This window comes from Pseudovibrio sp. Ad37 (assembly GCF_001623075.1).
Classification (GTDB): Bacteria; Pseudomonadota; Alphaproteobacteria; order Rhizobiales; family Stappiaceae; genus Pseudovibrio.
In genome coordinates, this window is record NZ_LMCF01000096.1 from 1 (window position 1) to 57,671 (window position 57,671).

51 protein-coding genes, 1 tRNA gene and 1 pseudogene (1 of these 53 running past the window's edge) are annotated in these 57,671 nt (G+C 50.7%); 18 read left to right on the forward strand and 35 right to left on the reverse strand.

Going from position 1 to position 57,671, the window contains the following annotated elements:
- Positions 1-108, reverse strand: a 108-nt coding sequence (locus tag PsAD37_RS28095) for a transposase (protein ID WP_153039732.1), incomplete at its 3' end; no start/stop codon positions are given.
- A gap of 77 nt (positions 109-185) precedes the next feature.
- Between PsAD37_RS28095 and PsAD37_RS15390 the strand changes: the two genes are divergently transcribed.
- Complete coding sequence (locus PsAD37_RS15390) at positions 186-659, forward strand: LysE family translocator (RefSeq protein ID WP_275078329.1); 474 nt, start codon at positions 186-188, stop codon at positions 657-659.
- Positions 660-731: 72 nt separating this feature from the next.
- Here PsAD37_RS15390 and tnpA read toward each other — a convergent pair.
- From tnpA to PsAD37_RS15470, 16 genes and pseudogenes are all read right to left on the reverse strand, one after another.
- A pseudogene (gene tnpA / locus PsAD37_RS15395) lies at positions 732-1,166 on the reverse strand (IS200/IS605 family transposase).
- A 156-nt stretch (positions 1,167-1,322) separates the two neighbouring features.
- On the reverse strand, positions 1,323-2,534 hold the full coding sequence (locus tag PsAD37_RS15400; protein WP_063296906.1) for an ArgE/DapE family deacylase: 1,212 nt from the start codon (positions 2,532-2,534) through the stop codon (positions 1,323-1,325).
- A 139-nt stretch (positions 2,535-2,673) separates the two neighbouring features.
- Complete coding sequence (uraD, locus tag PsAD37_RS15405; protein ID WP_063296907.1) at positions 2,674-3,210, reverse strand: 2-oxo-4-hydroxy-4-carboxy-5-ureidoimidazoline decarboxylase; 537 nt, start codon at positions 3,208-3,210, stop codon at positions 2,674-2,676.
- 4 nt (positions 3,211-3,214) lie between these two features.
- On the reverse strand, positions 3,215-4,396 hold the full coding sequence (locus PsAD37_RS15410) for a urate hydroxylase PuuD (RefSeq protein ID WP_063296908.1): 1,182 nt from the start codon (positions 4,394-4,396) through the stop codon (positions 3,215-3,217).
- A gap of 118 nt (positions 4,397-4,514) precedes the next feature.
- Positions 4,515-5,588, reverse strand: coding sequence for a BMP family ABC transporter substrate-binding protein (locus PsAD37_RS15415; RefSeq protein ID WP_063296909.1), 1,074 nt, complete (start codon positions 5,586-5,588; stop codon positions 4,515-4,517).
- A gap of 374 nt (positions 5,589-5,962) precedes the next feature.
- Positions 5,963-6,892, reverse strand: coding sequence for an ABC transporter permease (locus PsAD37_RS15420; protein WP_084407849.1), 930 nt, complete (start codon positions 6,890-6,892; stop codon positions 5,963-5,965).
- Positions 6,885-7,973 carry an ABC transporter permease gene (locus tag PsAD37_RS15425; protein ID WP_063296910.1) on the reverse strand — a complete coding sequence of 363 codons (1,089 nt, stop codon included), beginning with the start codon at positions 7,971-7,973 and terminating at the stop codon, positions 6,885-6,887. The genes PsAD37_RS15420 and PsAD37_RS15425 overlap by 8 nt, the downstream gene beginning before the upstream one ends.
- Positions 7,963-9,555 (reverse strand): ABC transporter ATP-binding protein, encoded by a 1,593-nt coding sequence (locus PsAD37_RS15430; RefSeq protein WP_063296911.1) that lies wholly within the window; start codon positions 9,553-9,555, stop codon positions 7,963-7,965. Before PsAD37_RS15430 ends, PsAD37_RS15425 begins: the two co-directional genes overlap by 11 nt.
- Positions 9,556-9,606: 51 nt before the next feature.
- Entirely contained in the window at positions 9,607-10,590 is a 984-nt protein-coding gene (xdhC, locus tag PsAD37_RS15435) for a xanthine dehydrogenase accessory protein XdhC (protein ID WP_063296912.1), read from the reverse strand.
- Positions 10,590-12,935 carry a xanthine dehydrogenase molybdopterin binding subunit gene (gene xdhB, locus PsAD37_RS15440; RefSeq protein ID WP_063296913.1) on the reverse strand — a complete coding sequence of 782 codons (2,346 nt, stop codon included), beginning with the start codon at positions 12,933-12,935 and terminating at the stop codon, positions 10,590-10,592. Before xdhB ends, xdhC begins: the two co-directional genes overlap by 1 nt.
- On the reverse strand, positions 12,925-14,412 hold the full coding sequence (gene xdhA / locus PsAD37_RS15445) for a xanthine dehydrogenase small subunit (RefSeq protein ID WP_063296914.1): 1,488 nt from the start codon (positions 14,410-14,412) through the stop codon (positions 12,925-12,927). Before xdhA ends, xdhB begins: the two co-directional genes overlap by 11 nt.
- Before the next feature lie 4 nt (positions 14,413-14,416).
- Positions 14,417-14,770, reverse strand: a complete 354-nt coding sequence (gene uraH / locus PsAD37_RS15450; RefSeq protein WP_063296915.1) for a hydroxyisourate hydrolase — start codon at positions 14,768-14,770, stop codon at positions 14,417-14,419.
- Positions 14,771-14,886: 116 nt separating this feature from the next.
- Complete coding sequence (locus PsAD37_RS15455) at positions 14,887-15,816, reverse strand: LysR family transcriptional regulator (protein WP_063296916.1); 930 nt, start codon at positions 15,814-15,816, stop codon at positions 14,887-14,889.
- Between the two features lie 26 nt (positions 15,817-15,842).
- Positions 15,843-16,820, reverse strand: coding sequence for a quinone oxidoreductase (locus PsAD37_RS15460; protein WP_063296917.1), 978 nt, complete (start codon positions 16,818-16,820; stop codon positions 15,843-15,845).
- A gap of 159 nt (positions 16,821-16,979) precedes the next feature.
- Positions 16,980-17,675: a phosphatidylcholine/phosphatidylserine synthase gene (locus tag PsAD37_RS15465; protein ID WP_063296918.1), complete on the reverse strand. Its 696-nt coding sequence runs from the start codon at positions 17,673-17,675 to the stop codon at positions 16,980-16,982.
- Between the two features lie 38 nt (positions 17,676-17,713).
- A complete protein-coding gene (locus PsAD37_RS15470) occupies positions 17,714-18,619 on the reverse strand; it encodes a DUF2182 domain-containing protein (RefSeq protein ID WP_063296919.1) in 906 nt (301 codons plus the stop codon).
- 270 nt (positions 18,620-18,889) lie between these two features.
- Between PsAD37_RS15470 and PsAD37_RS15475 the strand changes: the two genes are divergently transcribed.
- The gene (locus PsAD37_RS15475) at positions 18,890-20,152 is read left to right on the forward strand and encodes a UbiH/UbiF family hydroxylase (RefSeq protein ID WP_063296920.1); all 1,263 of its coding nucleotides are present in this window, start codon (positions 18,890-18,892) and stop codon (positions 20,150-20,152) included.
- Here PsAD37_RS15475 and PsAD37_RS15480 read toward each other — a convergent pair.
- Positions 20,149-21,099 carry an AEC family transporter gene (locus tag PsAD37_RS15480; RefSeq protein ID WP_063296921.1) on the reverse strand — a complete coding sequence of 317 codons (951 nt, stop codon included), beginning with the start codon at positions 21,097-21,099 and terminating at the stop codon, positions 20,149-20,151. The two genes, PsAD37_RS15475 and PsAD37_RS15480, sit on opposite strands and share 4 nt — an antisense overlap.
- A 201-nt stretch (positions 21,100-21,300) precedes the next feature.
- Here PsAD37_RS15480 and PsAD37_RS15485 point away from each other — a divergent pair, with 201 nt between their 5' ends.
- From PsAD37_RS15485 to hspQ, 3 genes are all read left to right on the forward strand, one after another.
- Complete coding sequence (locus tag PsAD37_RS15485; RefSeq protein WP_063296922.1) at positions 21,301-22,194, forward strand: lysophospholipid acyltransferase family protein; 894 nt, start codon at positions 21,301-21,303, stop codon at positions 22,192-22,194.
- 193 nt (positions 22,195-22,387) lie between these two features.
- A complete protein-coding gene (locus PsAD37_RS15490) occupies positions 22,388-23,425 on the forward strand; it encodes a CoA ester lyase (RefSeq protein ID WP_063296923.1) in 1,038 nt (345 codons plus the stop codon).
- 212 nt (positions 23,426-23,637) lie between these two features.
- Positions 23,638-23,970: a heat shock protein HspQ gene (gene hspQ / locus PsAD37_RS15495; RefSeq protein ID WP_057466287.1), complete on the forward strand. Its 333-nt coding sequence runs from the start codon at positions 23,638-23,640 to the stop codon at positions 23,968-23,970.
- 114 nt (positions 23,971-24,084) lie between these two features.
- On the opposite strand, the gene PsAD37_RS15500 is transcribed toward hspQ, so the two are convergent.
- Entirely contained in the window at positions 24,085-24,699 is a 615-nt protein-coding gene (locus PsAD37_RS15500; RefSeq protein WP_057466286.1) for an invasion associated locus B family protein, read from the reverse strand.
- Positions 24,700-24,999: 300 nt separating this feature from the next.
- Here PsAD37_RS15500 and PsAD37_RS15505 point away from each other — a divergent pair, with 300 nt between their 5' ends.
- The 4 genes from PsAD37_RS15505 to PsAD37_RS15520 all read left to right on the forward strand — a co-directional run bounded on the left by PsAD37_RS15505 (position 25,000) and on the right by PsAD37_RS15520 (position 30,664).
- Positions 25,000-26,862, forward strand: a complete 1,863-nt coding sequence (locus tag PsAD37_RS15505) for an extracellular solute-binding protein (protein WP_063296924.1) — start codon at positions 25,000-25,002, stop codon at positions 26,860-26,862.
- Positions 26,863-26,978: 116 nt separating this feature from the next.
- Positions 26,979-28,652 carry a class I adenylate-forming enzyme family protein gene (locus tag PsAD37_RS15510; protein WP_063296925.1) on the forward strand — a complete coding sequence of 558 codons (1,674 nt, stop codon included), beginning with the start codon at positions 26,979-26,981 and terminating at the stop codon, positions 28,650-28,652.
- Between the two features lie 8 nt (positions 28,653-28,660).
- Positions 28,661-29,902 carry a hypothetical protein gene (locus tag PsAD37_RS15515; RefSeq protein ID WP_063296926.1) on the forward strand — a complete coding sequence of 414 codons (1,242 nt, stop codon included), beginning with the start codon at positions 28,661-28,663 and terminating at the stop codon, positions 29,900-29,902.
- Between the two features lie 105 nt (positions 29,903-30,007).
- Entirely contained in the window at positions 30,008-30,664 is a 657-nt protein-coding gene (locus PsAD37_RS15520) for a DsbA family oxidoreductase (RefSeq protein ID WP_063296927.1), read from the forward strand.
- Between the two features lie 481 nt (positions 30,665-31,145).
- Here PsAD37_RS15520 and eno read toward each other — a convergent pair whose 3' ends face one another.
- The 6 genes from eno to cysQ all read right to left on the reverse strand — a co-directional run bounded on the left by eno (position 31,146) and on the right by cysQ (position 38,355).
- A complete protein-coding gene (gene eno / locus PsAD37_RS15530) occupies positions 31,146-32,420 on the reverse strand; it encodes a phosphopyruvate hydratase (protein WP_063296929.1) in 1,275 nt (424 codons plus the stop codon).
- 190 nt (positions 32,421-32,610) lie between these two features.
- Positions 32,611-33,459, reverse strand: coding sequence for a 3-deoxy-8-phosphooctulonate synthase (gene kdsA / locus PsAD37_RS15535; RefSeq protein WP_063296930.1), 849 nt, complete (start codon positions 33,457-33,459; stop codon positions 32,611-32,613).
- 579 nt (positions 33,460-34,038) lie between these two features.
- On the reverse strand, positions 34,039-34,425 hold the full coding sequence (locus PsAD37_RS15540) for a hypothetical protein (protein WP_208991904.1): 387 nt from the start codon (positions 34,423-34,425) through the stop codon (positions 34,039-34,041).
- A 214-nt stretch (positions 34,426-34,639) separates the two neighbouring features.
- Positions 34,640-36,565 (reverse strand): sulfate adenylyltransferase subunit CysN, encoded by a 1,926-nt coding sequence (gene cysN, locus PsAD37_RS15545; RefSeq protein ID WP_063296931.1) that lies wholly within the window; start codon positions 36,563-36,565, stop codon positions 34,640-34,642.
- Entirely contained in the window at positions 36,566-37,474 is a 909-nt protein-coding gene (gene cysD / locus PsAD37_RS15550; RefSeq protein WP_057466276.1) for a sulfate adenylyltransferase subunit CysD, read from the reverse strand.
- Positions 37,475-37,545: 71 nt separating this feature from the next.
- Positions 37,546-38,355, reverse strand: a complete 810-nt coding sequence (gene cysQ / locus PsAD37_RS15555; protein ID WP_063296932.1) for a 3'(2'),5'-bisphosphate nucleotidase CysQ — start codon at positions 38,353-38,355, stop codon at positions 37,546-37,548.
- Between the two features lie 261 nt (positions 38,356-38,616).
- Here cysQ and galU point away from each other — a divergent pair, with 261 nt between their 5' ends.
- The 3 genes from galU to PsAD37_RS15570 are packed head-to-tail and all read left to right on the forward strand — an operon-like array spanning position 38,617 to position 41,837.
- Positions 38,617-39,501 carry a UTP--glucose-1-phosphate uridylyltransferase GalU gene (gene galU / locus PsAD37_RS15560; protein ID WP_063296933.1) on the forward strand — a complete coding sequence of 295 codons (885 nt, stop codon included), beginning with the start codon at positions 38,617-38,619 and terminating at the stop codon, positions 39,499-39,501.
- Between the two features lie 17 nt (positions 39,502-39,518).
- The gene (locus PsAD37_RS15565; RefSeq protein WP_063296934.1) at positions 39,519-40,529 is read left to right on the forward strand and encodes an NAD-dependent epimerase; all 1,011 of its coding nucleotides are present in this window, start codon (positions 39,519-39,521) and stop codon (positions 40,527-40,529) included.
- A gap of 21 nt (positions 40,530-40,550) precedes the next feature.
- Positions 40,551-41,837 carry a nucleotide sugar dehydrogenase gene (locus PsAD37_RS15570; RefSeq protein ID WP_063296935.1) on the forward strand — a complete coding sequence of 429 codons (1,287 nt, stop codon included), beginning with the start codon at positions 40,551-40,553 and terminating at the stop codon, positions 41,835-41,837.
- A gap of 55 nt (positions 41,838-41,892) precedes the next feature.
- Here PsAD37_RS15570 and tgt read toward each other — a convergent pair whose 3' ends face one another.
- The 7 genes from tgt to gyrA form a co-directional block, all read right to left on the reverse strand.
- Positions 41,893-43,074: a tRNA guanosine(34) transglycosylase Tgt gene (gene tgt, locus PsAD37_RS15575; RefSeq protein ID WP_063296936.1), complete on the reverse strand. Its 1,182-nt coding sequence runs from the start codon at positions 43,072-43,074 to the stop codon at positions 41,893-41,895.
- Positions 43,071-44,156, reverse strand: coding sequence for a tRNA preQ1(34) S-adenosylmethionine ribosyltransferase-isomerase QueA (queA, locus tag PsAD37_RS15580; RefSeq protein WP_063296937.1), 1,086 nt, complete (start codon positions 44,154-44,156; stop codon positions 43,071-43,073). Before queA ends, tgt begins: the two co-directional genes overlap by 4 nt.
- A gap of 273 nt (positions 44,157-44,429) precedes the next feature.
- Positions 44,430-44,891, reverse strand: a complete 462-nt coding sequence (locus PsAD37_RS15585) for a peptidylprolyl isomerase (RefSeq protein WP_093521872.1) — start codon at positions 44,889-44,891, stop codon at positions 44,430-44,432.
- Positions 44,892-44,946: 55 nt separating this feature from the next.
- The gene (locus PsAD37_RS15590) at positions 44,947-45,453 is read right to left on the reverse strand and encodes a peptidylprolyl isomerase (protein WP_063288896.1); all 507 of its coding nucleotides are present in this window, start codon (positions 45,451-45,453) and stop codon (positions 44,947-44,949) included.
- 199 nt (positions 45,454-45,652) lie between these two features.
- Complete coding sequence (gene coaD, locus PsAD37_RS15595; protein ID WP_063296938.1) at positions 45,653-46,156, reverse strand: pantetheine-phosphate adenylyltransferase; 504 nt, start codon at positions 46,154-46,156, stop codon at positions 45,653-45,655.
- 140 nt (positions 46,157-46,296) lie between these two features.
- Positions 46,297-46,851, reverse strand: coding sequence for a DUF4274 domain-containing protein (locus PsAD37_RS15600; protein WP_063296939.1), 555 nt, complete (start codon positions 46,849-46,851; stop codon positions 46,297-46,299).
- Between the two features lie 119 nt (positions 46,852-46,970).
- Positions 46,971-49,694: a DNA gyrase subunit A gene (gyrA, locus tag PsAD37_RS15605; protein ID WP_370446599.1), complete on the reverse strand. Its 2,724-nt coding sequence runs from the start codon at positions 49,692-49,694 to the stop codon at positions 46,971-46,973.
- 408 nt (positions 49,695-50,102) lie between these two features.
- Here gyrA and PsAD37_RS15610 point away from each other — a divergent pair, with 408 nt between their 5' ends.
- The 3 genes from PsAD37_RS15610 (at position 50,103) to galE (ending at position 52,838) form a co-directional block, all read left to right on the forward strand.
- Positions 50,103-50,735: a MarC family protein gene (locus PsAD37_RS15610; RefSeq protein ID WP_057466267.1), complete on the forward strand. Its 633-nt coding sequence runs from the start codon at positions 50,103-50,105 to the stop codon at positions 50,733-50,735.
- A 111-nt stretch (positions 50,736-50,846) separates the two neighbouring features.
- Positions 50,847-51,779, forward strand: a complete 933-nt coding sequence (locus tag PsAD37_RS15615) for a cation diffusion facilitator family transporter (protein ID WP_063296941.1) — start codon at positions 50,847-50,849, stop codon at positions 51,777-51,779.
- 69 nt (positions 51,780-51,848) lie between these two features.
- Positions 51,849-52,838, forward strand: a complete 990-nt coding sequence (galE, locus tag PsAD37_RS15620; protein ID WP_084407851.1) for a UDP-glucose 4-epimerase GalE — start codon at positions 51,849-51,851, stop codon at positions 52,836-52,838.
- A 64-nt stretch (positions 52,839-52,902) separates the two neighbouring features.
- Here galE and PsAD37_RS15625 read toward each other — a convergent pair whose 3' ends face one another.
- Both PsAD37_RS15625 and PsAD37_RS15630 read right to left on the reverse strand, forming a co-directional pair.
- Positions 52,903-53,340 (reverse strand): DUF192 domain-containing protein, encoded by a 438-nt coding sequence (locus PsAD37_RS15625; protein WP_084407853.1) that lies wholly within the window; start codon positions 53,338-53,340, stop codon positions 52,903-52,905.
- Between the two features lie 116 nt (positions 53,341-53,456).
- Entirely contained in the window at positions 53,457-54,038 is a 582-nt protein-coding gene (locus tag PsAD37_RS15630) for a cold-shock protein (protein WP_057466310.1), read from the reverse strand.
- A 417-nt stretch (positions 54,039-54,455) separates the two neighbouring features.
- Between PsAD37_RS15630 and PsAD37_RS15635 the strand changes: the two genes are divergently transcribed.
- Positions 54,456-54,896, forward strand: a complete 441-nt coding sequence (locus PsAD37_RS15635; protein WP_057466264.1) for a VOC family protein — start codon at positions 54,456-54,458, stop codon at positions 54,894-54,896.
- Between the two features lie 191 nt (positions 54,897-55,087).
- Positions 55,088-55,162 (forward strand) — tRNA-Glu (locus PsAD37_RS15640).
- Between the two features lie 220 nt (positions 55,163-55,382).
- On the opposite strand, the gene PsAD37_RS15645 is transcribed toward PsAD37_RS15640, so the two are convergent.
- Entirely contained in the window at positions 55,383-55,934 is a 552-nt protein-coding gene (locus PsAD37_RS15645; RefSeq protein ID WP_063296943.1) for a single-stranded DNA-binding protein, read from the reverse strand.
- 401 nt (positions 55,935-56,335) lie between these two features.
- Here PsAD37_RS15645 and uvrA point away from each other — a divergent pair, with 401 nt between their 5' ends.
- Positions 56,336-57,671: the 5' end (the start) of an excinuclease ABC subunit UvrA gene (gene uvrA, locus PsAD37_RS15650; RefSeq protein ID WP_063296944.1), read on the forward strand. The gene runs 1,598 nt beyond the window's last position; the window shows 1,336 of its 2,934 coding nt (coding positions 1-1,336); its start codon is at positions 56,336-56,338; its stop codon lies off the right edge, out of view.

The window sequence follows — 57,671 nt, forward strand, 5'->3', positions numbered from 1 at the left end:
GGCTGCGCTCATACCATGCTCCCCGCAAAGCTGCGCAACGGGAATACCGCTTTCTCCCTGCTTCAAAATTGCAATAACCTGCGCGTCGCTAAAACGAGATTTCTTCATAAATTCAGTCCTCAATATGCGGCAACACTATCTCTACTTTTAAACTCGATCAATTTCAGGGGGGATTACCGGGAGACCTGTTTGCAATTACAGCAGCTCTTGCTGGTCTTGGTGCTGTTTTGGCGGCCTCCGCTAAGCTCTTCCAGATCATGAAATACATTGGTGCAGCTTATCTGATCTATATCGGCATCAAGATGTGGCGCAGCAATTCCGGCCCATCTACACAAGTTGAGATGCCACAGGTTCCGGCATTCCAGATCTTTAGAGACACCCTGCTGGTCACCACCTTCAACCCAAAGGGCATGCTGTTCTTCGTGGCGTTCCTGCCTCAGTTTGTTGACCAAACCCAGCCTGTGTTGATCCAGTTTTTCATTCTCGGCCTCACCTTCGTAACGCTTGGCGGTGTGAACACAGTGTTCTGGGTGACCATGGCGGGCGGATTGCGCAAAGTTGTCAACGGACCAAACACACTCAAACGCCTCAATAAGGTTGGCGGAACAGGCCTTCTGGGTGCAGGCATTTTCACGGCCCTATCTGGTCGGGTGGGCTAAGTCAAAGACCTCCACCAGAGGTGGAGGTTTGAAACGCTTCGCTTGAACCACTAGAAGTGGTTTTGTGAACGCTCAATAACTAAGTTTAAACAGGTCGTTGTAGTCACTCGCCTTATCCTTCTTCTCTTGATTTTGGATATAGCGTCTAACGACCTGTTCTTGATAGCCCGTGGTTGAGACAAAGTATCCCCGCGCCCAAAAATGATAACCTTTGTAGCGTCGTTTCCTAGCATATTTATTGGCAACATAAAGCTAAGTCTTACCCTTCAAGAAGCCAACAATGTGAGAGACAGAGTATTTGGGTGGGATCCAGATTAGCATATGCACATGGTCCGGCATGAGCTCTCCCTCTTCAATTCGACATCCCTTTTGCAAAGCTAGTGTAACAAAACGATCTTTCAGTTCGCGTCGCAACTCACCATAAAGACGCTTTGTCCGGTACTTACTCGTAAAGACAACGTTATATTTACAGTCCCAGCTACTGTGGTTAAGGTGATCAGTATCCATAAAAAACCTCCCTGCTCCATTGTGGAAAGACCACGCCAATGGCCTAAGCAGGGAGGTCTCTTACTGAAAATGTAGAACTCTTCCAGTCCTCCACCGGAGGTGGAGGTTTATTTTGCTTACAATAAAAAAGCCCGGAAATTCTGGACTTTTCTCACATTATCGAAGAAGTGTTTTCAAGGCGTCTGCGACAATAATCGTAGCCGCCTTTAAGTCCGACAGCTGCAAATGCTCATCCGCCCCATGAGCATTGGCTTCCAGAATGGAACGCGGTCCTGCACCATAAAGCACTGTTGGAATACCGGCCTCAGCATAATGGCGGGCATCAGTGTAAAGCGGAGCACCTGTGCTTTTCAGCTCAATGCCCAAAACCTCTTTGGCAGGCCATTTCAACGCTTCCACCAGTTTTTTGGCTCCTGGCAACTCGCGTAGCGGCTCAGCAATCATAATCCGTCGACACTCAACCTCAACACCGCAATCTTCCGGTACCAAGGCTTCAATCAACGCAATCAACTGCTCTTCTACCTGTTCGCCGTTTTCTTCGGGGATCAAACGCCGGTCAACGCGAAGCGAGACGCGCTCTGGCACCACATTGGTATTGATGCCACCAGATATGAGCCCCACGGTGATCTGAGGAGATCCGATACCGTCCTGATCACTCTGAATGGACTTGAGCCTTTCGCGTTCCTCATAAAGCGCTGCGAGAACCGGTGTTGCAGCTTGCAGGGCATCCGCGCCACTCTCTGGCATTGCAGCATGCGCCTGACGTCCACGGAAGATCACTTCCATGTGCAAACAGCCGTTGTGAGCCGTTGTCGCAGCATAGGAGAACCCTGCTGAGATCGCATAGTCCGGCTTGGTCAGCTCTTGCTCCAACAACCACTTCGGCCCAACAAACCCGCCAGCTTCCTCATCATACGTCAAGTGCAGTTCCACAGAGCCTTCCAGCTCATCCGCATACTCACCCAGAGCCAGCAAGGCAAACGCGTAGGTGGCAAAATCTCCTTTGGAAACTGCAGCTCCGCGCCCATACAAAGCACCATCGTGAATCTCGGCGCCATAAGGGTCTTTAGTCCAGCCTTCCCCCGGAGGAACAACATCACCGTGGGCATTTAGAGCGATCACTGGACCAAACCCGTCGCCAAACGTTTCACGAATGATCAGATTGGTCACAGAGACCATGCCGTTCTGGCGCACAAATGGTTCTGGAACAGGGTGTTTTTCAACGGTAAAGCCAAGGCCTTCAAGCAGCTCAGCAGTCCGCAATGCGTGGTGCTCCGTATCCCCTGGCGGGTTGTCGCTTGGCACCTTGACCAATTCGCGCAGGAATTCGACCTGCTCCGCAAACCGGTTTTCAATCGCGGCCCTCATGAATGCTCCCCTTGAATTTTACAGTAACAGTAATCCAATAGATAACGGTGATGGTTGCAAGCATCTTATAGCGCAGCCTCCCATGTTCCAGTGGATTATTGCCCATTACGTAACTGTAGCAAGCACTTTCCGGCAAGGATCAGGAACTGTAAGCACTCTGTTCATCTGCCACCAGATCTTCCAGCCGAAAGCTGAAGATCTGGCAGATCTGACGCAATGCCTCCGCAAACTCATCCTTTGCAGAATTCTGCAAACGAAGCTGGAAAGCCTCCAGAATCTGATGCTTGGTCGCCCCCTTCACCGCAAAGATGAAAGGGAAGCCATAATTGGATTTGTAAGTGCCGTTAAGCTGGGTGAACTGCTCATATTCCGCATCACTCAGTTGATCCAATCCAGCGCCAGACTGCTCATTCACCGAAGCATCGGCCATTTTACCCGCCCGCGCTGCTTTGCCGGCAAGGTCAGGATGTGCACGGATTAGCGCCAATTGTGCCTCTTCATCCGCATGTTGCAGAGCATCAGCAAACGCCTCAATCAGTGCATCACGAGAGGCAAAAGGGGCATCTCGCTGCGCAACAGCCGCAACCCAGGGAGTGTGCTCTGCAACCCCGCCAAACACCTCGACAAAGGTGTCCGGAGAAAACCGGTTCACCTCATCTAGAGAATAAGTCACCATCGCTTCAGTACCCCTGCAGCCAAGCGCCAAGAATTTCGCGCTCTTCTTTGGTCATACCTGTCTCATTGCCAAGTGGCATGGCAGAGGACCGCACTGCCTGCGCCATGATCAGGCTGTCATAGCGCTGCAGATCAGCAATGCTGTCCAGCTCAATGTTTTTAGGCGCTTCTGTAAAAGCCTCATTGGTTGGTGTCGCACTATGGCAGGCCGCACAATGGGTCTGCGCAATTTCCAGCACATCACTGTCTGGGATCGGACCATGTCCACCACCAATCTTGGCTGGCTGTGTCACAATGAGAGCCACAAAAAGACTGACAGCTGCCGTAGGCAAGGCCCACCAGAAATTTGCAAAGTTGTCATGCGCATCATGACGATTGATGAAATGGCGCACCATACCGCCCATCACGAGGATCAGCGCAACAACCAGCACAGGCTGGCTATGCCCCGTTAGCAACGGATAATGGTTGGACACCATCATCAAAAGAACGGGCAATGTCAGGTAGTTGTTATGAACCGAGCGCTGCTTGCCAATCAGGCCAAGCGCTGCATCAGGTTTACGTCCCGCCAACAGATCTGCGGTAATTTTCTTCTGGTTCGGAATAATCACCATAAACACATTGAAGGCCATGAACGTGCCGATCAATGCACCAACGTGAATGAGAACCCCACGGCCTGAAAAGACCTGAGAATAACCGTAGGTCGCGCCCAGAATAATCACCAGAAGGCACACGGCCAGCAAAGGTGTGTTCTTGCCAATCGCCGAACGGCACAGGCGATCATAAATGATCCAGCCAAGCCCAAGAGAGGCGATGGAAATTGCGACAGCCTCAACAGGCAAAAGCTTCATGACCTCAGGGTCAATGAGATAAACTGTTGCGTTGAAGTAGTACTGAACGCTCAAAAGAGCAAAACCGGATACCCAGGTGAGATAAGCATCCCACTTGTACCACATCAGGTCTCTCGGCAGCTCTTTCGGTGCCACCATGAATTTCTCAACATGGTAGAAACCGCCGCCGTGGACTTCCCAGGCGCTGCCAAAAATGCCCTCTGCCTGCCCTTCCCGTTTGCGCAAGGAAAGATCGAGAGCGATGAAATAAAAAGAGGTCCCAATCCAGCCCACGCCCACAATCAAGTGAAACCAGCGGAAAAGCAGATTGAGCCATTCACTAAGGAAAGTGGCTGTCATTGTCTTGTTCTTTTAAGTTCAATTGAAATAAGTGGGCAGCGGGAGAAAGCCCCCACTGCAGAAATCGGTGGAGAGCACCCTGAAAAAATGTGGCGCTCTCCGAAAATAAGCGAAAAGCTTATTTAGGCAGCTGGTCGTCGATGCCTTTAACGTAGAAGTTCATGGAAAGCAGAGCACCATCTTCAGCGCTCTCACCAGCTTTCAGGAACTCAGAGCCATCCTGCTTGGTGATTGGGCCAGTAAATGGCTTCAGCTCACCAGATTTGATCGCAGCAAGAGTTTTTGCAGCTTCATCTGCAACATCCTGTGGGATGTTGGTGAATGGTGCCATGTGAACCATGTCAACATCCAGACCGCCCCAGGTGTCCTGGCCCTTCCAGTTACCGTCCATCACTGCCTGCACGCGGGCAATGTAGTAAGCGGACCAGTCGTCGATGATCGCAGTTGCCTGTGCCTTAGGCGCAAACTTGATCATGTCAGATGCCTGACCAAAGCCCATGATGCCACGCTCTTCAGCAACCTGCAGAGGCGCTGGGGAGTCAGTGTGCTGAACCATGATGTCAACGCCCTGATCGATCAGAGCTTTTGCAGCATCAGCTTCGCGGCCCGGATCATACCAGGAGTTCACCCAGATAGTCTTGATCTTGAAGTCCGGGTTCACAGACTGCGCACCCAGCATGAAGGAGTTGATGCCACGCACAACTTCTGGGATCGGGAAGGAACCGATGTAGCCAGCAGTGCCGGATTTGGAGACCTTTGCAGCGATCTGACCAAGCACATAACGACCTTCATAGAAGCGAGCGCCGTAAGAAGAAACGTTCTTCGCTTGCTTGTAGCCAGTTGCATGCTCAAACTTCACTTTCGGAAACTTGCGCGCAACTTTCAAAGTTGGGTTCATGTAACCAAAAGACGTTGTGAAGATCAGCTCGTGACCGGAGCGAGCCAGACGCTCAATCGCGCGCTCAGCATCCGCACCTTCGCCCACGCTTTCAATGTAAGTGGTTTCAACTTTGTCGCCAAAGTGCTTTTCAATCGCCTGACGGCCCTGATCGTGCTGGTAAGACCAGCCATGGTCAGAAACTGGACCAACATAGATGAAACCCACTTTCAGTGGATCAGCAGCATTTGAAGCCCCTGCGGAAAGACCAAGTGCAACTGCAGCAGTTGCTGCCAGCTTGAAGATAGTGCGCATTGTGCGCTCCCCTTTATAGGTTAACCTGCATTCCTGCCACGCAACACCCTAATAAGCGCGGCGGAACACACCATTGAGAACCAGATGAACGACGGCGCCAAGCAAACACGATAGGAACAAACCCGAAGGCCGTTCTGCGCATTTGTGCGCCCACAAGTTGTTTTTCTGCTTTGTTTTCGCTCGCAAATATTTGCGATCGTTTATTCGTGCGCGTGCAGAAATCCGCAAGTCATGCAGCCGTGAATAGGTTCATATTCACTCAGAGATTTAAATCTCTGTTATCTATATCTCCGACCCACCATGTATACGAAGGTCGAAATATTTACAATTTGACCAACGTCTACTATGAGCGCGTCGGTCAAATCAGGTTCTTATTAGCGATCAGGCACAAAGGGCTTACCAAGACATGCAGGTGTATTCACCTTGGCAAGTGTCTTATTACGCGAGATCATAATCAGCACAATGATGGTTGCCAGATACGGCAGCGCAGACATCAACTGCGTCGGCAAGCCAATGCCTGCGGCCTGCGCATGGAACTGCAAAATAGAAACAGCGCCAAACAGATAAGCCCCAATCAGCACACGTGCTGGACGCCAGCTTGCAAACACCACCAGAGCCAGCGCGATCCAGCCGCGGCCCGCTGTCATGCCCTCAACCCACTGCGGGGTGTAAATGAGCGACAGGTAGGCACCGGCGAGACCTGAACATGCTCCGCCAAACATCACCGCCAGATAACGCACCTGAATAACGGAGTATCCAAGTGAATGTGCTGAGCCGTGGTTGTCACCAACAGCACGGATGATGAGGCCTGTACGGGACCTGAACAGCACAAAGTAAACCGCAATCACAAGGCCATAAGAAGCATAGACCAGAATGTCCTGATTGAAGAGCAGCGGACCAATGAAAGGAATGGCGGACAACACTGGAATAGCAATCGGTTTCAGGCTGATGCCCGGCTGCCCGATGAACGCTTCTCCAATCATACCGGAAAGCCCAAGCCCCAGAATAGTCAGCGCAAGGCCTGTCGCCACCTGATTGGCCATCAGATTAAGTGTCAGGAAGCCAAACAGCAGGCTCATGGCAACGCCGGAGATCATGGCCGCCACAATCCCTATGTAAGGAGAACCGGTTGCCTGTGTCGCTGCAAAACCCATCACGGCACCAACAATCATCATGCCCTCAACACCAAGGTTGAGCACACCGGACCGCTCCACCACAAGCTCACCGATCGCGGCAAGCAACAGTGGCGTAGACGCGGTGATGATGGTCAGAAGAACAGCTTCGATCATGGAAAGATCAGACATTGCCTGCCTCCTTCATGCTTTTCGCGCTGGAAGCAAACTTGAACCTGTAAAGAATGAGCGTGTCACACGCGAGCACGAAGAACAGCAGCATGCCCTGGAACACACGGGTCACCTTGTCAGTCAAACCAAGGCTGACCTGAGCAGATTCACCACCGATATAGGAAAGCCCAAGCAACAATCCGGCAAACATAATGCCGATCGGGTTCAAGCGGCCAAGGAACGCCACGATAATTGCGGTAAACCCATAACCTGGAGAAATAACGGGTGTCAGCTGTTCAATAGAACCGGAAACTTCCGCCATACCTGCCAAACCAGCCAAACCGCCAGAAACGAGGAAACCGAACCAGACAACGCCATTGCTGGAAAAACCCGCAAAGCGACCGGCACGTGGGGTCTCACCCATCACCTTGATCTCAAAACCTTTGAGTGTGCGAGACAGCATCCACCAAACCACCAGAACGGCCAGCACAGCGAAGATCATGCCAATATGCAAACGCCCTTCACCGATTTTCGGCAGCACGTGTGCCGCATCAAAAATCCGGCTTTCCGGGAAGTTGAAACCGTCCGGATCACGCCATGGGCCACGGACAAGAAAGTCAAGAATGTACTGTGCGATGTAAACCAGCATCAGGCTGGTCAGGATCTCATTGGTCCCAAACCGCACCTTCAAAAACGCCGGAATAAACGCCCACGCCATACCGCCCAAAATGCCCATCAAGATCATCAAGGGCAGTGCTAGAGGGCTGGTAAAGTCGAAAAACAGGACCGGAATGATGGATCCAGCCAGCGCACCCATGGTGAACTGACCTTCTGCACCAATATTCCACGAGTTGGAGAGGAAACAGACAGACAGTCCAACCGCGATCAAGACCAGCGGACCTGCTTTCACCAGCAACTCTTCTATGGACCAGCTGGTTGTCAGTGGCTCAATGAAATAGGCATAAAGCGCATCAATCGGGTTGTAGCCCATGCTGACAAACAAAATAGAGCCACACACAAGGGTGAGACCAATCGCAATCAGCGGTGAAACAACGGTCATCAACTGAGAGTGCTCAGCGCGTTTTTCAAGTTCAATGCGCATGGGTCTCTCCCGCTTTTGCTGCAGGGGAAGCAGATTTGCCCTCACCCATACCCGCCATCAAAAGACCGATCTTCTCACGCGTCATTTCAGAAGCTGGCTCGGCGACAGAAAGCTCACCACGAGAGATCACCGCAATCCGGTCAGACAGCTCGTAGATCTCATCAAGATCTTGGGAAATCACCAAAACAGCAGAACCACCTCGGGCCAGATCAATGATCGCCTGACGGATCAAAGCCGCAGCACCTGCATCAACGCCCCATGTCGGCTGGCTAATCACCAACACTTTCGGCACACGGTCCAGCTCACGACCAACCACAAACTTCTGCAGGTTACCGCCAGAAAGCGAGCGCGCCTCAGGATTATCATGAGACATACGCACATCGTAGGAAACGGTGATGCGCTTTTCCATTTCAGTTGCAAACTTCTGGTTAAGCATGCCGTGCTTGATCAATGACGGCTCAGTTTTATAGCGCGTCAGCAAAATATTGTCAGAAAGCACAAAGCCCGGCACCGCACCATGACCCAAGCGCTCTTCAGGCACAAAGGCAGAGCCCAGCAAACGCCGGTCATTGATCTTGCGCTTGCCAACCGGCACACCGCAAATTTCAACCGCATAAGCATCTTTGACCTGCGTCTCACCAGAGATCGCGTCAAACAACTCGCTCTGGCCGTTCGCTGCAATCCCGGCAACAGCAACAACCTCGCCGCCGCGCAAATCCAGATTGACGTCCTTCAGCTCAATGCCAAACGCACCATCCGACGGAATAGACAGATTGCGCAGCTTGAGCATCACATCGCCCGGTTGTGCTTCAGTCGCACCAGCGGAAATATCATGAACATCACCACCCACCATCATACGGGCAAGGCTGGCTGGTGTTTCCTCAGCAGGATCACACCCACCCACCACACGGCCATGACGCATGATCGTGGCGTTGTGGCAGATCTTCTTCACCTCTTCCAGACGATGAGAGATGTAAAGGATCGCACAGCCTTCAGAGGCAAGACGCTGTAAGGTGACAAAAAGCTGATCCGCTTCTTGCGGGGTCAGTACAGACGTAGGCTCATCCATGATGATGAGACTGGGGTTCTGCAAAAGGCAACGTACGATTTCGATACGCTGACGGATGCCAACCGGCAGATCTGCAACCAGTGCTGCAGGATCCAGAGGCAGGCCATACTTTTGGGAAACCTCAGTAATACGTTTGGAAAGAGCCTCGATTTTCTCGCCTTTAGGCAAGGCCAGCGCGATGTTTTCAACCACACTCAGTGCTTCAAACAAGGAAAAGTGCTGGAACACCATGCCAACGCCCAGTTTGCGGGCAGCCGCAGGGTTCGAGATTGAAACCCGTTTCCCCTTCCAGAGGATCTCTCCCGCACCCGGTTCAAGAGCGCCGTAGAGAATTTTCACGAGCGTGGATTTACCCGCTCCGTTTTCGCCCAGCAAAGCATGAATTTCACCTTGCTTAATGACGAGATCGACATTGTCGTTCGCTAGAATGTCACCAAATCGCTTGGTAATACCCTTGGCTTCTATGAGATCTACGCCCTCTGCCACCGGGCCAGACCTCTGTTCGTTTTCCATCGTGTTATCCGTTCCCCCAAGCAAAATTAGATCGAGATGTTCTCCCTGAACCTAAGAAGCAAAACGAAAACCTCCCTGAGCATTGCTCATTTGCTTTTCCTTTACCACTAGAAGTTGAGCAGCAATAGAAATTGCAATATCAGACGGTTTTTTGCTTTTAATCTCAGTAATTCCGACCGGACAAACAAGCTGTTTGCTCTGCGCCTCCGATACCCCGGAGTCTTTGAACCGTTTTAGTGTTCGCGCGCGCTTTGTTGCACTGCCTATCAATCCAATAAATGCCAGATCGGTTCTACGAACAGCGGCATCTACTATAGCATGATCACGCTTGTGATCATGGGTCATTACGATGACATAGTTTCCCGGCTCAAGGTTCTTTACGACGACTTGAGGCTCATTTAGATGAATGCAGCGGATATTGGAAGGTACATATTTAGGAAAAATTTCACGCCGTTCATCAATCCAACTGATCTGAAAGCCCAAAGAGGCCATCGCAAGCATCAAAGCCTTGCCAACATGCCCTGCACCAAATAGATACAGGTGAGGCCTATCCTCCCCGAACCTCTCGGTCAGTTTGCCTTGATTTAAAACAATTTCTGCGGAATCTGCACTGCACATTGCAGGGGGTAGTACGTGCCTTTCAAGGGGGCCGGAGCTGCAAGTATTTGCAGTCGTTGAAAAAATTCCCACCCCTTCTTGTGTGGAAAAATCTTGTGCACGACCGCGATAATTGAGGTGAAATTGCTCAAATGCGATTTCAACCCGCCCGCCGCAGCACTGCCCAAGGTCTGGACCAAGCGCGTATGAGCGCGTCTGGAAGGCCGCCCCGCCATTTCCCATCAATGAAACAGCTTCATGCAAAACATCGTACTCAAGACGGCCACCACCGATGGTTCCCTTAAACGACATATCCGGTCGCACCACCATGCGTGCGCCGACCTCGCGAGGAGATGATCCAGCAACATCCAAAATGCTCACCAGCACGCATTGGCCAGCAGCATCAAGAGCAGACAAAACTTCACCCCAAACCCGCATCAGCCCTCCTCTCCGACCTTGATCGCTTTAACAGCTTTCAAAATCGCTTCAGGCGTTGCAGGTGCATCCAGTGTTGGCAAAACACCCTTGTTCAGGCTCGCGACCGCATCGTTGATCGCGCAAAAAACAGAGATTGGCAGCATCAAAGGCGGCTCGCCAACAGCCTTGGAACGATAGATCGTTGGCTCAGGGTTCCCATCACTCTCATAAAGCGCCACATTAAAAATCTCAGGCACATCCGTAGCTGTCGGAATCTTGTAAGTAGACGGAGCATGTGTCCGCAGTCGGCCAGAATCATCAAACCACAGCTCTTCCGTGGTCAGCCAACCCATACCCTGCACAAACCCACCTTCGATCTGACCGATATCCAGCGCCGGATTGAGCGACTTGCCTACATCATGAAGCACATCAACCCGTTCAACTTTCATCTCCCCAGTCAATGTATCAATCACCACTTCAGAGCAGGAGGCGCCATAGGAAAAATAAAGGAATGGACGTCCCTTTACCCGCTCGCGATCCCAGATGATCTTCGGCGTTTTGTAAAACCCTGAAGAAGACAGATGAATGCGGTGTTCGTATGCAAGCTGCGCCAGCTCCTTGATGGAAAGCTTCGGCTTCCCGCTGATCAACATCTGATCATCACAAAGCTCAATATCCCCCTCAGAAACCTCAAAATGTTGAGCGCCGAAGGCTTTCAGGCGACCAACAATCTCACGGCACGCAATCGCAGCAGCCATACCATTCAAGTCAGTGCCGGATGAGGCTGCAGTTGGAGAAGTATTTGCAACCTTGGAGGTATTGGTCGTCGTGATCTTCACTTTCCCAAGGCTAACACCCATCTCAGTCGCTGCGATCTGGGCAACTTTTTGATAGAGGCCCTGCCCCATCTCAGTGCCGCCATGGTTCAGATGTACGGACCCATCCCGGTAAAGATGTACCAGCGCTCCCGCCTGATTGAGATGTGTGAGCGTAAACGAGATGCCAAACTTCACTGGTGTAAGAGCAACCCCTCTCTTCAGGATCGTATTCTCAGCATTAAACGCTTCAACGGCTTTTCGGCGTGCGCGATAGTCGGAACTTTGCTCCAATTCATCTACCAGCGCGGCCAGCACGTCGTGCTCATCAACCGACTGCCCATAGGGCGTGGTGTTCTCGCCATCCCGATAAAAATTCGCCTTACGCACATCAAGCGGATCCTGCTCCATCTTGATTGCAATCGCATCCATCAGCCGTTCCGCAGCAAACATCCCTTGCGGGCCACCAAAACCACGGAAAGCTGTATTAGAAACCGTATTTGTTTTCAGCCTCTTGGAAGCTATGAGAACATCTGGATAGAAATAACTATTATCCGCATGGAACATCGCGCGGTCATTGATACCAAGCGACAGATCAGCAGAGTGTCCGCAGCGCGAATTCAGATTGATTTGAACAGCTTCAATCTTGCCGGATGCATCACATCCCGCTTCCACATCAACCAGAAAGTCGTGGCGTTTCCCAGTCAGGATCATATCGTCATCGCGGTCCAGCCGGCATTTACATGGACGACCAGTAGCGTTTGCAGCTAAAGCCGCCAGTGCGGCCCATTGGTTGGCCTGAGATTCCTTACCACCAAATGCACCACCCATCCGGCGCACTTCAACGGTCACCGCTGCCTCATCAACACCCAGCACCTTAGCAACGGTATGCTGAACCTCAGTTGGATGCTGTGTGGAGGAATGCACAAGCATATCGCCATCTTCACCGGGAATGGCAAAGGCCATCTGCCCTTCAAGATAGAAGTGCTCCTGCCCACCAAGCGCAAAACTGCTCTTCACCGTGTGCGCAGACCGTTCCATAGTGGCTTCCGGTGTCCCACGGCGAAACTCATAGTCCGGCAAGACTTTCTGCTCGGCCTTCAGAGCATCAGCGACGCTCACCAACGGCGTTTCAGCCTCAACTTCAATTCGTGCCAGTTGAACAGCCTTGCGCGCCTGTAAACGGCTCTCAGCCACCACAAGAAACACCAGCTGCCCATGGAATGCGATGCGATCTGATACAAAGACCGGATCATCTCCCATCGCAGGAGAGCAATCATTCACACCGGGAATATCCGCCGCTTCCAGTACCGCAACAACACCGGGAGCTGCTCTGACAGCGCTCAGATCGATTATCGTCAGACGGCCACACGCTTCATGGGACGCATACCCCGGCGCCACATGAAGCGTGTCGTACGGCTCAATCATGTCATCAATGTACGTCGCAGTGCCAGCTACGTGTTTTTCTGCACTGTCATGTTTGTAGGATTTTCCAACAACCTGAGAGGCCGAGGTGCGTTCCGCTGTCTTTTCAAGAAGATCAGTTGACATGAGCGCCTCCTTCAACCAGTTCACGTTGCCCAAAGACACGCGTTTTTTGCGAGGATGCAGCAGAGATTTCCAGCAGGGCTTTTTCTAAAAGTCCCCGCACAATATCACGCCGATAAGTGCTAGAGGCCCGCATATCAGTCAACGGAACGAATTCGCTCTCAATAATATCCAACGCATTCTGCCAGCTGTCTGGATTGCTCAAGGATGCCCCAACCAGAGCTGCTTCGGCCTCACTGGCACGTTTTGGGATGCCTGCAACACCGCCAAATGCCATGCGGGCACTCTTCACCACACCGTCTTTGACTGTCAGACAGAACGCAGCCATTACCGCAGAAATATCCTGATCAAAACGCTTGGTGATCTTGTAGGCCCGGAACTGCTCATCAGCACTCAAACGCGGCACATTGATCGACGTCAGCACTTCGTTCTCAGCGATGTCCTGCTTGCCATAGTCAATGAAGAAACTCTCCAGCGGCAACGTGCGACGCCCCCGATTGCTTTGCAACTCGATCTCGGCCCCCAACGCAATCAGCATCGGCGGCATATCCCCGATTGGCGAGCCATTAGCAATATTTCCACCAACGGTACCCGATGCCCGAACCTGCTTTGAGCCAATCCGGCTGACCACCAGATCCAGATCAGGATCAATGGATTTCAGGAACTGCTCTGCAACCGCATAAGACGCCCCCGCTCCAAGCCGGATGCCCTGCTCATCCTCATAACAAGTGCTCAGACCATTCACTCTCCCTAGATAAATGATCTTTGGCAGGTCACGCAGGTGTTTGGTGACCCAAAGCCCAACATCTGTAAAACCAGAAACAAGGGTAGCCTCTGGATGCTCTCCATAGGTCTCCAGCAAACGCTGAAAGCTGCTGGGAGCAAAGAAGAAGCGTTCGCCATCGCCCACATGAACATCCTGCGCATCCTGAAGCACTACAAGTTTGTGCTCTGTCTCTGTCGCTCGGGCAGAAAATGCATCATTCAAACCATTGCGACATGCATCCAAAGCAGCATCAACAATAGGTCTGTAACCCGTACACCTGCACAAGTTCCCAGCAATCCACGTATTCACATCCTGTCGTGTCAGACCCGGCGTATTTGCGTGGTAAAGTGTGAACAGGTTCATCACGAAACCGGGCGTGCAAAACCCGCATTGCGAACCGTGTACGTCAACAAGTGCCTGTTGGACCGGGTGTAATCCGTCAGGTCCTTCCAGATCTTCTACCGTTACAAGCTCACAGCCATCAATCTGGCCAAGCAGTAAGATGCAGCTGTTAACGGGCTCATATACGAGTTTGCCGTCACGCAAACGCCCAAGCGCAATGGTGCAGGCACCACAATCCCCTTCGCCACATCCTTCTTTGGTGCCCGTTGAGCGCTCACTCAGGCGCAGATAATCAAGCAAAGTCGCCGTTGGTTCAAAATTGTCCAACTCGATGACCTGACCTTTTCGAAGGAAGCGGATTGCTGTGCGCATCAACTCAGCTCCCCCTGTAGGTGGTGTAACCAAAGGGAGAAAGCAGCAGTGGCACATGATAGTGGCTGCTTACATCCGCAATACCAAAGCGGATCGGCACCACATCAAGAAATGCAGGTTCTGGAAGAGAAATACCCTCAGCCCGCAAATAGTCGCCAGCATGGAACTGCAGTTCATAGGTGCCCACAGTCAGGCTATCACCTTCCAGCAACGGCCCATCCACACGCCCGTCATTGTTGGTCGAAAATACACCGATTTTGGAAAAGCTGTTCCCATCAATGCGAACCAGCTCAACCTGCAGCCCTGCCGCTGGTTTCCCCTGAGCACTGTCCAAAACGTGGGTGGTCAATCGCCCCATAGTTGCCTCGTCTTTCAAATGGCAACTGCAATAGATGCCAGAATCTAAGTGAAACTACAGAGTGCACGACTATTTATGATAACAAAAGAACAAAAAAGTGTCATACATGATGCCATTTAGGCATCAACTTTAGGCAAAATCTTCTCCAATCTTGCCTCCGCTTGCTCAAGAAAAATCGCTGGAGCCAGCGCAAGCCCTCGTAATGATGAGGTAATGACGCAAAAATGGCCGCGTGTCAGCTGCTCATCAATAAGCGGCTTGAAAAGCAGCCGCTTACTCGCCAATTCTTCTTCCAACCCAATGACCGTCTGAAACGCCACCATTTCACCAGAGCGTACCAAGTGCTTCATAAACCGCAGAGAGTTCGCTTCCACACTACTTTGCCCACCAATGGAACTGTGAGAGAGCGCTACGTCCAGTCGCGCACGAATAGAGATCCCTCGTGCAGGCATGGCAACCGGATACTCAAAGCATTGTGCCAGACCAAGTTGCTTTTCACCTGCCAGCGGATGTGTCGGAGCCATGATCGCCCCAATCTCCAACGCCTTCTTGTAGGTGATGTTCAGCGCATCGGTGTCTGGTGGTTCAAAGGTGAACCCCACATCCACTTCCGCTTTCTCAACGGCCTGCGCAACCCGCTCAGCCCCCATCACCTGCACATCCACATGAATACCGCTGTAGTCCTTGTGAAACTGCGCAATCACCTCAGGCAACAGCGCCTCAGTCACACTTTCAACCGTTGCAATGGAAACCACACCACGGCGAAGACCTTTAAGCGCATCCAGCTCAGCACCGGTCGCCTCCAGATCGGATAGCGTCCGCCGAATATGGGCCAGCAGAATTTCCCCTGCAGAAGACAGACGGATCGTGCGGCCAACTCGCTCAAACAGCTCCATTCCCAACTGCTTTTCCAGTGTGAGAATTTGTCGGTTCACCGCAGAAGACGCCACATTGAGCTTGCGTGCTGCCGCCCGAATGGAGTTCTCTTCCGCAGCCGCTGCAAAATAGCGAAGCGCTGGGCCGTAAAGATACCGCGACCGATCCATCAATCCTCCCAATCCCTCAAACGTATTTAAGGGATAATCACTGTTGCACCGGTGGTTTTACGCCCTTCCAGATCGCAGTGCGCCTGCGCAATGTCCTTTAAGCTGTAACGCTGGTTGATCTGAATATTAATTGTCCCGTCAGCCACAGCAGCAAACAGGTCCCCAGCCGTCTCTTCCAGCTCCCAGCGCTCCGCAATGTAATTGAATAGCGTCGGACGCGTCGCAAACAGCGAGCCTTTCTGAGATAGGATGGCCATGTTGAACTCAGGGAGCGGCCCGGACGATTGACCAAAGGAACACCAAAGCCCACGTGGAAGAAGGCAATCCAGCGATGCAGGATATGTATCCTTGCCCACACTGTCATAAACCACATCACAGCCGCGCCCATCGGTGATCTGACGCACCCGCGCTACCCAATCCTCGCTCTTGTAATTGATCACATACTCATAACCGTTGGCCTGAGCCAGCCGAGCTTTTTCTTCCGAGCTGACTGTCCCGATCACCCTTGCACCAAGGGCCGACGCCCATTGACCAACGATAAGCCCGACACCGCCTGCCGCTGCGTGGTAAAGCAAAGTCGTATCCGCTCCCACGTTGTAGGTCTCGCGCAGCAGATAGCGTGCGGTCATGCCTTTCAACATTAAAGCCGCCGCTTGCTCATCACTCACACCTTCGGGGATCTTCACAAGCACGCTGGCAGGAATATTACGCTCTTCACTGTAAGCCCCCAGCGGTCCTGCATATGCTACACGGTCTCCAAGAGCGAGCCCGGTCACGCCTTGCCCAAGCGCAACAACAATCCCTGCCCCCTCATTGCCAGGAATAAACGGGACGCCGTTTGGAGCCGGATAAAGACCAGAGCGAAAATAGGTATCAATAAAGTTGAGCCCGATCGCAGTGTGCCTGATCCGAACTTCTCCATGCCCCGGATCAGGCAGGTCTACATCCACGTGTGTCAGAACGGACGGATCACCAGTTTTTTCAACGCGAACAGCAAAGACCATATGGATTTTCCCTTACAAAAGCTGGAGGCGGAGTTTGGACAGAATGCCGCTAACTTGCAAGCACCTTTGGGAAAACCATGCTCCACCCTGAGAAATGCAAGCATCAAAGCAAAAAGCCCGACCAATTGGCCGGGCTTCTAAAAACTCATTTATCGAGAATCACATCTTACGAAACAGCTGGTGAACAGCCCCAACGCAAAACAGATAAAGGCTCGTTGCCGTGATCAGCGCAAACAACCAGTTATCGATAATAAAATCCTGATAAAGGGCAACCGCAAGTGCAGCACTCCACACAATGAGAATGCCCAAGGTCAGCGGACGCCACTTGACGGTGCGCACCGGGTGGACGAATTCAACAGGAGCAAACGTCAGCACAGAACACAGCACCACCATGCCGATGATGATCCATGGCGGAGACTGCAGTGCAACCAGCACAACAATCACCATATTCCAGACACCAGGGAAGCCAAGGAAGCCACCGCTTTCTGTCTTCATGTTGCCGTCAGCGAAGTAGATCGCGCCGGTAAACACAATAACAGCACCAGACAGAAGCCCCCAGAACTCTGAGAGAAGGCCGCTTTGGTATAGCGCGAAAGCAGGCAGGAAAACGTAGGTCGCGTAATCAATCACTAAATCCAGAATAACGCCGCTCCAGCGCGGCAAGCGATTCTGAATGTCATATTTACGTGCTAAAGGACCATCCAGCCCGTCGACAACAAGTGCCACCCAGAGCCAGAAAAACATCATAGGCAGATTGCCGTTCGCTCCAGCGACAAGCGCAAGCAACGCAATGGGGGCCCCCAATGCGGTGAGGATGTGAATGAGGAACAGCCGGGAGTTGGTCTGACCGGTCAACTTTGGGTCCTTTGTTATTCTTTAAGTGCAGGTACCACTTAGAACAATCTATCGCCCAAAGCTTCAATAAGAGGTAAGTCCGCCCGAGCGAAATAGATGTTTGCACCGCCCCATAGCAGAAGTGCGATACCTATTCCATAGCTTGTAAACGGTGTTTTGCTCTTTTTTTCAAGTGTCATTATGAGACCAAGCAGCGCGATCCAAATAATATTCATGATTCCCACTGCAAACATAAGCACCATGAGTGCCCAACAGCACCCCAAACAGTACAAACCTTGCTCAATTCCAAACTGGAAGGCACTTTGCTTTTGCTCACCAGAATGCAGAGCCAATGCAACATTGGGTGTCCGGCACCGGTCAAGACAGGCCTGCTTGGCAGGCGTAAATTGATAGATCGCAGCTGCAATGACTGTTGTGATTGTCAGTGTAGAAAAGACCGGCAACATCATCGGGCTCATCACGCCCAGCTCATGCAGCACACCTTGGGCAACGGTCGCAACAACGGAAAACGCAATCCAGACAGCCAGATAGCCGCCAGCCACCACGTAAATAGCTTTACCGCCACGCGCTTCATGGTAGGTCTGCAGCATGGGCATGGCAGTCGGCAACATCATGGCAAGCACCATCATGAACCACATCACAAACAACAGAAAATAGTCGTAAAGGCCCATATTCACCAGCGCTGGCATCCCAAACGCTTCCTGAGCCAGAGGCAAACACAGCGAGGCAAGCTGAACACGCACATGCTCCGGCAGGCCCTGGAACATATTGAACTGATTGAACAGCTCCATGCCCGGCCCCATCTCGCCCATATCCATACGAGAGATCATGTCGATGACCATGGCCGCCAGATAAACCCAGCCTAAAACCACAGCACCGCCCAAAACAATGTACGGGAGCCGATAGGACAACTGTAAATCCGTTTTCGGACTGGTAACTGACATAACCAACCTCAAAATCAATCAGGACAGCCGAAACTCTGCGGTTCCGGAACCGGCGCAACTTATGCAGCATCTCTAATAGACCAGTAATAGTCCCAATGCGACATTGATTTAGTTCAAATCTAAACTGGAGCCTGCGACATGATGAAGCTGGCGCAACGAGACCTCTCCGCTTTCATTAGGGGACTATCCGCGTGCGACACCTTGAAACCGATAGGTTTTATCCCCTAGATACTTGGGTAATAGAACGCAAACAAAATGCGGAACGAAAAAATGGCAGCCAATCTTGCAACAGACAGCACCAAAGGCAAAAGCAACGACCTCACGCCGTCGCAGGAAAAGAGCTACGATTGCGCTGTAATCGGCACAGGCCCGGCTGGCATGATCGCCGCCCTTGCGCTCGCCAGCAATGGACTGGAAACTGCGCTTGTCGGCCCGCCAGTCAACCTCAACGACGCCCGCACCACCGCGCTGATGGACGCCTCCCGCCAGTTTCTGGATAACATTGGCATTTGGAAAGACTTGCGTTCAGCGTTTACGCCGCTGGAAAAGATGCGTCTGATCGACGGCACCGATCGTCTTTTACGTGCACCGGAAACCACATTCTCTGCCTCAGAACTGGACCTGCCTGCCTTCGGCTACAACATCCTCAACAAGGATCTGAACCGGGTATTGTTTGATCTTGTGAACAACAACGAGCTCATTGAGCTTGTCGAAGACACGATCAAAAACGTCAGCAGCAATGATCATAAAGCCACCATTGAACTGAGCAATACGCCAGACATCAGCTGTCATGTTGTCATCGGCGCAGATGGACGGAATTCTGTGGTGCGCCGCTCCGCTGGCATTGAGACTAAGAACTGGAAGTACCCGCAAGCGGCACTCGTTCTCAATCTCAAACACGACCTGCCGCACTACAACATTTCAACCGAGTTCCATCGCAATACCGGTCCATTCACCATGGTCCCACTTCCGGGCAAGACGTCTTCCCTTGTTTATGTGGAAACGCCAGAACGCGCAGAAGAGCTAAACAACTACAAGGACGAAGCACTCGAAGCTGAGCTGGAAAAACTCAGCAAGTTCGTTCTGGGCTCGCTTAAACTGGCAAGCCCAAGGCAGGTCTACCCACTCTCCGGCCTGACAGCCGTTCACATGTGTGGCAATCGCTCGCTGCTTATGGGAGAGGCAGCCCACGCCTTCCCGCCAATCGGCGCCCAGGGTCTCAACCTGTCTCTTCGCGATGTAGCCGTTGCAACTGAACTGCTAGCAAACGCCAAACACACCAAAGCAGATATGGGATCGGCTGAGTTGCTGCAAAAATATGATCGCAGCCGCAAGGTAGACGTCATCAGCCGCACAACGGCTGTAGACCTGCTCAACAGATCGTTGCTGACGGATGCCTTACCTGTTCAGATGTTGCGTTCTCTGGGGCTCTACACCGCCTCCAGAATCCCACTTGTACGCCGTCTGCTGATGCGTGAAGGCATCGCTCCATCCTGGAGCCTACCAACACTGATGCGCGCGCAGAACGATTAAGGCACCAGTATTCCAGATTGAATGAGATAAATGAGCGTTGGCAAAGTAATAACAGATGCCAACGTTCCATAGAGCACGGCTGTAGACGCGCGCTCAACATAGCTCGAGTAGTGCTGAGCTAGCACATAAACATTCGCCGCAGGTGGCAACGCTGCCATGAGAACAGCTGTTGAGACCCACAGACTGTCAAAGCCCCCAATCCACTCCAGCAGCACAAATACAAGGATTGGATGCACCACCAGCTTGATAAGCAACAGGACCGGCAGCTCCTTCGCCGTTCTCCGGCTAGGCTGCAAGGCAATCGTCACACCCATAGCAAACAACGCACAAGGCGCCGCAGCTTGTCGCAAAAACGAGATGGTCTGGTCGAGCGCAACAGGTGGCTTGAACTCAATCGCAGCAGCTAAAATGCCCGCAAACACCGCAAGAATGAATGGGTGTGTGATGATCTTCTTGAAAATCTCAAAGGCCAGAGGCCCAAACTTGATGTTTCGCGCGCCACCAATCGACATCATCATGGGAACGAGAATGAACAGCAAGATTGTATCAAAACACAGGATCAAAGCCGTCGGCACCGCCGCCCCTGCCCCAAGAACAGCAAGAGTAACACCCGGTCCCATATAACCAATATTGGAATAAGAACCGACCAGTGCCTGCACAGTCGCTTCACCAATGCTACCGCGCAATATGAAGCGTGCAAAAGCATAAGCCAGCACAAACATGGCAAAGGTGGAAAATGTAGTCGCAGCGACAAAATCAAACGTCGCAAGTTCTTCCAGTGGCGTTTCGGAAAGCAGCTGAAAGAACAGCGCAGGCAGCGCCAGATAAATCACGAAAAAGTTCATCCATGCCAAACCCTCTCGTGAGAGTTTCGCACTGCGACCAGAAACAAACCCCAGGAAGATGAGCAGGAAAAATGGCATTGCCAAATTAACAACATTGAGCATCTAAACCATTTCCCCATGCAATTTTTTAGTGTTCTCCGCATCCAACTGGAGAATGAGTTGCTTTTGAAATGCTTATTGGCTAATCACCATGTCCGAGTTGAGCGTATATAGCCATTCTACAGAGGTTGGCATACCGGCAACTACGACACTATAGTATGCGAGTAAACGGAACTGGAAAGCTCCATCCGCCCAAAGGCCAATATGAAAGCTAAAAAATCCCGTCGCCCACTGACACGTCGCGAGAAGCTCAGCTTTCGTGCTGAATGGCTGGCTCTAAGATCTATCGGCGGAATTCTGCGCTCTATGCCGCTGGATTGGTCCTCCGCTTTTATGGGAAACATGTGGCGCTTGATCGCCCCGATGACCCATAGGCATGCCCGAGCGAAAGCGCACATCATGGCCGCCTATCCGGAAATGACGCTCAATGAGGCGGATAAAATTGTCCGGGATATGTGGGAAAACCTTGGCCGGGTCTCTGCTGAAACCGTTTTGCTCTCCAAAATCCACAAGGATCCGAGCCGCGTCACCTATGTAAACCCAGAGGTCTTTGAAGACTCGGTTGGTGAAGGCGCCGTACTTGTAACCATGCACTCCGGTAACTGGGAAGTTGTCTCCGACAAAGCAGAGGAACTTGGCCTCCCGCTCGCAGGGGTCTATCAAAAACTGAAGAACCCCTATTCTGAAGAATATTTGGTCGGGAAAAGAAACTTTCTCTATAAACTTGGCTTGTTTTGCAAAGGCCACGACACCGGCACAAAGATCATTTCAATCCTGCGTAAAAAGGGCTCGGTTGCCTTCGTCGCAGACGTACGCGACCACCGCGGCGTCAAAATTGAGTTTTTCAAACAACCTTCAGCAGCAACACACATTCCAGCTGCACTTGCGCGTACTATGAACAAGCGCCTTATTGCTGTGGTTGCGCGCCGTAAAAAAGGCTCCCGCTTCGACATCATTGCCAAGGAAATTCCGGTCGCACGCACCAAAGACCGTGTACAGGATGCAATCACCACAACTCAGGCAGTACATGACCAGTTTGAAGAATGGATCCGCGAAGAACCATCCCAGTGGATGTGGATCATGAAGAAGTGGATTTAACCAGTTCACTCAATGTGTACCGTCGCAAAACGAAAACTGGTGACACACATAAGCAAAAACTGAAGCTGTATAATCAATTCTAACTAAAGACTAAGGGCTTCAGGACTTAGCCCAAAGAGCTGATTTTGCACCGCACAATATTCTGTATACTCCCCTCTGAATTTCCATTTCGGCTCAGGAGGGAGCTAGCCAGATGAAAACTTATCGTTCCTTTTATAAACCTCTGGCCATTGGTGCTCCAACACCGTTTGCTGAGCCACCTGTCGCGCTGGAACGCATGATCCACTTTGTGCCCCCGCATATCGAAAAGATGCGTGCGAAGATCCCGCAGATGATTTCGCAGGTGGATGTAATTCTCGGCAACCTGGAAGACGCGATTCCAGCCGATGAAAAACTCAATGCCCGTGAGGGCTTCATCCAGATGGCCAATGACAATGACTTTGGCTCTACAAAGCTCTGGACGCGCATCAATTCACTGGAAAGCCCGTGGGTACTGGACGACATCACTGAAATCGTCACCCGCTGCGGCAACAAGCTTGATGTGATCATGCTGCCAAAAGTGAACGGCCCATGGGACATTCACTATTTGGATCAATTACTCGCTCAACTGGAAGCCAAGGCAGGCGTGAAAAAGCCAATCCAGATCCACGCTATTCTGGAAACAGCTGAAGGCGTCAACAACGTAGAAGCCATTGCCACAGCCAGTCCGCGCATGCACGGCATGAGCCTCGGTCCAGCAGATCTTGCGGCCTCCCGTGGTATGAAAACAACTCGCGTTGGCGGTGGTCATCCTGACTATCAGGTACTGGCTGATTCCGACGGCGATGCACCACGCACACGTTACCAGCAGGATCTATGGCACTACACCGTCGCCAAAATGGTAGATGCATGCCTGGCCGCAGGCATCAAGCCATTCTATGGACCTTTCGGAGACTTCAGCGATCCTGCCGCATGTGAGGCTCAGTTCCGCAACTCATTCCTCATGGGCTGCCTTGGAACCTGGACCCTGCACCCAAGCCAGATTGGCATCGCAAAATCAGTCTTCTCACCAGAGCCAGATGAAGTGAAATTTGCTCGCAGGATATTGGAAGCAATGCCGGACGGAACAGGCGCAGTCATGCTGGATGGGAAAATGCAGGATGATGCAACCTGGAAACAGGCAAAAGTTATCTGTGATCTGGCTGATCTGGTCATCTCAAAAGACCCGGATTTAGCAGAAACTTTCCAATAATCAATCCTGAAGAGTGGTCGGCGCCACTCTTCAACCCTGCAGATGTGCATATCAATGAAATGTGAGGAGCTATTCATCCCCAAACGTCACATTTTGATCGGTTTGTGCTGCCTCTCGCCTCTTTGCTGCGCTATATAGCTTGACAATACGCGCATGGCATGACCTTTAAGGCGCCCTGACAAGATACAGTATCTTCGAAAGCTTGGTGGATTATGGAGACAATTAGAACCGCGAAATTCAGAATTGGACAGGTCGTACGTCACCGCCTGTACCCGTTCCGTGGCATAGTCTTCGACGTTGATCCCACATTCGACAATACAGAAGAGTGGTGGGAGTCAATTCCCGAAGAAGCACGCCCAAGCAAGGACCAGCCTTTTTATCACCTTCTCGCTGAAAATGCTGAGAGTGAATACATTGCTTATGTCTCGGAGCAGAATCTGGAAAAAGACGACAGTGGCGAACCTGTGCGACATCCGCAGGTCGATGAGTTTTTTGATGAGACCACCGATGGAGACTACATCGTCAAGGATGTGGAAATTCATTAAAGCCGGTTCCTGAATTCTCTTCATGGAAACCGCATCTCTTCAAGATCATCAGATCAATAAAAAACCCGAAGGAAAATTCCTTCGGGTTTTTTAATTCTTAACGCGAAAACCAAATTACTGGTTTGCTTGACGCTGCTGCTCAATCAGCTTCTGACGAGCGGCTTCGGCACGCTTCTGAAGTTCAGACTGCAGGCGCTCCTGCTTTGCCTGGAGTTCTTCAGGCTTGATAGCTTCACCATCATAAATACGGGTGAACCCCTTCAAAGTAAGGTCGAATGGACGTGCCTTACCCTGCTGGTTCAACGTAGTAATGATCAGCTTGCCACCTTTTTTCAGGCCACCGATGAAGGTGTCATCAATAACCATCTCGGCAATACAAGCGTTTGGAAAACAAATTGTATATTTAGCTTCAGACTGTTTGCCACCATCAACCTGTACACGAAGACCAGGCTGAATCAGCATTCCTGGAGGAACAGCAAGGTGCAGCAACTTGCGGCTTTCACCGGTCACTTCACGCACGACAGCTTGAGCTAGGAACTGGCCTGTGTCCGTGCGCAGTTCTTGTGTGATAAGGCAAAATTCTTTCTTGGATTTAGGATCAGTGTTACAAACTTTCACCCAAGCATCGTCTGCCTGTGCATTCTGCGCAACACTGGTGCCTGCAAAGCCAACTGCGGCCATTGCTGCAATAATCCCACCAGTCAGAACGCCCTTAAAATTAACGGCCATCCCAAATTTCCTCAAAGTTTGATCCGGTGCAAAACGATGCCTCCGGCAATTACGCAGCAACCATTTTTTAAGTTCAACAGTGTTTTGACTGCTTGTTCGGCGCCAAGCATACTCAGAACAGAGCTGAAAAAAAGGCAACGCTTCTGTTAAATGCTACTTATGTACTCTTTAAACGCCTCGGAACCATTTTTCCACCTATAGATTGGGGTGGTTACTGTCCTTTTCCAAAGCCTCGTAGGCTGAAATTTCCTCAGAATCGTATTATTGCTAGTTTCTGCGGACGCCCTAGGAGAAATTCGAATGACCAAATTCCGATCCTATGTGAATGGAATAAACAATTTTACGAAAGGGCTTGTTGTCATTTCCGGTATGGCAACATTAGCTTGTTCAACTGCACTGGCTCAGGATACTGTTCCTTGGAGCCATGCTATTGCAATGCATGGGAAACCTGCGTTACCAGCAGATTACCCCAACCTGCCCTATGCAAACCCGGAAGCTCCTAAAGGCGGTCGTCTTTCTCTCGGCGTTCAAGGCACATTTGATAGTCTCAATTCCTTTGCTCTCAAAGGAGCATGGACATCCGCACGCGGCATGAAAGAGCGTCAAATGGGCTCTTTCATCTTGGAGAGCCTCCTTCTTCGCACCAATGACGAAGCATTCACATTGTATGCACACCTTGCTGAAGCTGTGCGGATGCCAGAAGAGCGGAACTGGATCGAATTTCGTCTGAATTCTGCAGCAAAATTTTCCAACGGTGACCCGTTAACCGTTGACGATATTATCTTTTCTCTTGAAACCATCCGCGATCATGGCCGCCCGCCTTATGCACGTTGGTATGGTAAAGTCGTCAAGTTCGAAAAAACGGGGGCACATTCCGTAAAGCTGCATTTTAAAGATGGCAGCGACCGTGAGCTTCCACTGCTCATCGCTCTGGCCCCTATTTTCAACAGCCGCACAACTGATCCTGAAACGTTCGGCAACACCACGCTAACACCGCCAATCGGAACTGGTCCTTACTCTTTCTCTGAAATTGATCCCGGTAGACGCACCACCTACACTCGCCGGGACGATTATTGGGCAAAAGACCTGCCTCAAAAAATCGGCTTCGATAACTTCAATGAAGTGACCGTGGATTATTTCAGGGATTACAACGCATTGCAGGAAGCGTTCCGCAAAGGGGACACAGAGGCACTCATCTATGGCAACCCAAGCCTATGGGAAAATGCAGGTGACTTTCCTGCGTTTGAAGAAGGCAAGGTTGTCAAAGATGTTTTTGAGCGCGGCACGCCACCAAGCATGACCGGCATTGCGTTCAACACCCGTCGCCCCCAGTTCTCTGACAAACGTGTCCGTCAAGCTCTTGGCATGCTGTTGGACTTTCAATGGATCAACAGAACCCTCTTCAATGGACTGTACAAACGCACAGACGGATATTGGGACAACTCTGACCTCTCCTCCATTGGCCGTCCGGCGAACGAGTTGGAAAAGAAGCTTCTTGAACCATACCCGAATGCGGTCACAGACGAGGTTCTGGCAGGAACATGGCGCCCATCTGAGGCAGATGGATCAGGACGTGACCGCAAGGTACTACGTGACGCACTAAGCCTCTTCAAACAGGCAGGCTACAATCTTGATCAAGGCAAACTGGTCAACGCAAAGTCCGGCGAGCAACTCAGCTTTGAAATTCTTGTTCGCGTTCAGGATGAAGAGAAAGTCGCGCTTGCATTGCAGCGCACGGCCAAACTTCTGGGCATCGAAATCTCAGTGAGAACGGTCGACGCCGCCCAGTTCGAAGAGCGTCGCGCATCTTTTGGGTTTGACGCACTCTTCAACACTTGGTTTGCGTCCCTTTCTCCTGGCGGTGAGCAATATGCGCGCTGGTCATCTCAGGCAGCAGACACCAAGAGTTCCAGAAACATTGTCGGCGCAAAAGAACCTGCAATCGATGCGCTGATCGACGCCATGGTCGCGGCCCGCACCCGTGAGGAGTTTGTAGCCGCAGTCCGCGCATTCGACCGTGTTCTGATCTCTGGCTTTTACGCAATTCCGCTCTACCACGCCCCTGCTGAATGGGTTGCGCGATGGACAACCGTTGAGCACCCAGCCAAATCACCGCTGTACGGCATGCAGTTCGATAACTGGTGGGATGCACCTAAAGAGTAGATAAACACATAAAAAGTAGGCTGCGTTCTTGATGAAGGCAGCCTACTCAACAAAAGTGTCTATTAACCAAATTATCGAATCTCTAATTTCTCAGTCGCTTAGCGGACTCACCTTAAATGATACTGTCAAATACCGATGCCATTGCAAACCACAGCACAACTGGAGTTTGGGGCAATATCACTCTTGATATGTTGTTCCGGCGTGCTGCGCAAAAACATCCAAACCGCTTGGCATTGGTCGATGCACCCGACAGAGAAACATGGACCGGTGGCAAACCACGCCATCTGACCTATGCCGAGGCAGAACAGGAAATCAGCAGAATTGCTGGCTTCTTCGCAGCTGTAGGGATGGAACCGGACCACATTCTGGGCCTGCAATCTCCCAATACAGTCGATAATGTTCTTTGCATCCTTGGCGCATTACGCGCTGGCCTGATTGTTTCCCCCTTCCCGCTGCACTGGCGCCACTCTGAGATTTTGCGCGCACTCAGCACAGTAGATGCCAAAGCCCTGATAACAGCGGACCGTGTTGAAACTCGCATGCTCGGTGAAGAAGCGCGCGATGCCGCCGCTGACTTTTTCTCTTTGCGTTTCGTTTTTGGCCTCGGCAGCGACATTCCCGACGGCCTCATCGATATGGCACCTATGTTGGCTGAGAGCGGAGATTCCTTCCCGGAGCCGGTGGTAGATCGGGATGGAGCACCTGCCAATCATATAGCCACACTCACCTGGGTTCACTCTGGCTCTGAAATCAGCCCAATCCCGCGCAGTCATAACCACTGGGTCTCCACAGGCCTTATGCCGTTTCTCGAAACAAGGCTGGAGCCGGGCGCGCGGATTTTACTGCCGTATATCTTGTGCGGAATTACCGGAATTGGGGCCGGTTTGGTCCCGTGGCTGCTGAGTGAAGGCACGCTGCACCTTCACCATCCACATGCTTTATCCACATTGACCGATCACGCACGCGCCATCGAGGCAAATTATATTTTGACCCCTGGACCGCTTGCGTCTCACATTGATGGAGCCTTGGAAGGTTGGAAAACAAACACAGTTGCCACATGGGCGATCACCTCTCCAAAGCCTGCCAAATACAAGGCTAAAGGAGTGGTGACAGACCTTCATGTGTTGGATGAATATGCACTGGTCGCACATCTGCGAGGAACCTCTGAAGAGCCTGTCCCGCTCATTCCGGGCAACCAGTTTGCACCAAGCACATCCACGCACGGTCCGTGCCTTATTAATATTGATCCTGTTGAAATAAATGAGGAAATTTCACAAGGATTTGCAACAACCGCGCCCGGATACCACCTCAAACTCAAGGGTGCAATGGTCCCGGATGCAGATTGGCCAACCAGCGAATCTCACCTGACATTCTTCAGCAATGAGCAAAATGAACATGGACTCATTACTCAAATCCCTGTTGGCGTGCATGGGGTTACCGGAGCGATCCATGGCTTCGGAACGCCCGGTCAAAAAGCACCCGGATTGCTCGAACTGGAACGTCTCGACGAAATATACAGTGAATTCTCGGGGGTAAAAGAAGCGGCTGCTTTTCTGGTAGAAGATGAATTAATGGGTGCACGCCTTATGGTCGCGGTGGTACCGTCAGAAGGTCTTCTTGTTGATGTAGAAGCCTTTTACGCCTACCTCGACGCATCACGCGTCAGCCTAACAATGATGCCACATAGAATTCTGTCACTGCGCGCCTTGCCATTGACAGATGATGGCACTGTAGACCGACAAAAATTGACCAGACGCTCCCAGCCCAAACCGGTGGAAGCGGTTGCCTGAGAGGATGAATGGCCGATCATAGCCAACCATTAGAGACTGAAACGCACGATTCCAGTTGGGGCAAAATCCTGCTGATCGCACCGGTGCACAATCATGTCTTTGATATGTTGGAGCCTTTGACCGTTCTGTCTGATCGACTAGTCGCAGTGCGAACAAGCGCACAGCTTATGGAAGAGCTTCAAGGCGCAAGCGTCCTTCCCATCTGCATTCTATTACCATGGCAGGAAGATAACCCTCCTGAGCTTGATGAACTCACGCAAACCATTAGGGAATTTCGAAAAGGCCCGGGAGTTGAAGTTCCACTTCTGATTATTACAACTGGCAGTGCGCCCGTCCCGCTGGATTTAAAGCCAAGCGCGACCGTGAGTGATGCGATACCACCAGATGTATTGTTGCCACGCATTGCCGGTTTGAGACGTCTGGCCAATAGAGCAGAAGAAGCACGCCTGCGCCGTGGCCTGTTTGGCCCATTGCCGGAGTATAAGATCGAGTTCGGCCCGCTAAAGTCCGCAGGTCTACTGGTCGCTGGCTATGGAAAGCACTTTGGACGTACACAAGCTCTGCTGGATATGCCAGTAGAAATCGTGAGCGGGTTCTCCTCCGATATGACGGAGGATTATCTGACAGCACGCCGATTTGAAGCTGTTCTGATCGATATGCCCGCATGGCAGGCTTGCGAAGAGATTGAGCGCCTGCGAGCTGATCCACGTTACTTCAACTTACCTATACTTGCCCATAGCATTGACGAAGAATCCGCACACCTCCTCTATTCAGCAGGTGCAACTGATGTCCTACTTGGTGAGGTCTCAGACAAAGCGCTCACGGGTCATATCATCAGCGCCTTGCGGGCAGGCAGACGCCAGCGTTTGACCGATGCAATCCTGACTGTTTCCAGCCAATGGCTTGCACGTCAGGATAATGATGACTTTCTATCCGAACAAAAATACCTCAACTACCTGAAACTTCTGGAAGAGTCCACGAAACGACGTGGTGAATCCATCTACGAACTCAATCTTCTTGAACTCATAGAACGTTTCACTGGCAGCAACCCTCAGGCATTCGCACAGCATCAAATGTACTGGAGCGGAACTGTTCTTTCCATAGCCATGGCCGTTTGCCGTGATGAAGACTTCGTTGCTAACATTGAAGGTCGCGGACCCGTTGCCGTTCTACGCAGCAAAAAAGGCATGGAGCAGCTCTCAAACCGCGTGCTCGTCATGGTACGCACTACAGGCTTGGGCAACGGATAAGCTCTTCCACCTCCTCACGAAACTGTGAGAGTTTTCCTGGGAAACTATCCAATTTTCCTGATAGATTGCAGAGCTAACGAGACAAACCTATAACTGAGAATACTGATGTCTACTACTGCCCCGATTGTCATTGATGTTATCTCCGATGTCATGTGCCCATGGTGCTTCATCGGCAAACGCCGACTGGAGAAAGCCTTAATGATGCTGCCGGACAGCACCGTAAAAGTTCAATGGCACCCCTACCAACTTGATGCGACCCTTCCCAAAGAAGGCAAAGATCGCAAAAAGTATCTGGAAGACAAGTTTGGTGGAGCTGAACGGGCAAAAGAGATCTACGCTCAGGTAAGCAATGCCGGTGCAGCAGAAGAAATTGACTTCAAGTTTGAGGCAATCACGAAATCCCCCAACACAATCGACAGCCACCGGTTGATCCGCTGGGCCCGCTCTGAAGGCATGCAGGACGCGATGGTCGAAGAGCTGTTCAAGCTTTACTTCACAGAAGGTGCTGACCTGACCGATAAGCAAGTCCTGACCAGCGCCGCCGAACGCGCAGGTCTCAACAGCAAACTGGTTTCTGATCTATTGAATACAGATCAGGACGTAAAAGAAGTTGAAGCAGATGTGGTCCGCGCTCATGAAATTGGTGTTACGGGCGTTCCCTTCTTCATCATCGATGGCCGCTTTGCAGTGGCAGGAGCAGAAAATCCTGAAACACTTGCAGCAGCAATCCGCCACGCCGTGGAAACAAAAACTGGCGAATAAAAGAAGTAGCCGCGTCTTTATGTACTCAACGATCTTCTGAAGTTAAATTCCAAGCGCAACAACAAAGCCACATATTCAACTGCTGGATTTCAATAGTGGCTCTGTTTTGCTTGCAGGTATAACCTTGCATGCATGAGCCTCAGGACTTTCATCGCACTGCTACTAACACCCATTGCCATTTGGCTTGTAAGTATTGCAGCGCTCTTCGTGATTAGTTCGAGCACTGACTGTTCATTTTCATCGAAGGGTATAAGCCCCTGCATCATTTATGGGATTGATATTGGGCACTCTTTGTATGATCTCGGTCTGATGGCGGCATGGGGGTTCCTAGCCGTCCCGTATATCTGGGGTTATCTGTTTGCAGGGTGGTTCATATTCAAAGTCGGAACCTTTTTATACGGCATTTTCATCAGGATGTAGAAAGCAAAAAAGCCGGCCCAAATGGACCGGCTTTCTTAATTTCAAGCAAATGCTGAAGGTCTTATCCGCGCAGGATAGAACGACCAGCAAACACGCCCTGGAGGCCCAGTTCTTCTTCGATACGGATAAGCTGGTTGTACTTAGCCATACGGTCAGAACGGGACAAAGAACCAGTTTTGATCTGGCCACAGTTGAATGCAACTGCCAAATCAGCAATAGTGTTGTCTTCGGTTTCACCTGAACGGTGAGACATGACAGAAGTGTAGCTTGCACGGTGCGCCATATCGACAGCTTCCATGGTCTCAGTCAGAGAACCGATCTGGTTCACTTTCACGAGAATGGAGTTTGCAGTGTCGTTTTTGATGCCGCGAGCAAGACGCTCGGAGTTGGTCACGAACAGATCGTCACCCACCAGCTGACACTTGTTGCCAATCGCCTGGGTTAAAGACTTCCAGCCATCCCAATCTTCTTCAGCCATACCGTCTTCGATGGAGAACACTGGGTACTTGCTCACCAGATCTTCAAGGTAGCGAACCATTTCATCAGAACCAAGGATCTTGCCTTCGCCCTTCAGGTTGTACTTGCCATCCTTGTAGAACTCGGTGGAAGCTGCATCAAATGCAAGCATCACGTCATCACCAGGGGTGTAACCAGCTTTCTCGATAGCGTTCAGAACAAAACCGATCGCTTCATCAGTAGAACCGATACCAGGAGCAAAGCCGCCTTCATCACCAACATTGGTGTTGTGGCCTGCTGCGGAAAGACCCTTTTTAAGGGTATGGAAGATTTCGCAACCCATACGAACAGATTCACGCAGAGAGCTTGCACCCACTGGCATAATCATGAATTCCTGAAAATCGATTGGGTTGTCAGCATGCTCACCACCGTTGATGATGTTCATCATCGGAACTGGCAGCGTACGCGCACCGAAACCACCAACATAGCGGTAAAGTGGCATCGCAGCAGCTTCAGCAGCAGCTTTTGCAACAGCAAGGGAAACGCCCAAAATAGCGTTTGCACCAAGACGGCCTTTATTTTCAGTGCCGTCAAGTTCGATCATAGCACGGTCAATTTTGATCTGATCTTCAGCGTCCATACCGCCGACAGCATCAAAGATCTCACCGTTTACAGCTTCTACAGCGTCCTCAACACCCTTGCCAAGGTAACGCTCACCGCCATCGCGGCGTTCAACAGCTTCAAATGCGCCAGTGGAGGCGCCGGACGGAACTGCAGCCCGACCGAAGGAGCCGTCTTCCAAAAGCACATCAACTTCAACAGTTGGGTTGCCGCGACTGTCAAGGATTTCGCGACCAATAATGTCGATGATAGCAGTCATCTAAGAGTACTCCAATGTACTTGTAGAGTGTGGAATTTTGGCTCTAAGAGCTTTTACCCGAAGTACTGCCCCCAAGGAAGAGAAGAGACCGTACCCTTCTGTAAATCCTTGGGAATAAACGAATGTATTTTGTCGCACCTCTAAGTAAAAACGCAGTATTTTGTCACTTTCCTTAGGTGCCGTGAAATATCTAAAGCGTAAAACTTCCGTTTTTTGCGATCCGGTCAAAATCCTGCAGCCACAGCAGCAAGTCTTTGAGTCGGTTTAGAGGGATCATATTCGGACCATCAGATGACGTGGTGTTGTCAGGATCGTCATGCGTCTCCACAAACAGGCCTGCAATACCAACGGCAGCAGCAGCACGTGCCAGTGTTGCAACAAACTCGCGCTGCCCACCAGATGTACCACCAAGGCCACCAGGCTGCTGTACAGAGTGAGTTGCATCAAACACCACAGGAGCACCCATGTCCGCCATAATCGGCAGGGCGCGCATGTCTGAGACAAGTGTGTTGTAGCCAAATGTTGCACCACGCTCGCACAGCATCACATTGGAGTTGCCACTCTCAACCACTTTGGTCATGACGTTTTTCATGTCCCAAGGTGCGAGAAACTGCCCCTTCTTCACATTTAGCGCTCTGCCGGTTTTCGCAGCAGCAACAAGAAGGTCAGTTTGGCGGCACAGGTAAGCTGGAATCTGCAACACATCGCAGACCTCACTAACTGGCGCACAGTGGTTTGGCTCATGCACATCGGTAATCACTGGCAAGCCGTAGGTTTCTTTGATTTCCGCAAAAACCTCCAGGCCTTTGGCCATGCCCATACCACGGCTGGCAGACAGACTAGTCCGGTTAGCCTTGTCGTAGCTCGCTTTGAAAACCAAACCTATGTTCAGCTCTTCTGCAATTTCTTTGACAGCCTGAGCCATTTCCATGGCATGAGCGCGGCTCTCCATCTGGCATGGACCAGCAATAAGAGAGAACGGCTTATCATTTGAAAAGACAGTGTTTCCAACTGAAACTTCTGAATTTGGTTGAGACACGAAGAGATCTCCTTAAGGGCGTGAATATAATCCAAAAGTTGATTAGGCGCTTTGGCTCCAAATTACAAGAGCAGGAACGATGCGATACGCTCTCCAGAGATCTTTGGCATGCGCTGGTCTTTGCAACCAGTCCTCCAAATCTGTGAACGCTAAACCTGAGGCTCATAGGACAGCACGCTCTGCATAGATTGTAACTCATCTGTGAGTAGATTAGTGCTACGCTTTAACTTGGAGGGCTACCTTTTCAATAACCGAAGCCTGTGGTTCAAGACACATTCTTTGATGAGCTCATTGAAACATAACAGCGCCATTACAAAAGCGAACCGTCAGAAACTGGGCAGCCAAGCTAAACATCTACTAGGTTAAAACAGCGTCACCCAATAACCATAGACATTTCGGCAGTCTTCCCCATAAGTACAATCAAACTCTTCGCATCTGTTGTTAAGGTAACCCCATAACTCTTTGCTATTTTATCTCGCTTTTTCTCATAGTTATCCTGAAACCGCTCAATTTGCTTTTGGAGCGCGGCCACCTGAGCAATCTTCTTCTCAGCGGCATCATAACCTTTGTTCGCAGTATCTAGATGCTGGCGAAGTCTTTGATACTTTTTTCAACGCCAATGAGCTTTTTCTTGTCTCCACCAGCTGCAGCTTCCAAAGTTTTCATTCCTTTGGTGATTTGTTCCACCAAATTATGTGCCTTGATATAGTCGTCCTGCGCTTTCGCAAGAGATTTAAGAGCTTTCTGACCCGTTTCAATATCAGCGGAAATTTTCTTTAGCTTTGATTCATCCTCGACGTGTTTCATGTAGGCCTTTTCGACAGCTGCTTTATCATTTGTCAACTTGCCGTATTTAGTGACATCTTTAGCCGGGAGCTTATGTTTCTTTTCCATTTCTTTCTGGAAAGCAGGCACACCACTCAAGAACTCTTTGGCATTCTTATATTTTTTGAGAGCCTTTGGCATTTGTTCCTCCAACTATTTTGTATGACAGCGCAAACGCAGCGAGAAACTACCTGATATCGACCCTGCGAAAAATTACGAGGTCATGCCTTGGTTAAAAAACCTCAGAGCAATTCGGAAAGATTGGCATAAACCATGCCTGATAAAACGCTCACTTGAAACTGAAAAGCCGGGAACTCTCGTCCCCGGCTTCAAATTCCAAATACTTACTGGTGCTTTAAATGACCCAAGTATTGTCCGAGCCAATATAGCCATCTTTAAGCAGACGATCGACGATCTCATCAGCCAGAGCCTCAACAGTGCGCCCTGCAGTTTTCAGATGCAGTTCCGGAGCCTCAGGTACTTCATAATCGCTATCTATCCCGGTAAAGTTGGAAATCTCACCTTTCCGAGCCTTGGCATAAAGTCCCTTAGGATCACGTGTTTCACACTCTTCTAGAGTTGTGTCGACAAAGATTTCAAAGAACTCATCCGTATCCAGCAAATCACGAGCAAGCTGACGTTCAGCCTTAAATGGCGAGATAAAGGAAACCAGTGTGATCAACCCTGCGTCCACAAAGAGTCTCGATGTCTCAGCAACTCGGCGGATGTTTTCAACGCGATCAGCATCGGTAAATCCAAGATCTTTATTCAGACCATGACGAACATTATCGCCATCAAGCAGATAGGTATGCCGTCCAAGGCTCAAAAGCTTCTGTTCCACCGCATTCGCGATGGTCGACTTCCCGGAACCTGAAAGCCCTGTAAACCAGAGAACTGCAGGCTTCTGCCCTTTAAGACCACCACGCGCTTTCTTGTTCACATCCAGGGCTTGGCGATGAACGTTAGTCGCCCGTCGCAGTCCAAACCAGATCAGACCAGCAGCAACAGTCTCATTCGTCATTCTGTCGATGAGAATAAAGCTGCCAGTATCCCGGTTTGCTTCATATGGATCAAACGCAATTGCTTCAGAAAGCGCCAAATTACAAAATGCGATTTCATTAAGAGCCAGCTGCTTTGCCGCATGATGATCAAACGTGTTCACATCTACCTTGTGTTTGATCTCAGTAACACTTGCCCCGATCGTTTTAGTGCCACACTTCAAAAGATAAGGCCGCCCCGGCAGCATTGCATTTTCAGACATCCAAATCAGATGAGCGGCAAACTGGTCACTTACATCAGGTCGTGAGTGCGCCGGCGCCAGAACATCGCCACGAGAAATATCGATCTCATCAGCCAATGTCAGAGTAACCGACTGACCATCATCAGCTCGCACCTGATCACCATCCATGGTGACAATCTTCTCAACGCAACTGGTTTTGCCAGACTGGGCAACGACGACTTCATCACCCACAATAACAGATCCGCCACGAACAGTGCCGCTATATCCGCGAAAGTCCAGATTTGGACGGTTCACCCACTGAACTGGAAAACGGAACGCTGCTTCACTGTGCTCTTCACCAAGTTCAACATTTTCAAGGTGTTCAAGCAAAGTCGGACCGGTAAACCAACTAAGTTTCTCGCTACTGGTGGTTACATTGTCACCAAAACGCGCTGAAAGCGGAATGACTTCGCTACTGTCAAAATCAAAACCAGATGAAAAGCTCTCAAAATCCGCCTTGATTTCTTCAAACCGCTTTTGGTCATAGTCAACAAGGTCAATCTTGTTGACCGCCAGAACCACATGACGCACGCCCAACAAAGACGCAATAAACGCATGGCGACGTGTCTGCGTTAGCAGTCCATTGCGCGCATCAACCAACAAAATTGCAAGATCTGCCGTTGACGCCCCAGTCGCCATGTTCCGCGTATACTGTTCATGCCCAGGTGTATCAGCAACAATAAACTTCCGTTTTTCAGTCGAGAAAAAGCGGTAAGCAACATCAATTGTGATCCCCTGTTCCCGCTCAGCCTCAAGGCCATCCACGAGCAGTGCAAGATCAATTTCGTCTGCAACAGTTCCGTGCTTGCGGCTATCTTTCTCAAGCGCTGCCAGCTGATCCTCAAAAATCAGCTTGGTGTCGTAGAGTAAGCGACCAATAAGCGTGGACTTTCCATCATCGACACTGCCGCAAGTCAAAAACCGCAGGAAACTTTTGGACTCTTGTGAGTTGATATAGGTGGACAGATCAAATGCTTCTGCCACTGGCGCGATCTTGTTCATTTAGAAATACCCCTCACGCTTCTTCTTTTCCATTGAGCCGGAGCTGTCATGATCAATCAGGCGACCACTGCGCTCAGATGTGCGCGCAATGAGCATCTCACTCACAATATCTTCAAGAGTGTCAGCAGTGGATTCCACAGCTCCAGTCAGCGGATAACATCCAAGAGTTCTGAAACGAACATCCCGTTGCTCAACTTTCTCACCTGGTTCCAGACGAAAGCGATCATCATCTAACATCAACAAAGTGCCATCCCGCTCAACCACGGGTCGCTTGGCAGAGAAGTAGAGAGGTACAATTTCGATGCCTTCAGCCAGAATGTACTGCCAGATGTCCAGCTCAGTCCAATTGGAGAGCGGGAATGCGCGAATAGATTCACCTTTGGCAATCCGACCGTTATAAAGTGACCACAGTTCCGGGCGCTGGTTCTTAGGATCCCAACCATGGCTCGCAGAACGGAACGAAAAAACGCGTTCTTTTGCGCGCGATTTTTCTTCATCACGCCGCGCACCACCGAAAGCTGCATCAAACTTGTATTGCGTAAGCGCTTCTTTCAGCGCTTCCGTTTTCATGATGTGCGTATAATTGGAACTGCCGTGATCAAATGGATTGATGTTGTTTTTGACGCCCTCTTCGTTCGTGTGAACGATCAGATCCAGTCCATACTTATCTACCGTGTAATCACGGAAAGTGATCATCTCCTGAAACTTCCACGTGGTGTCCACGTGCAGTAGAGGAAATGGAGGCTTGGAAGGATAGAAGGCTTTAAGAGCAAGGTGCAGCATCACCGCGCTGTCTTTACCAATGGAGTAAAGCATCACAGGGTTGTCAAACTCTGCCGCTACCTCGCGAATAATATGAATGCTCTCGTTTTCTAGTCGTCGCAAATGCGACTGGCTATCAATGCCCATCACGGTCTCCAAAGGACGTGTCGTTAAGTCTTGATCCAGAGTTTAACGGTTGAGCATTGATGCGCCGAAGCTTACCAACCCGACCTTAAGCCATAATGGGAAATAATTTTTTCGTCTGCGACCGCAAGGAAGCAAGGATTTGCGAAAGGCTTGCCTTGAGGCGTTTCCAGCTTGCCATATTCAAGTGGCTCTCCGCCTTCCACTATAACGCTTCCCCCAGCTGCACACAGAATTGCCTGTCCAGCAGCTGTGTCCCACTCCATCGTAGGCTCCATACGCGGATAAAAATCGGCTTTACCTTCTGCTAAGCGGCAAAATTTCAAAGACGACCCAGCAGCAACAATCGACGAATTCTCCAATTTCTCCAACATCGCATTGGTCCGTTCACTACGATGCGATCGGCTAGCAAGAACCCGCAGCTCTTCAGCAAAGGCAGAACAGCTCATTTCAACAGCCTCTCCCAGCTCAAGCCCTTTGACTTCCGCTCGATAAGCGCCCTGTCCGACATTTCCCCAGAACAGCTCACCGACCACAGGGGCAAAGATAACGCCTTTGGTGGGAGTTCCGTTTTCGATCAAAGCGATATTGACTGTGAACTCGCCATTCCGGCTGATGAACTCTCGCGTCCCATCCAGAGGGTCTACGAGAATAAAGCGGGAACCGATTTCTGGCATAATTCCAGCGGCCATTGCCTCTTCAGCAATCACAGGTACATCAGGGCAAAGAACAGACAGGTGGTTGAGGATAATCTCTTCAGCCTGCTGATCCGCAATTGTGACAGGAGAACCGTCTCCTTTTGTCTCCGACTGAAAGCCGTCCTCATAAATCCCCAGAATTCGTTGCCCGGCTTCCAGCGCCGCAAGCTTAAAACCTTCAATCACAATTACATCCTTGATAGCTTTCTGTTCATCTCGGAGTAACTTTTAAAGCAGCATGTTCTGGAGAAACAAGAGAGCTTCACAATTTCGCGATAATTGACTGCGAATGAACATCTCTAAAGAATGAGTAATTCAAATTTCGGGCAATCGAAGCATTATGTCCTAGGACAAATTCATTTGGTACCATTAACGAGCCTAATTCGCTGCAGATAAGTGCTAAGAAAATGACTGTTTCGATCTCCTTGACCTAAGGAATTCAAATATATGACACGTGCGATACGAAAAGCTGTTCTCCCGGTTGCAGGTCTGGGCACCCGCTTCCTTCCTGCAACAAAAGCCGTACCAAAAGAAATGCTGACCATTCTGGATCGGCCTATCATCCAATACGTGGTTGATGAAGCTCGCGCTGCCGGGATTGAGCACATCGTATTTGTAACAGGCAGAAACAAACAGGTGATCGAAGATCACTTCGACATTGCTTACGAGCTGGAAGAAACTCTGCGCCGCAGAAACAAAGACCATGCATTGGAACTTCTTGAAAAAATCCGCCCTTCCGCAGGTACAACCAGTTTCACCCGTCAGCAGGAACCTCTCGGCCTAGGGCATGCGATCTGGTGCGCGCGCGACATCATCGGCGATGAACCCTTCGCTATTTTGCTGCCAGACATGCTGATGAAAGCACCAAAAGGTTGCCTGTCGCAAATGGTAGAAGCCTATGAGAACCATGGCGGCAACATCATCTCAGTTGAGGAAGTGCCGTGGGATCAGACACACAAATACGGCATTGTCGAGCGGGATGCTCCTCGCGCTGATGACACGTTCTCCATTACTGGCATGATTGAAAAGCCAGCAGAAGGGACTGCACCATCGAACCTCTACATCAATGGCCGTTATATCCTGCAGCCAGAGATTTTTGGGCTTCTCGAAAAACAGAGCACCGGTGCTGGTGGTGAAATCCAGCTCACCGATGCAATGCTCACATTGATGGGCCAGCAGGACTTCCACGGCGTCGAATTCCGTGGAGAAACCTACGACTGTGGTTCTCGCTCCGGGTTCTTGTCGGCAAATGTCGCGTATGCATTGGATGATTCGGAGCTGGCTGCTCAGCTACGCCCAATGCTTGACAAGCTTCTTGTAAAAACCAGCTGAGTATCGGGAAACGTGAAATGGAAAAAGTACTTGTAACAGGTACTGCCGGCTTTATTGGCAACGCTGTAGCCCTCCGTCTGTTACAAGATGGCTATCATGTCATCGGCTTGGATTGTGTCACAGACTACTATGATGTGACGCTGAAGGAAGAGCGACTGAAACGCCTCACATCCTCTAACCATTTCACAGAGGAACGGGTCAGGCTTGAAGATACCGAAGCTGTCATGCGCATCTTCAAGCAACATGCACCCTCAAAGGTCATTCATCTAGCAGCTCAGGCAGGCGTACGCTACTCGCTGGAAAGTCCTCAGTCTTACGTCGATGCAAACGTCACTGGCTTTTTATCGATATTGGAAGGTGCTCGCGCGCATGATGTAAGGCATCTGGTCTATGCCTCCACGAGCTCTGTCTACGGGCTCGATGAAACGATGCCGTTGTCGACACATCGCGGTGGCAATCATCCGGTTTCATTTTATGCTGCGACCAAAAAAGCCAACGAGGCCATGGCCCATTCCTATGCCCACCTCTTTGACATCCCTTGCACAGGCCTACGGTTCTTTACCGTGTACGGTCCTTGGGGACGCCCGGACATGGCTCTGTTCAAATTCACCAAAGCCATATTGGAGGGGAAACCTGTCCCTCTGTTTAACCACGGCAACATGATCCGCGACTTCACATACGTGGACGATATTGTGGAAGGTATTGTACGGATTTCCAACCTCCCCCCAAAACGAACGGATGATTGGGATGGCAAAGCAGCTGATCCGGCGACCTCCAGCGCTCCTTATCAAGTCTTCAACATCGGCAACAGCGATCCGGTTCAGCTAATGGACTATCTTGCCGCTATCGAAGACGCGCTGGGCATGTCCGCAAAGAAAGAGTTCTTACCATTCCAGCCCGGAGACGTTGCAGCCACCTTCGCTGATGTTACGGATCTGATTGAGACAACCGGCTTCAAACCCCAAACCTCCGTAAAGGCAGGGGTTGCAAACTTCGTCAAATGGTATCGGGATTACTACAATGTGTAGGATGTCCCAAGGTGCCATTTTATGGAAGAAATCGTCTCAGTTGTCGGGCTTGGCTATGTAGGCTTGCCCGTTGCTTGCGCGCTGGCGCATGCAGGTATCAAAACCATTGGTTACGATATAGATCGTCACCGGGTCCAAGAGCTTCTCGAGGGAAATGATAGAACTGCATCTGTCAGCAAGACGGCTCTTTCTTCCAAAAAACTGACGCTCACGTATTCCGCGCCTGATATCAGACAGGCGCGGATCCACATAGTGGCAGTCCCTACCCCAATAAATATCTCCAAACGCCCTGATCTCGGCCCGATCAAGAAGGCCTCAAAAATCGTTGGTGCCTTTATGAAGCCCAACGACATCGTTGTTTTCGAGTCCACAGTTTATCCTGGTGCAACCGAAGAGATTGCGATCCCTTTGCTACAACGAGAATCCGGCCTGCGGTTTCAAAAAGATTTCCAGATCGGATATTCACCCGAGCGGATCAATCCCGGCGATAAAAAGCACACACTTTCCAACCTGCTCAAAATTGTTTCAGCCAGTTCAGAGGATGCACTTGAAACACTGGCGGAGCTTTATGGAAAGATCGTCAAAGCAGGTGTTTACAAAGCCTCATCCATCAAAGTCGCAGAGGCGGCCAAGGTCATTGAGAATACACAGCGTGATTTGAACATAGCCCTCATGAATGAGCTCTCCATGCTATTTCATGCAATGGACATCGATACACGCGATGTTCTGGAAGGCGCTTCAACCAAATGGAACTTCCTGCCATTTCATCCCGGTTTGGTCGGCGGTCACTGCATCGGCGTTGACCCTTACTACCTGACAGATAAAGCACATCAGCTTGGTTTTTCTCCGCAGGTCATCCTTGCAGGACGAGGCACCAATGAAAGTATGAGCAGGTTCATTGCAACAGAGGTTATTCAAGGCTGCGTAAAGCTTGCACGCCCCATGCCGCCTCGTATTGCTATATTGGGCATCACATACAAGGCAGACGTGCCCGATACGCGAAATTCTAAAGTAATCGACTTGATTAGAGAATTGGAGCGTTTCGGAGCCCACATCTTCGCTGTTGATCCTTTAGCCGATCCGGAACACACGAAGGAACACTTTGGCGTTGAGCTCTACCAGGAAACTCCGCCAGGTGACTGTGATGCGGTTATTCTGGCAGTCCCCCATCATGCTTTCTTCGAAAACGAAGAACCTTGGCATGTGATGGAACGGTACTTAAGTGCAGAAAAAGTCTTTGTGGCTGATCTTCACGGTCTTTTGGAAAGGGAGAAGACACCAGAACATGTGCTTCTATGGCGCTTATAGAAAAGGCTTGGGCATTCTCACACCCAAGCCTTCATAGTTTCATGTTCGCTAAAGCTTATGACCAAACATAAGGCTCAATATCGCCATGCGCCCAGTCTTCTTTGGTCTGCTGGCGGAATTCCTCAAACCGACCTTCATCAATCGCATCACGGATGCCCTGCATCAGGTACTGGTAGTAAGCGAGGTTGTTCCAGGTCAACAGCATTGCCGCCAGACCTTCATTCACGCGCACCAGATGATGCAGATAAGCGCGGGAGTATTTGGAGGTTGCTTCACAATTGGATTGCTCATCCAATGGGCGCGGGTCTTCAGAATGACGGGCATTCTTTAGGTTCATCTTACCAAAACGCGTGTAAGCCAAGCCATGGCGGCCAGCACGGGTTGGCATCACACAGTCAAACTGATCAATACCACGCGCGACACTTTCCAGAATATCTTCTGGTGTACCAACACCCATCAGGTATCGTGGCTTATCCTTTGGCATCGCTGGTGTTGTAATTTCCAACATCTTCAGCATAACGGCTTGAGGCTCACCTACGGCCAGACCACCAACGGAATAACCTTCCATCGGAAGCTCACCGAGACGCTGAGCAGATTCAACACGTAGATCAGGGACATCACCGCCCTGAACGATACCGTAAAGACCTTGCCCCTTTTCTGGACCACCCATTTTCTCAAACTGAGCACGGGAGCGTTCAGCCCAACGCAGAGACAATTGCATCGCACGTTCAACTTCATCGCGCTCAGCAGGAAGCGCAATACACTCATCAAGCTGCATCTGGATATCAGAACCAAGCAGGCCCTGAATTTCAACAGAACGCTCCGGGCTCATGAAGTGCTTAGACCCATCATGGTGAGACGAGAAGGTCACACCTTCTTCAGTCATCTTGCGAAGACCAGACAGAGACATCACCTGAAATCCGCCGGAGTCCGTCAAAATGGTATGGTCCCATCCCATAAACTTGTGCAAGCCGCCAAGCTTGGCAATCCGTTCTGCAGTCGGTCGCAGCATCAGATGGTACGTGTTACCAAGAACAACATCCGCCCCCAGATCACGCACTTGCTGCGGATACATAGCCTTTACAGTCGCCTGTGTACCAACCGGCATAAACGCAGGCGTACGAACTTTGCCGTGCGGCGTTGTAATTTCACCGCGGCGCGCCATGCCATCTGTTTTCAGCAGCTTGAAGGAAAACGGCTTGGTGCCTTGCTGTGTTTCACGAGATGTTTTGGTCATTTGGTAGCCTTCTTGAACAGCAGCGAGCTGTCTCCATAACTATAAAAACGGTAGCCAGTGTTGATCGCATGCTCATAAGCAGCGCGCATTTCGTCCATACCACTCAGCGCACTCACAAGCATAAACAGCGTTGAGCGCGGTAAATGGAAGTTGGTCATCAGCGCATCAATGGCTTTGAACTGATAGCCCGGCGTAATGAAAATGTCGGTGCTCTGAGAAATCGGGTTAATCACGCCGTCCTCAGAAACTGAGCTCTCAAGAATGCGCAGTGAAGTTGTACCAACAGAAACAATCTTGTTGCCACGGGCACGAACAGCGTTGAGCGCTGCAGCTGTCTCACCGCTGATCTCGCCATACTCAAAGTGCATTTTATGGTCTTCAGTCTTGTCGGCTTTAACTGGCAAAAACGTGCCAGCGCCCACATGAAGCGTCACGAAGTGTTTCTCAACACCGCGCTCTTCAAGGGCAGCAAACAGCTGGTCCGTAAAATGCAAGCCAGCAGTGGGTGCAGCAACAGCACCTTCATATTTTGCGTAGATGGTTTGATAGTCTTTGCGATCCTGATCGTCTTCAGCCCGCTTAGCTGCGATGTATGGCGGCAGCGGAATGTGCCCCACCTGTGCAATCGCAGCATCCAGCTCACCGGCAGAACGGTCAAACTCAAACAGAATATCGCCTGCTTCGGACTTCTCAGTCACAACAGCAGAAAGCTCTGCAGTATCTTTACTTTCCTCATCAAAAGCAAAACGAACAGTATCGCCAACTTTCAGTTTCTTAGCTGGACGAACAAAGGCACGCCATTCCTTCGCACTGGCACGCTGGTGCAATGTCACACCAACTTTTGTCGTCAGGCCATCACGCGAGCGGAAGCCAAGCAGCTGTGCCGGAATAACTTTTGTATCATTAAAGACGAGCGCATCACCCGGCTCTAAAAGATCAGGCAGAGACAGCACCTGATCATCTGTCAGCAGTTGCTCACCATCAGGGCGCACCACCAACATCCGTGAACTATCACGCGGAACTGCCGGGCGGAGCGCAATGTTTTCCGGCGGCAGATCAAAATCAAAATCATCAACCAGCATAGGGTATCCAGTTTTACAAAACAGCAAATCAGCGCCGCACAGTATGTGGTCGCCATCTCCGTGCTGTCTTATTGGAATTATTGCCAAATCCGTTTGTATTCTGCAGGCCTTGCTGTCACCTGTCCCGCAGTCAAACGATTGAAGCCAGAGGGAGATACCCGTTGATGCGATTTAGGTCAACCTGTTTAGAAGAGCGCTGCGTCCATTTGCATAGCCCTAACAAAAAGGCCCGGCAAAATGCCGAGCCTTTTATAATTCGCAGTGCGTTCGCTATTAAGCGTCCGCAGCAACCTTCAAAGATACGATCTTATCTGGGTTGGAAACAGGTTCACCACGTTTGATCTTGTCAACGTTGTCCATACCTTCAACAACCTGGCCCCATGCGGTGTACTGACCGTCGAGCCAGGATGCATCGCCGAAGCAGATGAAGAACTGGCTGTCGCCGGAGTTCGGATCCATAGAACGAGCCATGGAGCATGTGCCGCGAACGTGTTTCGCATCGTTGAACTCAGCTTTCAGCTTTTTGCCGGAGCCGCCAGTACCTGTGCCCTGAGGGCAGCCGGTCTGAGCCATGAAGCCGTCAATCACACGGTGGAACACGATGCCGTCGTAAAAGCCTTCACGTGCGAGCTCTTTAATACGAGCAACGTGGTTAGGTGCCAGGTCAGGACGCAGTTCAATAACAACGTTGCCCTGAGTGGTTTCCAGCAGCAGTGTGTTTTCTGGATCTTTGATATCAGCCACGGGACTGTCCTTTATCTTAGAATAAGTCTGAGTGCAGACATAGCCTCTACTTGGCGTCTGCCGCAACCTGCATTTTGATGATCTTATCAGGGTTACGAACAGGTTCGCCGCGTTTGATCTTGTCTACAGCGTCCATTCCGGAAACCACGTCACCAAATACGGTGTACTGACCATCAAGCCAAGACCCATCATTGAACATGATAAAGAACTGAGAGTTCGCACTGTTCGGGCTGCGGGACCGCGCCATGCCAAGAGTACCGCGCTTGAACGGAGCCTTGGAGAACTCAGCTTTCAGGTCAGGCATTTCAGAGCCGCCCATGCCTGTGCCGGTTGGGTCGCCAGTCTGCGCCATGAAGCCATCAATCACACGATGGAATACGATGCCATCATAAAAGCCTTCACGTGTAAGCTGTTTAATACGCTTCACATGCTCAGGTGCAAGATCAGGACGCAGCGCAATTTCAACGCGTCCGTCTTTCAGGTCCAGATAAATCGTGTTTTCAAGATCTTTCGCGCTGGCGGTGAATGGCATCATAAATGCGCCTACAACCATCGCACATGCTGTCAGGATACGTAGCAAGATTTCTGTCCTTGTCTTAGCTAAGGCGTACCTCCCAAATTCCCAATTGGCTTTCGAAAAGAGATACGCACACAAAACAAAATTTAGCGGGTGTTATGTGATTGCACATAAACGCGACGCGCTAAAAAAGTCTAACCCTATCAAATAGGCAGTCTTTTCTGTTGCGTTGTTTTTAAGCAATCTCAAAGCGCTTTTTAAGCGCAGCCTCAACACACTTGGGGACAAACGAACTGTAATCTCCCCCCATCTTTGCAATCTGGCGCACCAGTGTAGCCGTAATGGGGCGCATCACTGGTGAGCTTGGAAAAAATACGGTCTTGATGTCAGGTGCCATCGCCCCATTCATTCCAGCCATCTGCATTTCATAATTGAGATCAGTCGAGTCTCGAAGTCCGCGCACCAGAATATTAGAGCCATGCTCTCGCGCTGCATCCACGACCAGCCCAGTAAAGGAGACTGTACGAATACGAGCAGCATTTTCTGCACCAAACTGCTCTTCACAAGCAAGGCGGATCAACTCCACACGTTCTTCAAAGGAAAACAACGGAGCCTTGGAAGCCTGAATGCCAATAGCTACAATCACCTCATCAGCCAAAACCAATGATTGCTCCAGAATGTCCAGATGGCCGTGTGTCATAGGATCAAAAGACCCCGGATAAAGTGCAATGCGCTTCATATAATCTCTCGCGTCACAAATGCCTCTCCCCATAAGCATCATAAATGACACTTACCTTTCAGGCGCTAGCGCGATTGAAACGGGAAAAATGTTGATTTTCAAGTTTAATCCGATTTCTTATAGTATTTTTGCCTGGTTTATTATGAAGTAATTTCGAGGCTTTTGGTCTTCATCCAGTAATCCGGAGCAATAACGATTTTGCCATCTTCGGATGCGTATTCCGACACGGCGCCACGCGTGCCCTCGTAATGCATAATCTCTTTTAATGGAGTATCCGCAAGCTGATGTTCATCGCCCTTTTCCCTCAACATCTCAATGAGCTGATCAGGTATGTCATCATCGTACTTATGCTTAAGTTCACCAGTCATATAGCGGTGCCAATTGTCTAAAGCTATTCGGCAAATATGTTTTGTATCATGCGCCTTATCTGCATCAACAAGTGCACCCCAGAGCCAATGTCCGACCCCTTCAACCAAGAAAATATAAGCAGCTGTACCTTTGTCACAGTTATCCTGAGCCAAAATCCATGACAAGACCTCATTACCAGCATCCCAATTCCAGTTCATTACAACCTGGTGCCAAGTGTCAGGAGTTTGATGCCCGAGCCACTCAATAATCTGATCTGTTTCATTAGCTGGTATGATGAGAACGTCTGGGTCCGCCCACCATTTACATAATACATCATAGTGATCCATTGAAGTCCTTCCCAAAGCCAGTCAAGCTGACTTCGTCTGTCGTTCTAAATACAAAATCTCTAGTTAACTTACGAAAAAGGCGGAGCACATGCCCCGCCTTTTTCTAGAATCTACATCACTTACTCAGTGCTGGACGCTTCACCACCGTCACCCTCAGGTGTCGGAGCAGCGCTCTCTGCGTCTGCCCCTCCGGTGTCTGTACCAACCTCAACAGCGTCTTCAGCTTCAACATTCTCGTCATCATCAGCTTCGCTAATGCGCTCCACTGCAACAACTTGCTCTTCAGCAGAGGTATTGAACACGGTCACACCCTGTGTCGAACGGCCTGCAATGCGAATGCCATTGACAGGGCAACGGATCAGCTGACCACCATCGGTCACCAGCATAATCTCGTCGCTGTCCTCACTACGGAAAGACGCAACCAGGCGGCCATTACGATCATTCACCGTCATCGCCGCGATCCCCTTACCGCCGCGACCGGTAGTGCGGTACTCGTACGAGCTGGTGCGCTTGCCATAACCCTTTTCAGAAACAGTAAGAATGACTTCTTCACTCTCGTCCATCTCTTTAAAGCGTTCTTCGGAGATGCCCGCGTCCTCGAAGGACACATTATCTTCTGCTTCCTCACCGCGCATAGCACGGGAAAGCTTCAGATAAGCCGTCCGCTCTTCGGAATCGCACTCGAAGTGATCAAGGATCGTCATGGAGATGACGTGATCACTCTCAGCAAGGTTGATCCCACGAACACCAACGGAGTTTCGGCCAGAGAATACACGAACATCTGTTGCCGGGAAGCGAATACACATACCCGATGAGGTCGTCAGCAGAACATCATCGTCTTCCGTCGAAGTCATAACGTTGACGATGCCATCGCCCTCTTCCAACTTCATGGCGATCTTGCCGTTTTTGTTGATCTGAGCGAAGTCTGAAAGCTTGTTCCGGCGGATAGTTCCACGCTTGGTCGCAAACATCACGTCCAGCTCTGCCCATGTTTCCTCATTTTCAGGAAGCGGCAGAATAGAGGTGATGCGCTCACCCTGCTCAAGTGGCAGCATGTTGACCAACGCATTCCCGCGTGCTTGCGGGCTCGCCAGCGGCAAACGCCAGACTTTCATCTTGTAGGCAATACCGCGAGACGAGAAGAACAGAACTGGCGTATGCGTATTGGCAACGAACAGACGGGTTACAAAATCTTCGTCTTTCGTCCGCATGCCAGACCGGCCCTTACCGCCACGACGCTGCGCACGATAGGTGTCCAGAGGAACGCGTTTGATGTAGCCGGTATGAGATACGGTCACGACCATATCTTCACGCTGGATCAGATCTTCATCATCCAGATCTCCACCACCATCGGTAATTTCTGTCCGGCGCGGTGTCGCAAACTCATCACGCACTTCTTCAAGTTCGGTACGAACGATCTGAAGAATACGCTCACGGCTACGCAGAATATCAAGATAATCCTTGATCTCCGTTGCAAGCTTGTCGAGTTCATCGCCAATCTCGTCACGGCCCAGAGCAGTCAGACGCTGCAAGCGCAGATCCAGAATGGCGCGAGCCTGATCTTCAGAAAGTTTGAACGTACCATCTTCCTGAATAGCGTAGCGTGGATCATCAATCAGCTGGATCAGCGGCTCGATGTCTTTCGCTGGCCAGTTACGCTCCATCAGCTGACGGCGCGCAGTCGCAGGATCAGGTGCTGTGCGAATAAGATGAATAACATCATCAATGTTGGCAGTCGCAACAGCCAAACCTACGAGAACATGAGCACGATCACGCGCTTTGTTCAGAAGGAACCGGGTCCGGCGACCAATAACCTCTTCACGGAAAGCAATGAACGCTTTCAGCATATCCTGCAGAGCAAGCTGCTCAGGACGGCCACCATTCAAGGCCACCACGTTACAGCCAAAGCTCTGTTGAAGCTGAGAATAACGATAGAGCTGGTTCAGGATAACATCAGGAACCGCATCACGCTTCAGCTCAATAACAACGCGCATGCCACGACGATCTGATTCGTCGCGAATATCAGAGATGCCCTCAATCCGCTTTTCACGAACAAGCTCTGCGATCTTTTCGATCATAGAGGATTTGTTCACCTGATAAGGGATTTCAGTGACAATCAATGCCATACGGCCTGAGCGAATTTCTTCCGTCTCAACCCGGCTGCGCATAAGAACGGAACCACGTCCGGTCTCATAAGCTGATTTGATGCCAGCACGGCCAAGAATAATACCACCGGTCGGGAAGTCCGGACCCGGGATAATCTCCATCAGCTCTGGCAGAGTGATTTCAGGGCGCTCGATCATTGCGATCGTGCCATCAATCACTTCACCCATGTTATGCGGCGGAATATTGGTCGCCATACCAACAGCAATACCGCCAGCACCGTTTACCAGTAGGTTCGGATAGCGTGCTGGGAGAACTTCAGGTTCCGTCTCGGAGCCATCGTAGTTCTCATTGAAGTTCACCGTATCTTTGTCGATATCGGAAAGCTGTGTCTGAGCAACTTTTTCGAGGCGACACTCTGTGTAACGCATCGCTGCAGCACGGTCACCATCAACCGAGCCAAAGTTGCCCTGCCCATTAATGAGTGGCAGGCGCATGGAAAAATTCTGCGCCATACGAACAAGAGCATCATAAATCGCACTATCACCATGTGGGTGATATTTACCCATAACGTCACCAACGACGCGGGCGGATTTACGATAGGGCTTGTTCCACTCATATCCGTTTTCATGCATAGAATACAGAATACGGCGGTGAACCGGCTTCAAACCATCACGAACATCGGGAAGCGCACGGCTCACAATCACGCTCATTGCGTAATCGAGATAGCTGCGCTTCATTTCATCTGTGATAGAGACGGGCCGAATGTCGCTAGGTAGGCCACCTGGTGGTGTACTTAAGTCCTGATCTGCCAAGGATTATTCTCATCAATTTTAAGTCAGAATTCCTAGCCTTTATAGCCGATTCAAACCGCAGAACCAAACGCCACAAGCCCTGAAAAGACACCTAATAACAACTACCTTACCCCACGGCCTCATCGACCACTGGTTACTAGGCCTTTCTACGCAGTTTCGTTGCTCAAAAGCATCGCTCTTCCTCATAAAAATACTAAGCTATACGCAGGCGATGCAAAATCCTATCAAACTCTTGCTAAATACAACATTGTCTGGTAGCGCCCTCTCAAGAACCGCAGAAATGCGGGTAAAAGCGCCCAAAGATGGGCTAAACCACATACAAGGTAAAGCGCAATGCTCATTGAGTTCCTCATCAATGCATTTGCCATGCTGTTTGTCACCATCGACCCGATTGGTCTGGCACCAATTTTTCTGGCCGTAACCGCCGGGGCAAGCAGTGTTGAGCGCCGTCAGATTGCGATTAAAGCCATAGTCATTTCTGGCATCACGCTCCTGGCATTTTTCTTTGCCGGACGCCAGCTTCTGGAAGTTCTCGGCATCTCTCAAGCTGCCTTTAAGGTTGCAGGCGGTCTTCTGCTCTTCATCATTGCAACTGAGATGGTGTTCGAGCATCGCCAGAAGCGTAAAGCTGAAAGTGCGGAAAAGGTTGTCGAACAGGAAGACCTGTCCCAGACAGCAGTGTTCCCGCTGGCTATTCCGCTCATTGCAGGTCCGGCAACTATCTCTGCAATCATCCTGCTCGCCGGTCAGGCACCGGGCTTCGCTGGCCAGATGAGCCTGATCGCAGTCCTTCTGTCTGTGCTCGCACTCAGCTTCTTCGTGTTTCTGCTGGCAGCGCGCATCGATAAACTGCTCGGCTCAACAGTTCAGCTCATCATCACCCGTCTTTTTGGTGTGATCCTCGCAGCACTGTCCGTTCAGTTCGTTGCAGATGGCATCTTCTCGTTAATCGAGATGCATTCATAATTCAGGCGAGCGCCCATACCTCTTGTGGGCGCTCTTCTCCCCAAATGAGTTAAAGCTTGCAGTCCCAAATCCCCTTCGTAAAGTCACCGTTGTATTTTACGGAGGATTCGAATGGCTGCCCACGGCTCAAAAAAAGTGATTTTCGCCGCCCTTGCTGGCAACACACTCATTTCAATCACCAAATTTGCTGCCGCAGCCTATACCGGGTCTGCCGCAATGCTGTCCGAAGGCATTCACTCGCTCGTTGACACAGGAAACCAGGGCCTGCTGCTGCTTGGCATGAAGCGCGCTGAAAAACCTGCAGATGAAAAACACCCGTTCGGATACGGCTCAGAAATTTACTTCTGGGCATTTGTCGTCGCCATCATGATTTTCGCCGTTGGTGCAGGAATTTCGCTTTACGAAGGCATTCAGAAAATTCTCAATCCTCACCCGATTGAATCTGCCCTGATCGCTTACATCGTCCTTGGACTCGCACTTATTTTTGAAGGCTGGGCCTGGATGGTCGCCTACAAAGAGTTCAAAAAAACCAAAGGCAAGCGCCCTTTCCTTGCCGCTGTGCGCGACAGCAAAGACCCAACAGTTTTCACTGTGCTTTTCGAAGATACAGCCGCAATGCTCGGCCTGCTCGTAGCACTTGTCGGCATCTACGGCGCTCAAGCTTTGGGCATTGCATGGCTGGACGGAGCAGCCTCTGTCGTAATTGGCCTCATCCTCGCAGGCACAGCATTTGTACTGGCATTGGAAACCAAAGGCCTCCTCATCGGCGAAAGCGCTTCTGACGAACTTGTTGCCTCCGTACGAGAAATTCTACAGGCACCAGCAGCCGTCAAAGGCGTGAATGAAATCCGCACCCTGCACCTGGGCCCAAATGACGTCCTTCTCGCAGCCTCGCTGGATTTCGAAGACGCTCTGACAGCAGGTGCAGTTGAAGAAGTCATCTTCTCACTGGAAGACACGATCAAACGGGCACAACCATTGATCGGACGCGTATTCCTTGAAGTCCAGGCTGCGCGCGATCATCAGATTCTTGAGGGCGAGTAGTTTATCCGCCTAGTGACACACAGATTAAACCCTTAAGAAGCTTACATACTAAGAATTTTGGAGCAGACAATGACCATACTTGTAACAGGCGGCTGCGGATATATTGGAAGCCACATGACGTGGTGTCTTCACGACGCAGGAGAGGATTTTGTCGTCATAGACAACCTGTCCACGGGCTTCGATTGGGCCATCCCGCAGAGCACCAAGCTTTACGAAGGCGAAATCACAGACCTTGATCTGCTCCAGACAATCTTCCGCAACCACGACATCTCTGCGGTCATTCACTTCGCGGGCTCAATTATCGTCCCAGAATCCGTCTCTAACCCACTGAAATATTATGAGAATAACACAGCAGCTTCACGCACATTAATTGAAGCCTGTGTGAAGAATGGCATCAAGCATTTCATCTTCTCATCAACCGCAGCAGTTTATGGTGATCCAGAAGTTATTCCAGTTTCTGAAGACACCCCCTTAACTCCCTTAAGCCCCTACGGCACTTCAAAGTTAATGACAGAACTTATGTTGCGCGACACGGCCGCCGCCCACGAGTTCAAATACACGGCTCTACGCTATTTTAATGTGGCAGGCGCTGATCCGGAAGGTCGCACTGGCCAGTCCACCAAGAATGCGACACATCTGATCAAAGTGGCCTGCGAAGCTGCCCTCGGTAAGCGTACCCATCTCGGCATTTTTGGCGATGATTTCGACACACCAGATGGGACTGGAGTGCGCGATTACATCCACGTTTCCGACCTCGCAAGTGCACATTACCTTGCCCTAAAACGCCTGCGCGATGGCGGAGATAGCATCATCATGAACGCAGGCTACGGTGACGGCTACTCAGTCCTTCAGGTCATCGACGCTATGAAAGCCGTATCAGACGTTAATTTTGAGGTGAAAAAAGAGCCGCGCCGTGCTGGTGACTCTCCAAAAGTTGTCGCAGACAACTCCAGAATCATGAGCAATCTGGAATGGAAGCCACGCTTTGATGACCTGCCAACAATCGTAAAACATGCGCTGGATTGGGAGAAAAAGCTCCAATTCAAAAACAGCCTTTAACCGTTATTGTGCTGACTGAACTGCTCAGTCAGCACACTTTCCTGCGAACCACAAAACGCTTCATCTATGGGATACGGATAACGCGATCTCCAGGCTGAATACCCAATTCAGCCGCGCGCCCAGCCACCACCTCTAAAACATATTGAGCAGGCAAACCGGAAGGGATAATCTCTTCCGAATACGGCACTGTGTTCGCAGCAATGCTTTTAACTTTATAATCAGACCCGATGAAAATGATATCGAGCGAAGTCGGCGTATTCTTCATCCAGAAGTACTGAAGACCCGACTGCGGGAAAATGAACAGCATCCCCTGATCAGCTGTCAGATCCGTTCGGCCCATCAAGCCTTGAGCTCTATCATCAGGCGTTTCAGCGACCTCAACTTGGAACTCATGCGTTCCATTGGCACTACGCACTTCAAGAATTTCAGTTCTCATACCTGCAGCGACCGTCGATGTCATACCTAGCAAAACAAAAATGAAAGCAATTCGAAGAACCGTCATATAGCCCTAAACCTCGTTTTCTTTAGCTTTGAGCCAAAGAAAAACCCTTGGCAAGTCGCCAAGGGCTTAAAATCAGCAAATCTCAGGAATGTGATCTGAAAACGGTCAGCCTCTCGTCAGTGAGATGCCGGAATGTGAGTACCACTCCCAACAGGCCGAACTTCCGCAGCCATCTTGCCTTTCGGCCCATCACCAAAGCGCACCTGCACCTTTTGACCAGGCCGCAACTCAGTAATACCGAAACGACGTAGCGTTTCCATATGAATGAAGATATCTTCCGTGCCTTCACCGCGGGTCAGGAAACCAAAGCCCTTGACCCGGTTAAACCATTTTACTTCCGCGTCGATAAAGCTACCCTCTGGCGTCACCTGCACGTGCGTCCGAGACGGTGGCAGCTGAGAAGGATGAACCGCATAACTCTCATCCATGGAAAGAATGCGCATCGCCTGCAATCCGCGCGGACGATTAAGCACCTCGCAAACAACACGCGCGCCTTCATACGCCGTCTGATAGCCGTCCCTGCGCAAGCATGTAACATGCAACAAGACGTCAGGCAGATCGTCTTCCGGCTCTACAAAACCATAGCCTTTACCAATATCAAACCACTTGATTGTTCCTGCCACTTGAAGAACATCTAAGGCTGTATCGTCAACCAGGTCCTCGACAGAGCCTAACTGAGGCGCCGTTTTTACCACCATGATGAATGCCCCGAAATTTGCCGCATCTGAAATGTAACGCTCGATCAAAACCGAACACCACTTGATTCCACAAAAAGAATATCATTACGCCCGACGGCAAAAAGGTAAAAAATTAACAAAGAGCTAAATGATCCCCCATTGATTTGGTTAGTGTTGTCCTATCAACACCATTTACCTGAAGTTTGGAGGGGGTATAGCTAACACTACTGAAGATTTTATCCCATGAATCCCCGCGTTACTTTCAAAGTCTCCGCTTGTCATCAGATACACACTATTGCGGAGCATACCTTGCATATTCAGAATTCAGAAATACTAGGCACCCTTCCCTCCTAGCTTTTTTCGCGCTAGCTTCGGCCAACTTCAACCTCTGCTGGTTCCCACTTCACAGAGCCAATCCCATAAAAGAAAGAGTTCGACATGCGTTATCTACACACCATGGTCCGCGTTAAAGATCTTGATGAATCCTTGAAGTTTTATTGCAGCATCTTTGGGCTGGAAGAAGTTCGCCGTCACGAAAGCGAAGCTGGCCGCTTCACGCTTGTCTTCCTGGCTGCGCCTGAAGACAAAGAAAGCTTCAGCGCATCTTCCGCACCAGCACTCGAGCTAACATACAACTGGGATCCGGAAGAGTACGCCGGAGGTCGCAACTTCGGCCACCTTGCCTATGAAGTCGACAATATCTATGAGACCTGCGAAAAACTCCAAGCCTCTGGGATCACAATCAACCGACCACCACGCGACGGCCGTATGGCATTCATTGTTTCTCCAGATGGAATTTCCATTGAGCTTCTGCAAAAAGGTGGAAGCCTTGAGCCAGCTGAGCCATGGCTCTCCATGGGCAACACCGGCAGCTGGTAATCCCAGCACAAGCTTTTCAGCGCCTCAATTTCGAGTGAGGCGCTGAAATCTAACAATAATTAAGAAAAGAATAGACCAAATCCATATTTGTGGATTGTTTGAATTATAAAATTTTAAGCACTAGACAATATCCTACTGAAAACTTATAAGCCTCCTCACACAGCGCGCCACATGCGCAAATGCTGTAGAGTGCGCCCATCGTCTAGCGGTTAGGACGCCGCCCTTTCACGGCGGAAACAGGGGTTCGATTCCCCTTGGGCGTACCAATTCTTTCCCTTTAATTTATTTCGTTTGCTAGCATTGCATTTCTGCGCGTGCTGCTTCTCTTTTATTTTAAGAGTACGCCCCCAAGCAGACATTTCACCACACCTCAAGCCAGCACCTTCTAGTCGCGCCCTCCCTTTAACAAGACTTCGCACCAGAGCACAAAAAAGCCCGGTAGTAAAACAATGCTCACTCCGGGCCATCTTGAATTGCCTGCTTGGATTAGAACGGAATTTCGTCGTCCATTCCACCGCCGAAACCGCCAGATGGTGCTTGACCACCTCCACCGCCACCGCCGAAGCCGCCGCCCTGATTGCTGGAGCCACCACCACCAAAGCCACCGCCCTGGTCGTATCCGCCGCCACTGCCGCCGCCGAAGCCACCGGACTGGCCACCTTGGCCGCCTGCACCACCGCCTTCGCCGCGACCATCAAGCATAGTCAGCGTCGAGTTGAAGCCCTGCAGAACGATCTCGGTGGAGTATTTCTCCTGGCCGCTCTGGTCCTGCCATTTGCGGGTTTGCAACTGACCTTCGATGTAAACCTTGGAGCCTTTGCGCAGGAATTGCTCGGCAACCTTTGCAAGGCCTTCATTAAACACAACAACACGGTGCCATTCGGTCCGCTCACGGCGTTCGCCGCTGTTACGGTCACGCCAGCTCTCCGAAGTAGCGATACGCAAGTTGACGATTGGACGACCGTCCTGCGTACGGCGAATTTCCGGATCTGCGCCCAAATTTCCAACCAAAATGACTTTATTGACGCTACCGGCCATTGAATTACTCCTAAGTCTGAACTCGCCCAAAGTTTAAGCGAGTTAAGTTGGCAAGTAACCTATGCTCCGCGCTCTACAATTCAAACAGACTTTCTCAAAGCCGCCGTGGTTGTCCACATTTCCTAGGCTTTCAGTCGGAATATCAGGCGCCCGCAAGCAAGGCTCTCCACTCGTTCTATATTTGTTCCAGCACAATGCCTTGCAAAACTGCCAAGTTCAACTCTCAATTTTTCTAAAAGACAATTTTGCGCGAGCAAACTCAAAAAGGCTTGCCCCTTAAAATTGTTCCGTTTATGTTCCACCTGATTTCCAGCGCACATTCTCCTGCATTTTGAGGATCGCGCCCAGACCTGTTTTGCTTTTTATATGCGAACTCGGCATCCGTGATAAAGGACAGTTCCATGGCGAAGTCGCCAACACATGACACACACAACACTTCCGCGCGCGCAGATCTTACGAAGCAGATTACTGTACGCGGCGCTCGCGAACATAACTTGAAAAATGTGGATCTGGATCTTCCACGCGATAGCCTCATTGTTATGACTGGCCTGTCCGGCTCAGGCAAATCTTCGCTTGCCTTCGATACCATTTATGCCGAGGGGCAGCGCCGCTACGTTGAAAGCCTGAGCGCTTACGCCCGCCAGTTCCTTGAAATGATGCAGAAACCGGATGTGGATCAGATTGACGGCCTGTCACCTGCCATCTCCATTGAGCAGAAAACCACATCAAAAAACCCCCGCTCCACGGTCGGCACAGTCACCGAAATCTATGACTACATGCGCCTTCTGTTCGCACGCGTGGGCATCCCATATTCCCCGGCAACAGGCCTTCCAATTGAAAGTCAGACCGTCTCCCAGATGGTCGACCGCATTTTGATGCTGGAAGAAGGAACTCGCCTGTACTTGCTGGCCCCCATCGTGCGTGGCCGCAAAGGGGAATATAGAAAAGAACTCGCCGAGCTGATGAAGAAAGGCTTCCAGCGTGTAAAAGTTGACGGCGAATATTATGAAATCGCCGATGCACCTGCTCTGGATAAGAAATTCAAGCACGACATTGACGTTGTTGTTGACCGTATCGTCGTGCGTGAAGACATGGCTGGCCGCCTGGCAGATTCTCTGGAAACCGCACTGGAGCTGGCCGAAGGCCTCGCTACCGTTGAGTTTGCAGATCAGCAAGACGAAAAAGGCAAAGCAAAGCAGCTCATTTTCTCTGAAAAGTTCGCCTGCCCAGTCTCCGGTTTCACGATCCCGGAGATTGAACCGCGCCTGTTCTCGTTCAACAACCCCTTTGGTGCATGCCCGACCTGCGACGGGCTAGGAACAAAACTGGCCTTTGAGGCCGAACTCGTTGTACCGGACCAGACTCTGTCCCTAAGGGGCGGCGCAATCCTGCCGTGGTCAAAAACAGGCTCAACCTCCCCTTATTATACTCAAACGCTGGAAGCATTGGCCAAGCACCACAAACAGCCAATGACCAAAGCCTGGAAAGACCTCCCAGAAGACTTCCGCAATGCAGTGCTGTTTGGAACCGGCAATACAAAAGTACAGTTCGTTTACGACGATGGTACCCGCTCTTACAAAACCGAAAAGCCATTTGAAGGCGTTGTCGGCAACATTGAGCGCCGCTGGCGTGAAACAGATTCTCAAATGGTGCGCGACGAGCTTTCACGCTACCAGTCAGACCATGCCTGCGATGCCTGTAAAGGCTACCGCCTCAAACCTGAGGCCCTTTGCGTCA

What these genes read in the sequence shown, in the direction of transcription:
- PsAD37_RS15425 (WP_063296910.1), bottom strand. Translation starts at nt 7,973, where the DNA reads ATGCGCATTGAACTTGAAAAACGCGCTGAGCACTCTCAGTTGATGACC.
- PsAD37_RS15400 (WP_063296906.1), bottom strand. Translation starts at nt 2,534, where the DNA reads ATGAGGGCCGCGATTGAAAACCGGTTTGCGGAGCAGGTCGAATTCCTG.
- cysN (WP_063296931.1), bottom strand. Translation starts at nt 36,565, where the DNA reads ATGAACAAGATCGCGCCAGTGGCAGAAGCATTTGATCTGTCCACCTAT.
- PsAD37_RS15615 (WP_063296941.1), top strand. Translation starts at nt 50,847, where the DNA reads ATGGCTGCCCACGGCTCAAAAAAAGTGATTTTCGCCGCCCTTGCTGGC.
- PsAD37_RS15410 (WP_063296908.1), bottom strand. Translation starts at nt 4,396, where the DNA reads ATGACAGCCACTTTCCTTAGTGAATGGCTCAATCTGCTTTTCCGCTGG.
- uraH (WP_063296915.1), bottom strand. Translation starts at nt 14,770, where the DNA reads ATGGGGCGATTGACCACCCACGTTTTGGACAGTGCTCAGGGGAAACCA.
- PsAD37_RS15470 (WP_063296919.1), bottom strand. Translation starts at nt 18,619, where the DNA reads ATGTCAGTTACCAGTCCGAAAACGGATTTACAGTTGTCCTATCGGCTC.
- PsAD37_RS15600 (WP_063296939.1), bottom strand. Translation starts at nt 46,851, where the DNA reads ATGGATCACTATGATGTATTATGTAAATGGTGGGCGGACCCAGACGTT.
- PsAD37_RS15480 (WP_063296921.1), bottom strand. Translation starts at nt 21,099, where the DNA reads ATGCTCAATGTTGTTAATTTGGCAATGCCATTTTTCCTGCTCATCTTC.
- gyrA (WP_370446599.1), bottom strand. Translation starts at nt 49,694, where the DNA reads ATGAAGCGCAGCTATCTCGATTACGCAATGAGCGTGATTGTGAGCCGT.
- PsAD37_RS15570 (WP_063296935.1), top strand. Translation starts at nt 40,551, where the DNA reads ATGGAAGAAATCGTCTCAGTTGTCGGGCTTGGCTATGTAGGCTTGCCC.
- PsAD37_RS15635 (WP_057466264.1), top strand. Translation starts at nt 54,456, where the DNA reads ATGCGTTATCTACACACCATGGTCCGCGTTAAAGATCTTGATGAATCC.
- PsAD37_RS15625 (WP_084407853.1), bottom strand. Translation starts at nt 53,340, where the DNA reads ATGACGGTTCTTCGAATTGCTTTCATTTTTGTTTTGCTAGGTATGACA.
- PsAD37_RS15430 (WP_063296911.1), bottom strand. Translation starts at nt 9,555, where the DNA reads ATGGAAAACGAACAGAGGTCTGGCCCGGTGGCAGAGGGCGTAGATCTC.
- PsAD37_RS15610 (WP_057466267.1), top strand. Translation starts at nt 50,103, where the DNA reads ATGCTCATTGAGTTCCTCATCAATGCATTTGCCATGCTGTTTGTCACC.
- hspQ (WP_057466287.1), top strand. Translation starts at nt 23,638, where the DNA reads ATGGAGACAATTAGAACCGCGAAATTCAGAATTGGACAGGTCGTACGT.
- galU (WP_063296933.1), top strand. Translation starts at nt 38,617, where the DNA reads ATGACACGTGCGATACGAAAAGCTGTTCTCCCGGTTGCAGGTCTGGGC.
- PsAD37_RS15510 (WP_063296925.1), top strand. Translation starts at nt 26,979, where the DNA reads ATGATACTGTCAAATACCGATGCCATTGCAAACCACAGCACAACTGGA.
- PsAD37_RS15420 (WP_084407849.1), bottom strand. Translation starts at nt 6,892, where the DNA reads ATGTCTGATCTTTCCATGATCGAAGCTGTTCTTCTGACCATCATCACC.
- PsAD37_RS15515 (WP_063296926.1), top strand. Translation starts at nt 28,661, where the DNA reads ATGGCCGATCATAGCCAACCATTAGAGACTGAAACGCACGATTCCAGT.
- cysD (WP_057466276.1), bottom strand. Translation starts at nt 37,474, where the DNA reads ATGGGCATTGATAGCCAGTCGCATTTGCGACGACTAGAAAACGAGAGC.
- PsAD37_RS15500 (WP_057466286.1), bottom strand. Translation starts at nt 24,699, where the DNA reads ATGGCCGTTAATTTTAAGGGCGTTCTGACTGGTGGGATTATTGCAGCA.
- galE (WP_084407851.1), top strand. Translation starts at nt 51,849, where the DNA reads ATGACCATACTTGTAACAGGCGGCTGCGGATATATTGGAAGCCACATG.
- PsAD37_RS15475 (WP_063296920.1), top strand. Translation starts at nt 18,890, where the DNA reads ATGGCAGCCAATCTTGCAACAGACAGCACCAAAGGCAAAAGCAACGAC.
- xdhC (WP_063296912.1), bottom strand. Translation starts at nt 10,590, where the DNA reads ATGCGGGTTTGGGGTGAAGTTTTGTCTGCTCTTGATGCTGCTGGCCAA.
- PsAD37_RS15415 (WP_063296909.1), bottom strand. Translation starts at nt 5,588, where the DNA reads ATGCGCACTATCTTCAAGCTGGCAGCAACTGCTGCAGTTGCACTTGGT.
- xdhA (WP_063296914.1), bottom strand. Translation starts at nt 14,412, where the DNA reads ATGCGCACAGCAATCCGCTTCCTTCGAAAAGGTCAGGTCATCGAGTTG.
- PsAD37_RS15540 (WP_208991904.1), bottom strand. Translation starts at nt 34,425, where the DNA reads ATGCCAAAGGCTCTCAAAAAATATAAGAATGCCAAAGAGTTCTTGAGT.
- PsAD37_RS15455 (WP_063296916.1), bottom strand. Translation starts at nt 15,816, where the DNA reads ATGGATCGGTCGCGGTATCTTTACGGCCCAGCGCTTCGCTATTTTGCA.
- tgt (WP_063296936.1), bottom strand. Translation starts at nt 43,074, where the DNA reads ATGACCAAAACATCTCGTGAAACACAGCAAGGCACCAAGCCGTTTTCC.
- queA (WP_063296937.1), bottom strand. Translation starts at nt 44,156, where the DNA reads ATGCTGGTTGATGATTTTGATTTTGATCTGCCGCCGGAAAACATTGCG.
- xdhB (WP_063296913.1), bottom strand. Translation starts at nt 12,935, where the DNA reads ATGTCAACTGATCTTCTTGAAAAGACAGCGGAACGCACCTCGGCCTCT.
- PsAD37_RS15520 (WP_063296927.1), top strand. Translation starts at nt 30,008, where the DNA reads ATGTCTACTACTGCCCCGATTGTCATTGATGTTATCTCCGATGTCATG.
- PsAD37_RS15590 (WP_063288896.1), bottom strand. Translation starts at nt 45,453, where the DNA reads ATGGTTGTAGGCGCATTTATGATGCCATTCACCGCCAGCGCGAAAGAT.
- PsAD37_RS15485 (WP_063296922.1), top strand. Translation starts at nt 21,301, where the DNA reads ATGAAAGCTAAAAAATCCCGTCGCCCACTGACACGTCGCGAGAAGCTC.
- PsAD37_RS15645 (WP_063296943.1), bottom strand. Translation starts at nt 55,934, where the DNA reads ATGGCCGGTAGCGTCAATAAAGTCATTTTGGTTGGAAATTTGGGCGCA.
- PsAD37_RS15565 (WP_063296934.1), top strand. Translation starts at nt 39,519, where the DNA reads ATGGAAAAAGTACTTGTAACAGGTACTGCCGGCTTTATTGGCAACGCT.
- PsAD37_RS15630 (WP_057466310.1), bottom strand. Translation starts at nt 54,038, where the DNA reads ATGGTGGTAAAAACGGCGCCTCAGTTAGGCTCTGTCGAGGACCTGGTT.
- PsAD37_RS15505 (WP_063296924.1), top strand. Translation starts at nt 25,000, where the DNA reads ATGACCAAATTCCGATCCTATGTGAATGGAATAAACAATTTTACGAAA.
- PsAD37_RS15460 (WP_063296917.1), bottom strand. Translation starts at nt 16,820, where the DNA reads ATGGTCTTTGCTGTTCGCGTTGAAAAAACTGGTGATCCGTCCGTTCTG.
- eno (WP_063296929.1), bottom strand. Translation starts at nt 32,420, where the DNA reads ATGACTGCTATCATCGACATTATTGGTCGCGAAATCCTTGACAGTCGC.
- uraD (WP_063296907.1), bottom strand. Translation starts at nt 3,210, where the DNA reads ATGGTGACTTATTCTCTAGATGAGGTGAACCGGTTTTCTCCGGACACC.
- PsAD37_RS15490 (WP_063296923.1), top strand. Translation starts at nt 22,388, where the DNA reads ATGAAAACTTATCGTTCCTTTTATAAACCTCTGGCCATTGGTGCTCCA.
- coaD (WP_063296938.1), bottom strand. Translation starts at nt 46,156, where the DNA reads ATGAAGCGCATTGCACTTTATCCGGGGTCTTTTGATCCTATGACACAC.